43 protein-coding genes, 2 tRNA genes and 1 pseudogene (2 of these 46 running past the window's edge) are annotated in these 57,671 nt (G+C 62.9%); 13 read left to right on the top strand and 33 right to left on the bottom strand.

What is annotated here, in order from left to right:
• The 9 genes and pseudogenes from ROSERS_RS25940 to ROSERS_RS08675 all read left to right on the top strand — a co-directional run.
• Positions 1 to 1,045 carry the 3' portion of an RHS repeat-associated core domain-containing protein gene (locus ROSERS_RS25940; protein WP_049767488.1) on the top strand. Its footprint begins 554 nt before the window's first position, so only the last 1,045 of its 1,599 coding nucleotides appear in the window; its start codon lies beyond the left edge, outside the window; the stop codon is at positions 1,043 to 1,045.
• Between the two features lie 15 nt (positions 1,046 to 1,060).
• The gene (locus tag ROSERS_RS08710) at positions 1,061 to 2,110 is read left to right on the top strand and encodes a hypothetical protein (RefSeq protein WP_011956421.1); all 1,050 of its coding nucleotides are present in this window, start codon (positions 1,061 to 1,063) and stop codon (positions 2,108 to 2,110) included.
• A 230-nt stretch (positions 2,111 to 2,340) separates the two neighbouring features.
• Positions 2,341 to 2,595: a hypothetical protein gene (locus ROSERS_RS26435; RefSeq protein WP_198136369.1), complete on the top strand. Its 255-nt coding sequence runs from the start codon at positions 2,341 to 2,343 to the stop codon at positions 2,593 to 2,595.
• Between the two features lie 284 nt (positions 2,596 to 2,879).
• On the top strand, positions 2,880 to 3,398 hold the full coding sequence (locus ROSERS_RS08700) for a DUF416 family protein (RefSeq protein ID WP_041333368.1): 519 nt from the start codon (positions 2,880 to 2,882) through the stop codon (positions 3,396 to 3,398).
• A gap of 113 nt (positions 3,399 to 3,511) precedes the next feature.
• Positions 3,512 to 3,784 (top strand): hypothetical protein, encoded by a 273-nt coding sequence (locus ROSERS_RS08695; protein WP_041333366.1) that lies wholly within the window; start codon positions 3,512 to 3,514, stop codon positions 3,782 to 3,784.
• Positions 3,768 to 4,001: a hypothetical protein gene (locus ROSERS_RS08690; protein ID WP_041333364.1), complete on the top strand. Its 234-nt coding sequence runs from the start codon at positions 3,768 to 3,770 to the stop codon at positions 3,999 to 4,001. The genes ROSERS_RS08695 and ROSERS_RS08690 overlap by 17 nt, the downstream gene beginning before the upstream one ends.
• Positions 3,973 to 4,418 (top strand): annotated as a pseudogene (locus ROSERS_RS27340) (type II toxin-antitoxin system VapC family toxin). The gene ROSERS_RS08690 and the pseudogene ROSERS_RS27340 overlap by 29 nt, the downstream one beginning before the upstream one ends.
• Positions 4,419 to 4,594: 176 nt before the next feature.
• Complete coding sequence (locus tag ROSERS_RS08680; RefSeq protein WP_041333361.1) at positions 4,595 to 4,840, top strand: hypothetical protein; 246 nt, start codon at positions 4,595 to 4,597, stop codon at positions 4,838 to 4,840.
• A gap of 118 nt (positions 4,841 to 4,958) precedes the next feature.
• Complete coding sequence (locus ROSERS_RS08675; RefSeq protein ID WP_011956416.1) at positions 4,959 to 6,263, top strand: dihydrolipoamide acetyltransferase family protein; 1,305 nt, start codon at positions 4,959 to 4,961, stop codon at positions 6,261 to 6,263.
• A 3-nt stretch (positions 6,264 to 6,266) separates the two neighbouring features.
• Here the strand turns inward: ROSERS_RS08675 and ROSERS_RS08670 are convergent, their stop codons facing one another.
• The 27 genes from ROSERS_RS08670 to ROSERS_RS08545 form a co-directional block, all read right to left on the bottom strand.
• Positions 6,267 to 9,770, bottom strand: coding sequence for an FHA domain-containing serine/threonine-protein kinase (locus ROSERS_RS08670; RefSeq protein WP_011956415.1), 3,504 nt, complete (start codon positions 9,768 to 9,770; stop codon positions 6,267 to 6,269).
• 54 nt (positions 9,771 to 9,824) lie between these two features.
• Positions 9,825 to 14,111, bottom strand: coding sequence for a choice-of-anchor D domain-containing protein (locus tag ROSERS_RS08665; RefSeq protein ID WP_011956414.1), 4,287 nt, complete (start codon positions 14,109 to 14,111; stop codon positions 9,825 to 9,827).
• Between the two features lie 35 nt (positions 14,112 to 14,146).
• Entirely contained in the window at positions 14,147 to 16,831 is a 2,685-nt protein-coding gene (locus tag ROSERS_RS08660; RefSeq protein WP_011956413.1) for an FHA domain-containing protein, read from the bottom strand.
• Positions 16,832 to 16,881: 50 nt separating this feature from the next.
• Complete coding sequence (locus ROSERS_RS08655; RefSeq protein WP_011956412.1) at positions 16,882 to 18,735, bottom strand: FHA domain-containing serine/threonine-protein kinase; 1,854 nt, start codon at positions 18,733 to 18,735, stop codon at positions 16,882 to 16,884.
• 3 nt (positions 18,736 to 18,738) lie between these two features.
• Positions 18,739 to 21,960, bottom strand: coding sequence for a protein kinase domain-containing protein (locus ROSERS_RS08650; RefSeq protein WP_011956411.1), 3,222 nt, complete (start codon positions 21,958 to 21,960; stop codon positions 18,739 to 18,741).
• Between the two features lie 63 nt (positions 21,961 to 22,023).
• Positions 22,024 to 25,185, bottom strand: coding sequence for an FHA domain-containing serine/threonine-protein kinase (locus ROSERS_RS08645; protein ID WP_011956410.1), 3,162 nt, complete (start codon positions 25,183 to 25,185; stop codon positions 22,024 to 22,026).
• A gap of 279 nt (positions 25,186 to 25,464) precedes the next feature.
• On the bottom strand, positions 25,465 to 27,072 hold the full coding sequence (locus tag ROSERS_RS08640) for a methyltransferase regulatory domain-containing protein (protein ID WP_011956409.1): 1,608 nt from the start codon (positions 27,070 to 27,072) through the stop codon (positions 25,465 to 25,467).
• A complete protein-coding gene (locus tag ROSERS_RS08635; protein WP_011956408.1) occupies positions 27,065 to 28,105 on the bottom strand; it encodes an FHA domain-containing protein in 1,041 nt (346 codons plus the stop codon). The genes ROSERS_RS08640 and ROSERS_RS08635 overlap by 8 nt, the downstream gene beginning before the upstream one ends.
• A gap of 163 nt (positions 28,106 to 28,268) precedes the next feature.
• On the bottom strand, positions 28,269 to 30,299 hold the full coding sequence (locus ROSERS_RS08630) for a putative baseplate assembly protein (RefSeq protein WP_011956407.1): 2,031 nt from the start codon (positions 30,297 to 30,299) through the stop codon (positions 28,269 to 28,271).
• 12 nt (positions 30,300 to 30,311) lie between these two features.
• A complete protein-coding gene (locus tag ROSERS_RS08625; protein ID WP_011956406.1) occupies positions 30,312 to 30,704 on the bottom strand; it encodes a GPW/gp25 family protein in 393 nt (130 codons plus the stop codon).
• 6 nt (positions 30,705 to 30,710) lie between these two features.
• Positions 30,711 to 31,001 (bottom strand): PAAR domain-containing protein, encoded by a 291-nt coding sequence (locus tag ROSERS_RS08620; protein ID WP_011956405.1) that lies wholly within the window; start codon positions 30,999 to 31,001, stop codon positions 30,711 to 30,713.
• A 13-nt stretch (positions 31,002 to 31,014) separates the two neighbouring features.
• Positions 31,015 to 32,784: a VgrG-related protein gene (locus ROSERS_RS08615; protein ID WP_011956404.1), complete on the bottom strand. Its 1,770-nt coding sequence runs from the start codon at positions 32,782 to 32,784 to the stop codon at positions 31,015 to 31,017.
• Positions 32,777 to 33,454 carry a CIS tube protein gene (locus ROSERS_RS08610; protein WP_011956403.1) on the bottom strand — a complete coding sequence of 226 codons (678 nt, stop codon included), beginning with the start codon at positions 33,452 to 33,454 and terminating at the stop codon, positions 32,777 to 32,779. The genes ROSERS_RS08615 and ROSERS_RS08610 overlap by 8 nt, the downstream gene beginning before the upstream one ends.
• Before the next feature lie 12 nt (positions 33,455 to 33,466).
• Positions 33,467 to 36,391: an eCIS core domain-containing protein gene (locus ROSERS_RS08605; protein ID WP_011956402.1), complete on the bottom strand. Its 2,925-nt coding sequence runs from the start codon at positions 36,389 to 36,391 to the stop codon at positions 33,467 to 33,469.
• 4 nt (positions 36,392 to 36,395) lie between these two features.
• Complete coding sequence (locus ROSERS_RS08600) at positions 36,396 to 36,824, bottom strand: phage tail protein (RefSeq protein ID WP_011956401.1); 429 nt, start codon at positions 36,822 to 36,824, stop codon at positions 36,396 to 36,398.
• Between the two features lie 4 nt (positions 36,825 to 36,828).
• Positions 36,829 to 37,023, bottom strand: a complete 195-nt coding sequence (locus tag ROSERS_RS08595) for a hypothetical protein (RefSeq protein ID WP_041333354.1) — start codon at positions 37,021 to 37,023, stop codon at positions 36,829 to 36,831.
• Between the two features lie 4 nt (positions 37,024 to 37,027).
• The gene (locus ROSERS_RS08590) at positions 37,028 to 37,396 is read right to left on the bottom strand and encodes a hypothetical protein (protein WP_011956400.1); all 369 of its coding nucleotides are present in this window, start codon (positions 37,394 to 37,396) and stop codon (positions 37,028 to 37,030) included.
• 183 nt (positions 37,397 to 37,579) lie between these two features.
• Entirely contained in the window at positions 37,580 to 38,020 is a 441-nt protein-coding gene (locus ROSERS_RS08585) for a phage tail protein (RefSeq protein ID WP_011956399.1), read from the bottom strand.
• Positions 38,021 to 38,085: 65 nt separating this feature from the next.
• Positions 38,086 to 39,651, bottom strand: a complete 1,566-nt coding sequence (locus tag ROSERS_RS08580; protein WP_011956398.1) for a phage tail sheath family protein — start codon at positions 39,649 to 39,651, stop codon at positions 38,086 to 38,088.
• Positions 39,652 to 39,663: 12 nt separating this feature from the next.
• Positions 39,664 to 40,626: a Pvc16 family protein gene (locus ROSERS_RS08575; RefSeq protein WP_011956397.1), complete on the bottom strand. Its 963-nt coding sequence runs from the start codon at positions 40,624 to 40,626 to the stop codon at positions 39,664 to 39,666.
• A 6-nt stretch (positions 40,627 to 40,632) separates the two neighbouring features.
• Positions 40,633 to 41,049, bottom strand: coding sequence for a hypothetical protein (locus ROSERS_RS08570; protein ID WP_011956396.1), 417 nt, complete (start codon positions 41,047 to 41,049; stop codon positions 40,633 to 40,635).
• A 25-nt stretch (positions 41,050 to 41,074) separates the two neighbouring features.
• The gene (locus tag ROSERS_RS24890; protein WP_011956395.1) at positions 41,075 to 43,999 is read right to left on the bottom strand and encodes an eCIS core domain-containing protein; all 2,925 of its coding nucleotides are present in this window, start codon (positions 43,997 to 43,999) and stop codon (positions 41,075 to 41,077) included.
• Between the two features lie 12 nt (positions 44,000 to 44,011).
• On the bottom strand, positions 44,012 to 44,146 hold the full coding sequence (locus ROSERS_RS27160) for a hypothetical protein (RefSeq protein ID WP_269627873.1): 135 nt from the start codon (positions 44,144 to 44,146) through the stop codon (positions 44,012 to 44,014).
• Positions 44,147 to 44,184: 38 nt separating this feature from the next.
• Positions 44,185 to 45,009 (bottom strand): eCIS core domain-containing protein, encoded by an 825-nt coding sequence (locus tag ROSERS_RS26740; RefSeq protein ID WP_011956394.1) that lies wholly within the window; start codon positions 45,007 to 45,009, stop codon positions 44,185 to 44,187.
• A 36-nt stretch (positions 45,010 to 45,045) separates the two neighbouring features.
• A complete protein-coding gene (locus ROSERS_RS08555) occupies positions 45,046 to 46,698 on the bottom strand; it encodes a peptidoglycan-binding domain-containing protein (RefSeq protein ID WP_011956393.1) in 1,653 nt (550 codons plus the stop codon).
• Positions 46,699 to 47,068: 370 nt separating this feature from the next.
• On the bottom strand, positions 47,069 to 49,030 hold the full coding sequence (locus tag ROSERS_RS08550) for an ATP-binding protein (RefSeq protein WP_011956392.1): 1,962 nt from the start codon (positions 49,028 to 49,030) through the stop codon (positions 47,069 to 47,071).
• 22 nt (positions 49,031 to 49,052) lie between these two features.
• On the bottom strand, positions 49,053 to 49,631 hold the full coding sequence (locus ROSERS_RS08545; RefSeq protein WP_011956391.1) for a DUF4255 domain-containing protein: 579 nt from the start codon (positions 49,629 to 49,631) through the stop codon (positions 49,053 to 49,055).
• 284 nt (positions 49,632 to 49,915) lie between these two features.
• On the opposite strand from ROSERS_RS08545, the gene ROSERS_RS08540 reads away from it, so the two are divergent.
• Positions 49,916 to 51,484 carry a hypothetical protein gene (locus ROSERS_RS08540; protein WP_011956390.1) on the top strand — a complete coding sequence of 523 codons (1,569 nt, stop codon included), beginning with the start codon at positions 49,916 to 49,918 and terminating at the stop codon, positions 51,482 to 51,484.
• 12 nt (positions 51,485 to 51,496) lie between these two features.
• Here ROSERS_RS08540 and ROSERS_RS08535 read toward each other — a convergent pair whose 3' ends face one another.
• From ROSERS_RS08535 to ROSERS_RS08525, 3 genes are all read right to left on the bottom strand, one after another.
• A complete protein-coding gene (locus tag ROSERS_RS08535) occupies positions 51,497 to 51,916 on the bottom strand; it encodes an RbsD/FucU family protein (protein WP_011956389.1) in 420 nt (139 codons plus the stop codon).
• A gap of 76 nt (positions 51,917 to 51,992) precedes the next feature.
• Positions 51,993 to 52,286, bottom strand: a complete 294-nt coding sequence (locus ROSERS_RS08530) for a heat shock protein transcriptional repressor HspR (protein ID WP_011956388.1) — start codon at positions 52,284 to 52,286, stop codon at positions 51,993 to 51,995.
• A gap of 20 nt (positions 52,287 to 52,306) precedes the next feature.
• A complete protein-coding gene (locus ROSERS_RS08525; RefSeq protein WP_011956387.1) occupies positions 52,307 to 53,176 on the bottom strand; it encodes a DnaJ C-terminal domain-containing protein in 870 nt (289 codons plus the stop codon).
• A gap of 137 nt (positions 53,177 to 53,313) precedes the next feature.
• Between ROSERS_RS08525 and ROSERS_RS08520 the strand changes: the two genes are divergently transcribed.
• Positions 53,314 to 53,400 (top strand) — tRNA-Leu (locus ROSERS_RS08520).
• Positions 53,401 to 53,436: 36 nt separating this feature from the next.
• Positions 53,437 to 53,510, top strand: a tRNA-Gln gene (locus tag ROSERS_RS08515).
• 167 nt (positions 53,511 to 53,677) lie between these two features.
• Here ROSERS_RS08515 and ROSERS_RS08510 read toward each other — a convergent pair.
• Entirely contained in the window at positions 53,678 to 54,853 is a 1,176-nt protein-coding gene (locus ROSERS_RS08510) for an ABC transporter substrate-binding protein (RefSeq protein ID WP_232282796.1), read from the bottom strand.
• 75 nt (positions 54,854 to 54,928) lie between these two features.
• On the bottom strand, positions 54,929 to 55,786 hold the full coding sequence (locus ROSERS_RS08505; RefSeq protein WP_011956385.1) for an ABC transporter permease: 858 nt from the start codon (positions 55,784 to 55,786) through the stop codon (positions 54,929 to 54,931).
• 256 nt (positions 55,787 to 56,042) lie between these two features.
• Here ROSERS_RS08505 and ROSERS_RS08500 point away from each other — a divergent pair, with 256 nt between their 5' ends.
• On the top strand, positions 56,043 to 57,005 hold the full coding sequence (locus tag ROSERS_RS08500; protein WP_011956384.1) for an IS110-like element ISRfsp2 family transposase: 963 nt from the start codon (positions 56,043 to 56,045) through the stop codon (positions 57,003 to 57,005).
• Between the two features lie 109 nt (positions 57,006 to 57,114).
• Here the strand turns inward: ROSERS_RS08500 and ROSERS_RS08495 are convergent, their stop codons facing one another.
• Positions 57,115 to 57,671, bottom strand: the 3' portion of a protein-coding gene (locus ROSERS_RS08495; RefSeq protein ID WP_011956383.1) for an ABC transporter permease. The gene runs 352 nt beyond the window's last position; only the last 557 of its 909 coding nucleotides appear in the window; its start codon lies beyond the right edge, outside the window; the stop codon is at positions 57,115 to 57,117.

Genomic DNA, 57,671 nt, shown 5'->3' with positions numbered 1-57,671 from the left:
CGTCGGCGGCGCGACGACGCACTTCTACCGCTTCGGCGCCGACATCATCGGCGTGCGGCGCAGCGACCAGGGAACGCTGTATCTCTTCAGCGACCACCTGGGAAGCGTGAGCGCAGCGACGACCGCGAGCGGCACGCTCGTAGGAATGCAGCACTACGACCCGTGGGGGCGGGTGCGCACCGGCGGCATCGGACTGACGGCGCGCACCTTCACTGGACAGCGGCTTGATGCGACCGGATTGTTGTATTACCATGCTCGGTACTATGATCCGACGCTCGGACGGTTCATCTCGCCGGATAGCATCGTTCCTGAGCCGGGCAACCCGCAGAGCTTCAACCGCTTTGCGTACGTTTACAACAATCCGCTGAAGTACACCGACCCGACGGGGCACTGGATCGAGAGCGCGGTTGATATTGCATTCATCGCCTACGATATCTGGGACATTACTCAGAACGGGCTGACGTGGGACAATGGACTGGCGCTGGCGGCGGATGTGGGCGGCCTGCTCCTGCCGGGGCTGACCGGCTTGGGCATGGCGGTGCGCGGCGGCAGGGCGCTCGCACGGACCGATGACATCCTGGACATGGTGCGGGCGGTGTCCTGGACCGAACGCTTCGCCGGCGCCAGCCCGGAGGTCCGGCGTGGGGTTGCGTGGCTGGAGAAGATGGTGCAGGACGAGCGCATTCCGGATTCGTATCGCCGCGGCTTTGCGGCCGAGCTCCTGCGGGCAGAGGAGTACTACAAGGCCGGCAAGCTGCAGGCGGTGGAGGCAGTGGTCGAGGGAGGCCGTGTCGACCTGCTCCTGGTCACCGATGACATCGTGGAGGTCAAGTACTGGACGCAAAGTCACACTGCTAAAAACATAGATGAGCTTGCCCGCCAGTTGACGAGATATCAAGCCACGGGTCGGCCGATCCTCCTGGAGTTGTTCCGTACCAAGACCGACCCCATCACCGAGGGGTATATTGAGGATTTGCTGAAAGCCCTACAAACAGCGGGAGTGAAGATCACGCGCGAGCAGATTCGCCTCGTGGAGTGGCCCTGAGGAAAGGAGCAGAAGATGCGGTATGTTCAACCAGTGCTTCGCTTCTACCAGGTTCAAGTGAGCCGGGCTGAGGAGATCCTGGCCTGGATGGAGGCGGTCGCCGACAACGGGGTCACCTTTTGGACGTCCAGCGGGGACCGCTGCCTCCCCCGCGAGGAGTGGCTGACCGCCATCCAGGCATGGATGCAGGAGGTCTGGCGTACTATTAAATGGCGCGTGTCTTTCAGCATCCGCTTTGATGACCTGCCGGGCGTATCGCTGTACTTTAGTGTGGATCAATTCAATGACGATGAGAACCTGTTTCGAATCGGGACGTTACTGGACTTCGAGTTCAAGGATGAGCGCCATCTGGTGGAACCGACCATCCAACGTCTGTCCGTCCTGGGGCGGACGCTATACCCGCTGACCCGGCCCTGGCTCGGCTGTCTCGATGAGGCATTCAGCGATTCGATACTCTCCAGGGATGTCCGCAAACTCCGCCTCACGCATATCGGGTGGGTCAACTTCTTCGGCCCGGCCTACGTGGAGAAATACGGGCGGGACTTCCTGCTGGGCCTGCCCGGCCACAAGACCGAACTGCTGCCCGATGGCGGCGTCTTCCACCAGCTCTCGCCCGCCTTCGTGGCGCGCAGCGAGCAAGAAGCCAAAGCCCTGCGCCGGCAGGTCATCGCCTACTGCGCCGACCACGGCCGCAAGGTCACCTGTCAGGCGCCGTATGTCATCCCCGGCCTGACGCCGCAGCCGCAGCCCAGGGAGCCGGGCACGGACGCCGAGGTACGGGCCTACCTGCAGCAGGCGCTGGCCACCACCCTGGTGCTGACCGACGGCACGCGGGTGAAGCCGGTTTTCATTCCCTGGGAGGAGCTGACGTCGGGGCAGCGGCAGATGGCGCTGGAGGCCATCAAGCAGGCGGCCATCGCTGAAATCAAGCGGCCGGGGCGGCAACGCATCCGCTTCGAGTTCAACGCCATCCCCGACGAGCTGGATCTGATGCTGGCGGACCTGGCGGGGCGAGACAACCCGGACTTCGAGTGGGTGGACGTGGCGATGGGAGGGGGGCTGTGAGCGGACTGGGCCGCTGTACGGCCGACACCCCACTCGCACAACCCTGTCCTTACGGCCTCCTTTGACCGGTCGGCGAAGAAAGAGTACCATACGCCTGCACCTTAATAACCCTGAAATAGGTCCACGGCCAGCGCGTGGCCCTGCGCAGCGGCGGGACGCTCTACTGGCTGCTGAGCGACCATCCCGGCAGCACGGCGGTCACCCTCAGCGGGACGACGGAGGCGGGCGAGGTGCGCTACCGGGCCTTCGGTGCGAGTCGCTTCACGTCTGGACTGGCGCTGGCGGCGGACGTGGGCGGGCTGCTCCTGCCGGGGCTGACCGGCGGCGGGCTGCTGGTCCGCGCCGCAACGCACGCTGATGACGTCGCGGCAGGGGCGCTGCACCTGCAGCGCACGCCGATGACGCAGTGGATGCGGTGCGGACGGCGGCGCAGGGCGGCGAGGCGGCAGACGCGGCGCGGGTTGATGATGTTGTCGATCCGCTGAAGCAACGCGTCGACGAGATCCATCGTCTTCTTGATCCTTACGCACAAAATCATCGGACAACCGCGATTGTTCGAGGAGAAAGGAATGGACAGCGGAGCGGATTGCAGAATCAGGCGCGCGTCCGGTCAGTCCGTTGCGCAGAATACGATCAGGAACCTCGAAGGAATGATGATGGAGTCGAATCAGCTCCTCACGCACCTTGATGCATTACCGCCCCGCAGCCGAACCGCATTCGCTGCACTCTGTTGCGAGCGTCTGCTCCCCGCCTATCAGGCATTTCAGTGGTGGAACGCGCTGGCTCAACCAGCCTGCTCATTGATGCGCTTGATGCAATATGGGCGTACATCGGCGGCGCGACGCTCAGCAGCGAGGCGATTGCGCAATTGCAGGCGACATGTGAGCACGTGGCTCCCGATACTGAAGAGCACGCTTCCTTGTATGCCGAACTGGCCTTGATCACGGTATCCGCGATTTGTTTGACCCTGCAAACCATCCTCGATCAGCAGAGCGCAACTGCCGCCGAGGTGGCTGAACACGCCCTGGCAGCAGTGGATGCCTATCTTAATCGGGTGACCGATCCCCAATTGACGGTGCACGCGGTAGATCCCGCGTTTGACGCCTGGATTGCCAGTGCGCCTTTGCTTGCCAGTGAACGCCAGTTTCAGCAGGAGAATATTGCAGCGGCGCGCATGATCACGATGCTCCAGGATCACGACATCGCCCGCCTCCGCGCGATCGAACGCACTCGCGGCATTCAACCGTTTATCCGTGGATTGATCAAAAACGAGATGCCTGAACGCTAAGAGAGGAACATCAGACCGATACGCAGCCTTCTCCCTCTGACCTGATAGTCCGACGCTGTTCAAACGGGATTCAGCTGCTCGCGGGAGTCGGCGAGCCGTTTGAAGGCGCCAGTGTGCTGGTTTCTCTGGCATGCGCGCCACACGATGCGCCGCAGCCAGTCCCCGGCACGAGCGCGGGAGCGACGGCAGGGAAGCGTGCAACGCAATACGGCGATGAGGCGGCGGCGGTTGAGGTTGTCGCAGCGCGATCCATCCTGTGTGCACCGGATACGATTGGCTGGACGCCAATTGCGACTGTCGTCGCGTGCTGGCGGCGCATCGCGCAGTTCTGGTATACTATCCCCGAGTACGTTCGCTCGGAGATCACCGATGGCGACCACCATTGAAGCCGTGTTCGATGGGCAGGTGTTGCGGCTCGATCAACCCTCAGCGCTTGCGCCCAACATGTGCGTGCACATCACCATCGAGGTGATGGAGCCAGCCGCTATACCCGAAACGTCCTTTCTGTACACTGCCCGATCGCTGCAGCTCGACGCACCCGCCGATTTTGCCACGAACGTCGACGCTTATTTATATGGTGCACCCGCCGATGCTGCCGCATGAGGCGTTCCTGGATACCGCCTTTGCCCTGGCATTGGCCAATCCGAAGGATCTGCTGCACCAACGGGCGATCTAGCTGGCTGATCAGCTGGACGCCGAACAGACGCGCATGGTCACCACCCGCGCCGTCCTGTTGGAAATTGGCAATGTGCTGGCGAAAGAACGCTACCGCGCTGCGGGGGCGCAACTGTTGACATCGCTGGAAGCGGATCCACACGTTGACATCGTCGCGCTCACCGATGATCGCTACGCCCGTGCATTCCAACTCTATATCCAACGGTCGGACAAAGAATGGGGTTGACCGATTGCGTCTCCTTCGTCGTCATGCGCGATCGTGGACTGACCGCCGCCCTCACGGCGGACCGGCACTTCCAACAAGCGGACTATCGCGCCTTGCTTGCGGACGAAGCGACCCGATAGCCCCTGCGCGACGCCGGGGTATGGCAGGTGCAGGCGCTGCGCGGATGCCGGCGCCGTCGTCCATCACGTCCTGATTCTTCGCGCCTTTGCGCCCTGGTGTGAGATCATGGGCGACGCGGACAGGTCGAGGGGACGCGCCGCTGGCACAGAATGGCAGGGTAGAGAGCGCCCGCGCCGTGACCCCGACCGGGCGTGACACCGCCGGACTGATCCCCGGCGCCGGTGCGCTTTTCGACAGCGCCACCGCTCTGATGGCCCTGGCGCACGGCGATGCGACGAGCGCGGCGCTTGTGGCGGCGGCACCGGGAGTCGTCGCCACGGTTGGAACGAGTGCGGGGGCAGTCACGCAGGCGGTCGCACGGGATGGCGATCCGACGGATGAAGTTCGGGATGCCGTGCGGCATCTCCCGGCGTACAGGTGAGGCATGGCAGGCGGATGGCGTGTGATGAAGCGAATGATCAGGTATAATTGCTCTCAGACAGTGCGCACCTCCAATCCGCGCGTCATCATCCGCATTTGTAAACTCCAGGAATGCAACCATGGCGGTTGATATTGTTCTGCCGCAGATCGGCGAAAGCATGACCGAAGCGACGATCGGGCGCTGGCTCAAGCGCGTCGGCGACCGCGTCGAACGATACGAAGCGCTCGTGGAAGTCGAAACGGATAAGGTCTCGACCGAGGTGACATCGATCACCAGTGGCGTCCTGCTTGAAATCGCTACGCCAGAAGGCGCCACCGTGCCGGTCGGCGCCTTGCTTGCCCGGATCGGCGAGCCGGGTGAAGCGGCAGTGAGCAACGCTCCAGAAGCAGGCGCCGGGACGGCGGCAACGACGGTGACGACGGATGCTCCAGAGCCAGCGCGTCCCCGCCGCGCTGACGGTCCGCCGATCACGCCGGTTGTTGCCCGTCTCGCCGCCGAGTACGGCATCGATCTGAGCCAGATCCGCGGCACCGGCGCTGGCGGGCGCGTCAGCAAGAAGGACGTGCTGCGCTATATCGAGGAGCGACAGAAGGCTGCCGCCACGCCTCCACCCGCACCGGTTGCACCGCCCCAACCGCTCCCGACAACGGTCGCGCCGCCTGTGCCTCCACCGACACCAGCAGCGCCACCGACGCCAACGCGCACTCCCGTCGCTCAACCGCTGCCCGATGATGCCCTCCTCACGCCGTTGACGACAATGCGCCGCGTGATTGCCGACCATATGGTGCGGTCGCTCCGCGACGCTCCGCAGGCAACGACGGTCTTTGAGGTCGATATGGGGCGGGTGCTGGCGCACCGCGAGCGCTACCGCAGTTCGTTCGAGCAGCAGGGGATTCGTCTGACCGTGACCGCCTACATCGTGCAGGCGGTTGCAACCGCGTTACGCCGCGTTCCGGCGCTGAATACCCGGTTTACCGACGATGGGATCATCACCTACCGGCGTATCCATATCGGGATTGCGGTTGCGCTCGATGATGGACTGATCGTACCAGTGCTGCGCGACGCCGATGAGAAAAGCCTGGCGGGGATTGCGCGCGCGCTGAACGACCTGACCGAACGTGCGCGTATGCGTCGGTTACAGCCGGATGAGACCGAGGGCGGAACCTTCACCATTTCCAACCATGGCGTTGGCGGGAGCCTGTTCGCAACCCCTATTCTTAATCGCGGGCAGAGCGGTATTCTTGGCGTCGGCGCGATTGTTAAGCGTCCGGTGGTTATCACCCATCAGGGGAGCGACGCGATTGTCATCCGTCCGATGTGTTATCTGTCGCTCACGTTCGACCATCGCGCCTGTGATGGCGCCACTGCCGACGCATTCCTGGCAGCGGTCAAAGAGACGCTTGAAGCCTATCCCGAACAGTGACCGTTACGGCGCCACGGTTGGCGTCGGTTCCGCGCGCTGCACGACGCACAGGATCTCCGTTGTCACGGCGGTCGGTGCGACGCTGCTCAGGTTGACGAGCCGGTCGGCGCCGTACTGATAGGTGCGGATCGGCAGGGGACGGTCGCTGAGACGCAACCGGACGCTCACGGGATACTCTCCCGGTCGTTCCGGTCCGATCAGCATTTCGATGCGATAGACGCCATTGGGCGCTATGCTGCCGCCGCTCACAGCGCGCCGTCCGAAGTAGAGCAGGAACGACTCGCGCGGCGGTCCCGCGCCGGTGATCACAATGCGCTCCCCCGATCGGCATTCGAGGCGCAGGAGTTCCGCCAGCGACACTTCCGGGGTTGGTGTTGCCGCTGGTGGCGGCGCAGGCGGAGGCACTGGCGGAGGCGCAGGGGGTAGCGCCGCTGCGGTCGGCGCAGGCAAGACCTCGGGTGTTGGTTGAGCGGTCGGCGGCGGCGGGGTCGCTGTTGGCGCCAGCGTCGGTGTTGGCGTCACCACGGCAACCACCACCGACGCCTCCGCGCGAACGCCAAACCGACTGATCGCCAGAATGCTCAGATCGGTGGGAATTGCCGTCGCATCGAGAAACTCGAAGGTGCGGCGACCGGACCCGGCAGGCGCCGGGACGCCAAGCGGCAACAGTTCGACGCGCTGCGCATTATCGATTTCATAGATCAGACGCACCGGCTGACCTGCGATCTGCGGAGATCGCTCAAAGCGCGGATTGCGGATGACCGGCGGCAGCGTGACGAAGTAGAGGATCGCCAGAAATGCCAGCAGCGCCAGCGGAATGAGCCAGGTCGGGATCAGCGCCCGCTGGATGAACTGCGCCGATGAGGTTTGGGTGTCCGAACGCTTCTCGGTGCGCGCCTGAACCGAGAAACTGCGTGGTTGCGACGAACCGAGCCAGCGGATCGGTCCCCGCACTGTCAGGCGGTGTTTGTATGCGGCGCCGGGTTCGAGCGCGACGGCGTCCTCTCCCAGATTGAAGGCAAGCGCCTGCTCATCGTCTTCGCCGATCAGGGTATAGCGCATCGGCATGTTTCCCGCATTCGTGAGCGTCAGGTTATAGTGGGCTTTGCGCCATCCGGCCGCACGGCGCGGTTTCAATTCCAGCCGATGCTCGGTGAACGCCTGAACATTCCAGGTCGCCTGAGCGACGCCAGCTTCATTGGGGCGGCTCCGTGAGCGGGCATAGATGGTGACCGGATAAGGACCGGCGCGGCTCTCTGGCGTGCGCGGCACATTAATGTTGAGCGCCACCGGTGCGCGACCGTTCGGCAACAATTGCGGTTCAGGGGTCGGACCCTGAATCCAGGTTTCGGGCACACCCTGCACGTCGACCCGCAGATGATCGACACTATCGCTGTAGTTGTGCAGGGTCATGCGCAGCACAGCCGGCATGCCGGGGGTCAGCGTTATGACATCCTGTTCGAGTTCGACGGCGTAGCGGTTGGAACTGAGCGGCGGTTGCGTCACGCCAGCCGCGCCAGCTGGAGTGTCGCCGGGCGGCTGGAGAGGCGCCTGCGGCGGCAGCGGAGCGCTTCGCGGAGTTCCAGGCGCGGGCATTTGGGTAATGCCTGCCTGCGGCGACGCTGCGGCAGTCGGAGGAATGGCAGGCGCGCCAAAACTCGGCGTGACCGGAGCGGGAGCGCGGGGCGGCGGCGCACCAACCGCCTGCGGCGGCGCTGCTACCGCTTCAGGACCGGGAACGCCATAGACGGCAGGCGCAACCACACTCGTCGCCTGCGCCAGCGGCGGAATCAGACGCAACCAGTAGACCCCGATCCGCACCGGAGCGCCCCCCTGCCACGGATACCGCTCCTGCGGCGGCAGACGGATACCGGCGACAAAGGTGCCATTCTTTGAACCCAGGTCGGTAATCGTCACCTGCCGCCCATCCCAATCGATGAATGCGTGCTCTTCGGAAACACTCTCATCAGGCAACGGCAGATCATTGGACTCCGCTCTGCCAATCGCCAGACCATCACCGGTCAGACTGAGCAGACGCAGCGGGGCGCCGGCATTATCGAGCAGTTGCACCTGCGGCATGCTCGAGGGCGGGGGCAGCGCCGGGAAGCCAGGCGGCGGCGTGGCGATGATCAGCGATTGAGTGGCTGAAACCTGAGGCAGGGGTGTGCTGATCGCTGGAACCGGTTCGGGAAGGATGGTAACTGCTTCGTCGGGTGGAACAACCGATGGCGCTTCCGCCGTGACATCACCCCTTGCCGACGGTTGTTGTTGCGGCGCAACCAACGGCGTTGGAAGGACTGTCGGCGCTTCGTCGGACGTTGTGTCTGCAATCAGTGCAGCAGTGGCGTCGGCAACCGCACTCGATGGCGCACCCTCCGTCGGCGACGCCTCAGGCGCGATGACTGTCGCACCCTCATCCGCCTCCGCCGCCCCCGCTTCGATCACCGTCGCGCCCTCACCCGCCCCCGGCGCCACCGGCTCTTCGATGACCGTCGCGCCCTCACCCGCCCCCGGAGCGATGACCGTCGCACCCTCACCCGCCCCCGGCGCCACCGGTTCTTCGATGACCGTCGCGCCCTCACCCGCCCCCGGCGTCACCGGCGCGATGAGCGTTGCATCTTCGGGGGCAGGAGTAAACAGATGCGCTGCAACCGTTGCATCATCGGCGGCAGAACGTTGCTCGATGACCGTCGTTTCGTCGGCGGCAGCGACCGACAGACGCTCCCCCATTGCTGCAACCAGGGCGTCCAGCGCTTCTGCCAGTTCATTCATGCGACTGAAGCGATCCGATGGCGTGGATGCCAGGCAACGCGCAACCAGCGCCTCAAGGTCGGCTGGCGTATCGGGGCGCACCATGCGCAACAGGGGAATAGCGGTGAGCGGCGGCGGCGAGCCGACGATCATCTCGTACAGGATGGCACCCAGTGCATAGCAATCGACGGATGGATCCGGTTCACCGCCAGCGCGTTGCTCTGGCGCCTGGTAGACGGCGGGACTGGCGGCAGCTGGGGCGATCAAACGCGCAATGCCAAAATCGCCGACTTTCAGCAGATAGCTGCCGCCCGGTCCAGCGAAGAGCGCACATGCTTCGGGCTTGAGCGCTCCGTGAACGACGCCACGGGCATGCGCTGCACTCAACCCGACCGCCGCCTGACGCGCCAGTTCGACGCTCAGGCGCAACGGGAGCGTGCGGCGCCGGATCGCATCACGCAGAAACCCATCGGATGGAAGTTCACCGATAATGAACGCGCGCCCCTCGCCGATTCCAAACTCATACAGTTCGGCAACGTGCGGATGATAGAGCGCAGCGACTGCGCGCATCTCGCGCTCGAAACGCTCACGGAAGTCGGGCGCTGCAACGATGTCGGGCGGCAGAATGCGGATCGCCACCGGTTGAGCCGTGGGAAGATGGCGCGCGCGATAGACAACCCCCGCGCTATCGGTAGCGATCTCGTCTTCCAGGCGATACGCGCCAATGGTCTGCTCATTCGCTGCGGAGTCGAGCATGGAAGTGACTTTCGTCAAAGAGAAAGGAGATGCTTCATTATATCACGCGGCATGTTACGGACTCCGGGTAATCGTCGGCACATCGGTCGGCGACGAGCGATTGTTCGCCGCATCGGTTGCAGTAACGACGAAGTTGTTGTCGCCGGTTGCCAGCGACACGCTGATGCTGAAACTTGTAGCGCCTCCGGTCAGTTGCTGAGATGCAACAACAGTCTCACCCCCATCGATCGCACCATTGTTGTCTATGTCATTCCATACCTGAACCAGGCTATCCGCTTCTGCATTACCTGTTATGTTAAGTGTCGTGGTGGTAGACGGCACCGTTGTCGCGCTGGCAGGGTTGGTAACGGTTGGCGGAGTAGGCGGGGTTGTATCGATCACAATATCACGCAAATCCGCCAGCGATTGACCTGTCGGAATGGTCAGGACGGCGTTGTTTTCCGCCGCGTCACGCAGGGTTGCACCAGCGGTCAGCGTCAGCGAAACGGAGTCGAGATCGGAAGCGTTCTGACCTGCACCGACCACATAGATACCACTGGCGCTGACGCCGCTGAGCGTCGCAATTGTCACCGTTGCCCCGCTGTTGAGGTTCACCTGCAAGGAACCACCGGTCAGCGTCACCGACTCGCTAAAGTTGACCATCACATTAATGGTAGCGCCGACACCATACACCCCGTTCGGCGTGGTCGATGTGACACTGGTGACAGCCGGCGGTATGGCATCGACTGTCCAGGTGCGAGTCGCCGGAGTCGGATCGATATTATTGACCGCGTCGATCGCGCGCACACCAAATGTATGTGAACCGTTCGAGAGTGAGAGTGTCTGCGGAGAAGTACACGGCAAAAATGGGCCGGAATCCAGACTGCACTCAAACGTGCTGCCCGTCTCAGATGAGGTAAAGTTGAATGTAACCCCCGGACCTGTCGTGCTGCCGTCAGCAGGACCGCTGGTGATCGTCGTTTCCGGCGGTTGCGTATCGACCGTCCAGCTTCGGGTTGCTGGCGTCGGATCGACGTTCCCCACCCCATCGATCGCGCGCACTTCAAAGGTCTGTGAACCATTCACCAACCCGCTGATGGTGTGCGGACTGGTGCAACTCACAAATGACCCGGTATTCAACCGGCACTGGAACGTCGAACTGGTCTCGGTCGAAGTGAACGTGAACGTGACTCCTGTCACACTGATAACGCCAGTTGGTCCGCTGAGAATTGTCGTATCCGGCGGTGTGGCATCCACCGTCCAGGTGCGCGTTGCCGGAGTCGGGTCGATGTTCCCTACCGTATCGATGGCGCGCACATGGAAGGTGTGAGAACCATCAGTAAGACCAGTCGCTGTGAATGGGCTGGTGCAGGCGCTGAACGATCCGCTATCCATGCGACACTGGAAGGTTGCGCCCGCTTCGGATGAGAATGTAAATGAGACGGTTGGTCCGCTGGTGCTGCTATTGGCAGGACCTCCCGTTATCGTCGTATCCGGCGGCGTGGCATCCACCGTCCAGGTGCGCGTCGCCGGGCTGGCATCAACATTCCCGGCGGCATCGAGAGCGCGCACATGGAAGGTGTGAGAACCATCAGTAAGACCAGTCGCTGTGAATGGGCTGGTGCAGGCGCTGAACGATCCGCTATCCATGCGACACTGGAAGGTTGCGCCCGCTTCGGATGAGAACGTAAATGAGACGGTCGGTCCGCTGGTGCTGCTATTGGCAGGACCGCCTGTTATCGTCGTATCCGGCGGCGAGGTATCAATCGCCCAGGTATACGATGCTGGCGCACTGACATTCCCCGCCTGATCGCGTGCGCGCACATTGAAGGTACGGTTGCCGTCAGCCAGACCGGAAGGGGTAAACGGGCTGGTGCATGGTGCAAAACTGGCGGCATCAACGCGACACTCGAAGGTTACGTTGGAACTCACGTCATCGCTGCCGCTAAACGTAAACGGCGCCGCCGGGTTATTCGTGAGCGATGGCGGCGTATTGCCCAGCGCAACCGTCGGCGCCGTCGTATCGATCACAATCTGGTCGCCAGCGTTGAACGGCAGTTTCTCCACCGCATTGCCATCGGCGTTGGTCACGCCATTGCTGTTGACGAAATCGAGGCGGATGGTTTTGTTGCCGCCGCCAGCATTAACCGTCACCGTCCACTGATTCGTGGACGTGCCGCTGGCAGGGGATACCGATGCGATGGCAGCGCCGACGGCGCCGCCAAGGGTCACCACGCTGAAATTCGAAGCCGTTACACCTTTCACCGGTTCGCTGAAATTGACCTGGAACTGAGCGCTGGCGGCATTGGTCGGGCTGTTGCCGATGCGCACAATCGACGCAACCTCCGGAATTTCCGTTCCGCTGCCGGACAGGCTCACAAGCACCACTCCGTCGGCAGACGAATTTTCGATCCGCAGTTGCCCGGTGCGCTGACCGGCGGCAGATGGGGTAAAGGTCAGAGTAATGGTGCACGACGCGCCGGGCGCCAGCGACGTGCCACAGTTGTCGGCGCCTCCAGCGACGCGCGCAAACTCCGAGGCATGGGCGCCGCCAATCACAATCTCGCTGATGGTCAGCGGTGCGTTGCCGGTATTCTTCAGCAGCAGCGTGCGCGGCGCACTGGCGGTCCCCTTCTTAATGCTGCCAAACGCGATCGTCGCAGGTTCCACCATAGCGCTGGCGACCGCGACCGTCGTAGGTTGCGGAACGGATGTCGCCGATGGTGCAGAGGTTGCGGTTGGGCGCAGCGTGGACGTCGCGCCCGCTGTCGGCGTCGTCGTCAGTCGCGCGGTGGTCATCGGCACGCCGATAGTCGACGCCGGTTCGGGTGTTGTCGACACATTTTGCGCCGTGGCGGTTTGCGCCAGTTGCGCCTCGAGCGCCGCGTTGGTCGCCGCAAGCGACTGCGCATTCGCGGTCTGCGCCACCGACAATGAAGCCACGGTTGCCTGAAACGCTCCGGCAAGCGCCGTCTGTGCACTCGCCTGCTGTTCGGTCGGCAGCGCCGCCACTGCCGATTGGGTCGCAGCCAGCGCCGCTCCCACTTCGGCGAGAGCCGTCTGCCCCTGAAGCGCCTGTTGGGTTGCAAGCGCGGCAACCTGCGTGGCTTCGGCGCGAATGCCGCCGCTCTGCACCCCTGCCAGAAAACCGCTTCCAGGAACGCGCGCCCAGAGCGCCGCCGGGAGGTTCAGTCCATACAGCAACAGCAGCAGAACGAACAGCGCAACCGGCGCCCAGAGCGGCAACAGCGTCGTCTGCACGAAGCGAACTTCGGCGTGCAACGTGCGCCTGAGCGAACCAGACACTTCATCGGTTTCTTCGACCTCGATTGGCGCCGTGTAGACACGATGACCACCGAAAACGCGACGCGGCGCGGTGATCGTCAGTGGAATCTCGACGGTTTCATCCGGATCGAGGGTGACATATTCCTGGGTGAACGCAGCGCCGACCATCTGCGCCATATCACCGGTACGCAGGTGATACGTCGCGCGTACATTGCCACCGTTGTGCAGGTGCACCGTTACAACCGCCTGCTCACGTCCCAGCGCGCGATGCGGCGCAACCTCCACCTCCCCCGACAGAAACGGCGCAACCCGCCATTCCAGGCGAAGTTCGGCGCTGCTGGAAGGATCTTCCTGAGACGAGACGCGCACGCGCACCTCATAGGGACGAACGGCACTTTCGGGAGATGCTGGCGCCTGAACACGGATGATGGCGGTCTTCATCGAGAATGGCGCAACCCGCAGCGCTGGCGCAGGTTCGACCCAGGTCTCTGGCAGACCACTGAGCGAGAGCGCAACCGTCTGTGGTGCATTCGTCTGGTTGGTGACGCGCACCTCGACGTCGGTCGGCTCGCCGGGGATCAGGGTCAGCGCCGTATGCGCCGGCGACAGCGCAACTGAGAGACCCGCTTCCCTGACCTTTTGGGTTGGCGCGGCATGCAGATCTCCGGTCACCGGCGACGCCGGGTCGGCGGGTGAAGGCGCACCGATATGCAGACGCAACGTATACGGACCGATCTGAAGCGTTTGCGCAGGATCCCAGACCTGTGGCGTTTGCGGAGACAGGCGCATCGTCCCCAGTTGGACGCCACTCTTCGATCCCAGGTCGGTCACCGTCACGCGCGCGCCGTCCCAGTCGATCCGCGCATGAGTGCGCGAGACGACCGGCGCGTCAAGCCGCAGCGCATTGTTCGCCAGACGACCGATCGTGACGCCAGCGCGCGTCAATGCGAGCGTCTGAACCGGATTGCCCTGGGCGTCGAGCACAACGATGTGCGGCGCCTTATCGGACGACGATGGCGAAAGTCCGGCATGCGTCTGCCGGTCGGCGGGTGTGTTGGATGGATTGTCGGCGGACACGACGCACACCTCCTGAAATGCGGTACGGAATGCTGTTATGGCGCACTGATAATGAGATCGATCTGCACCGTCCGGCTCTGCCCGCTGCCATGAACAACGGTTATCGTCATCCTCGCCGCGCCGGGCTGACCACGCCGGTACTGAAGGCGCGTCAGTCGATCATTGGCATCGGCGCGGGTGGTCGTAAACGTTTGCGGAGCAGTGGTCTCGGTGAACCCGCCAATGCCGGTGATGCGCATTTGCCCTGCATTGTTCGATGGATCCACTCCCGCAATGCTGAGCGTCACGGTGACGGTATCACCGGCAGAAACGCCTCCGATCACCACCCCCGCAATATTCGTCCAGGGCGCGGCAGCGCCACCGGTAACAGCGACCGACGACGGCGCAGTGAGGGTCAGATTAACCGGTTCGGGGGTTTCAGTCGGCGTTGGAGTCAACGTCTCGGTCGGCGTCGGAGTCGGCGTCTCAGTTGGCGTTGGCGGAACCGGCGTGAAGGTGTTCGTCGGCGTCGCTGGCGGAACCGGCGTGAAGGTGTTCGTCGGCGTCGCTGGCGGAACTGGCGTGAAGGTGTTCGTCGGCGTTGGCGGAACCGGCGTCAGGGTATTGGTCGGCGCTGGTGAGAGCGTCCTGGTCGGCGTCGCCGATGGGGTCGGCGTGGGCGTGAACGTGGCAGTTGCTATCCCGGCAGCCGGGCGAATCGTCCCGACAGCGATGCCCCGGGCAAGATTGGCGCCCGCGGCGCTCGTCAGAACGACTCGCAAGCGCAGATCGATCGCCGTGGCAGCATCGGGCAACACCGGAACGGCGATCTCCCGTTCGAGGTCGCCGGGGTTGAAGGTCAATGTTCCGTTCACACTGCGGTAATCGACCCCCGCGCGCGCTGTATCATCCTCCGTCGTGTACGCAATCGAAACAATCGAAGCGCTTGCGTTCGAGAGGCGCACCCGGAAGATCAGCGACGTTTCGCCGCTCGTCAGGCGTTGCACCGTCGCATCCTCGATGGTCGCCTGCGGCAGACCGGGCGCCGGGGTCTGTGATGGCGCCGGTGTGCGTGATGGTGTTCGCGTTGGCGTTGCCGTCGCCGAAGGAGTAACCGGTGGCATGGTCACCGTGGGCGCTGGCGCTGTACCGGGGGGAACCGTCGCAAATGGCGCCTCTGTCGGCGGCGGCAGCGTTGGCAGCGACGTAAACTGGATCGCAATCGCGGTCGCAGTGGCGAACTGTGCCACCAGCGTCGCCTGAAATTCGACGCGCTGATCGGCGGACGCGGCAGTCGCAGTCTGCTCCAGCGCTGCAATCGTCGCCAGCCCCTGCTGCTCCGTGAGTTGCAACTGCTGCGCAGTCGCCGTCGCCTGCGCCACGGCGGTCCCACGGGTATCAGGGAGCGGTTCGGTGGGAGCGGCAAAGATGCCGTACCCCGGCAACGCGCTGGCAAGCGATGCCGGGAGAACTGCGAAACCGCATAGCAATCCGAAGAGGAGCAACCCGATGATCAACGGCACAAACCAGAGCGGAAATGTCGCCGTCTGAACGAACAGCGCCTGCGCGCTCAATATGTCGCGCATCGATTGCTGCACATCGGTCTCGACCGCCTGAACGGTAAAGGTATGGCGTCGATCGGCGCCGAACATGCGACGTCGGGCAATCACGGTCAGCGATGTTTCGGCGATTGCGCCGGGCGCAGCGCTCACACGCTCCTGCGCGAAGGAGTATTCCAGTTCCTGCGGCTCGTCGGCGGCGCTCAGCACATACGCAGCCTGAACATTGCCATTGTTCCGCACCTGAATGGTATACACCGCCTGATCGCGACCAGAGGCGCGCTTCGGCGTGATTGCCAGTTCACCAGCCAGAAAGGGGGCGATATGCCATTCGAGCGGCGCCTCGAACATGAGCGTCGGCAGTTCGGCAGCAAATGCCTGAATCGAAACCGGACGCGCGCCCGCGAGACTTGCGCTGGCCGCCGGCACAGAGACTGTCAGGGTCGCCGATGCCTGCGCCCCGGGCGCCACCGAGAGCGTGGGCATGCCATCGACCCACTCCGATGGAAAACCATCGATGGTCAGCGAAATCGTGAGCGGTAGCGTGGTGTTGTTTCTGACGCGCACATTGACGCTGGCGCGTTCCCCCGGCACGAGCGTCAGCGTAACCTGCTCCGGCGCAATCGAAAGCGCAATCGGGGCAGGCGCCGGTTCAGCCTCACCCTGCAATGGCTCAGGCGGCGGCAGGCGACCGGTCGGCGCCTCAGCAACAGCGGAAGAAACGCCAGCTGTCGCTTCGGGGCGACCTGACCCGGCAACAGGAGAAGCAGAAGGTGCAGTCACTGCCGCCGGTGGGAGGGCGCCGGGATACAGCCGGAATACATAGCGACCGATGCGCAGCGGTTGATCAGGCGACCACTCATAAGGCGTTTGCGGCATCAGACGCACAGCGCCGAGGAACGTGCCCAGTTTCGACCCGAGATCGGTCACCCTGGCGTGACGTCCATCCCACTCCACCCGCGCGTGATTGCGCGAGATGGTGGGATCGTCGAGCACCAGATCGCTGCCCTTGAGACGCCCGATCGTGACGCCATCGGAAGAGACTTCGGCATACTGCGTCGGTTGGCCCCGCGCATCGAGCAGAGCGACGAACGCGGCACTACCGCCCTCTGAAGCGGAGACAGCGCGTGTGGCATATGGATTGGGCGGCGTATCCGGCACAGACGGATCATTCGGCGCCATGCAAAGCCCCCGTGCTATAACCCTTGAGTCAGGAAATACGCAAACGAGCGCTAGATCGAAAGGAGCGCCGTCTGCACGAACGCTGCTGTCGCCTGCGTCGAACCAGCGCCGAGCACGGCAGCAGTCACCACAAAATGATGCGTCTGAACACCGCCAAAGATACGGCGGTCGCAGCGCACTTCAAGCGGCACATCGACCGTCTCGCCGGCAGCCAGGTGCACTTCGTGACGTCCAAAGTTGTACGCCAGCGCCTGACCCGAATCTTCCGCCATCAACACCACATGCGCAACCGTTCCGCCCTGATTGGTCAGGCGAACCGTGTAGCGCGCCCGATCCCGTCCACGCGCCGTTGCGGGCGACACCTGCACCGTCAACGATGGCGGCGCAATGACCGTCCAGGTTGCCTCAATCGATGCCCCGATCTGCGGCTGCGTCGTCGAACGCGCATGCACCCGCACCTGATACGCACCGAACCGTACTCCCGCCGTTACTGGCGTCTGAAGCGTCAGGCGCACCGCCAGCTGTGCGCTGCCATCGACCCGTACCGGTTGATCCGGCAGATGAACCCACGCTGCGGGCCATCCTTCAACTGCCAGCGTCAGGGTATCGGCAGCGCCGCGATTCACCAGCGTCACATCAACGGTCACCGGCTGACCGGCGACGATCTCCAGCGACTCCTGTCCCGGCGCCAGAGCGATGCCGAACTGATCGTCACGGCGCTGAACCAGTTCCAGCGTAAACGGACCCACCCCCAGGGACTGTCCGATGTTCCAGGTATGTGGCTCGTGCGGCTTTATGTGCGTACCATCGAGCAGCGTCCCGCCGCGCGAACCCAGGTCTTTGACCCGCACCCGCCGCCCGCTCCATTCGATATGGAGGTGATTGCGCGACACCGCCGGATCATCGAGGACAATCTGATTGCCAGCGCGGCGACCGACGGTCAACCCCTGGTCGGTGAGCGGCGCCTCCTGCACTACCTGTCCTCCAGACCCCAGCACTCGCACCGTCAATCCTTCCGGCGCCGGCAGCGGAGCAGGTTCCGGCATCTGCATGACCCGACGCAGCGCCTGGGCAAGTTCGGCGCCGGTCGCAAAACGCTCCTCCGGTTTCTTCGCCAGACAGCGCAGAATGATCGCCTCCACCGCCACCGGCAGATCGGGAGCGACTGTGCGCGGCGACGGCGGTTGAGCGTAGACGTGCTTCTCGACCGCCTCGCTGATCCGGCTGACCGTAAACGGCAGATACCCGGTCACCACCTCGTACAGGACAATCCCGAGCGAGTAAATGTCACTGCGTCCATCGACGGGCAAGCCCTGACACTGCTCCGGCGACATATACGCCGGTGTGCCGACGGTCATACCGCTGGCAGTGATGCCGCCGCCCCCCTCGACCATGCGCGCCAGACCAAAATCGGTCAACTTGACGACATAGAGTGAGCGTCCACCCGGACCGGCATGACGCTCGATCAGGATGTTGTCCGGTTTGATGTCACGATGCACAATGCCCCGGGTGTGAGCGAAGTCGAGCGCCTCTGCCGCCTGCCGCACCAGGTCCAGCCCGAAGTGGAGCGGCCATGTCGCCCCATCGCGGGCGCGGCGGTCGAGCAGCGTGCGCAGCGATCCGTCCGGCAGGTACTCCATGGTGATGTAGTACCGCCCCTGCTGTTCATCAAACCCGAAGATGCGCACAATGTGCGGATGTTCGAGCGCGGCGATCGCCTGCGCCTCCTGGCGGAAACGCGCCTGAAAGCCAGGATCGCTCGCCAGATGCGCATGCATGACCTTGAGCGCCTGTAATCGATCAAGGTGCATATGGCGCACGCGGTATACCTGCCCCATGCCGCCGGAGCCAAGCAACGCCTCGATGCGACAGTTGCCGATAATCTGTCCCAGCAACTCGTTCATTGCTCACTGTCGAAACTCAAAGTACCACCACTCATGGCGCGGACCTTCGCGCCCATTGGCATCGATTGCCGACACGCGCCAGCGCCCTGGCTGAGCGCCAACCCAGGAGAAACGGAACTCATTGAATGAAGCTCCATCGATATGGGGAACACTTTCGACCCTCCATGTTCGCCCGACATCTGTGCACCACACACCCCAGCCACAACAATGAAAACAATCGATTTCAACCCGGTAGGACACCGCGCCTGAAACCTGCGCCCACTGCAGAATGGTATCACGTGGGAAATGGTAGAACACGGCGCCGTTCGGCGGAGCGCGATGAAGCGGCACTGCCACAGTGGGTATTGGCGTATTCGTAGGTGTTGGCGTGACTGTGGGTGTTGGTGTGTGTGTAGGTGTTGGCGTATGCGTGGGCGTGGGTGTTGGCGTATGCGTGGGCGTGGGTGTTGGCGTATGCGTGGGCGTGGGTGTTGGCGGAATCGGCGTTTCTGTCGGCGTTGGCGTATTCGAGGGCGCGAGAGTCGGCGTATTCGTCGGCAATGCTGTGGCAGTGCTGGTCGGCTCCGGCGTCGCAGTCGGCTCCGGAGTCACGGTCGGCTCCAGCGTCGCGGTCGACTCCGGCGTCGCAGTCGATGCCGCGGTCGCAACCGGCGTGGGGGTTGCCGTCGGGGTTGGGGTGCGCGTTGCCGTCGCCGTTGCGGTTGGCGCACTCCCGGTTCCACCTGCGCCACCTGCGCCGCCAGAACCCCCTGAACCTCCTGCGCCCCCGCTTCCCCCGCCGCCACCTGAGCCGCTATCGCCGCCGCTTCCGCCACCCGCATTCGCACCATTTCCGCCAGACGCCGCCACAGCCGTCGCTGTCGCCTGGTCGTTGGTGATGACCGCACCGGTCTCAACCGTCGGCGTTGCTGCACCGGTCTCAACCGTCGGCTCGACCGGCGCAACGGGTTCCGCCGTCGGCGCTTGCGTCGCCGTCGCTGCAGGCGTCGGCAGCGCTCCCGACTGACCTGCAATGTCCGCATTGACACGCTCGCCGCTGCGCAGGATGGCATACCCCGGCAATCCGCCCGCCAGTGACGCGGGCAATGCGCCAAAGACATGCGAGACGCCGAACCCCGCCATCAACACGACGGCAATGAGACTCCACACCGGCAGCAACGCTCCCTGGACCCACATCCCATGCGCGCGCAGCGTCGCTCCGTGATCCGCCGTCGCCGAGAGCGTCACCCCATGGGTCGTCTCGCCGCCGAACGGCTTGAGCGGTCCTTCGACCGTCACCATTGCGCTGCCGGTCGCACCCGCGTCGAGCACCAGTTCCTCCGGTGCCACCGTTGCCTGCACCCCTGCTTCATCCGCCTCACCCTGCAACCGGTAGCGCACCGCCGCATTCCCCAGATTGCGCACCGTCGCTCTGAGCACCCCCCGCATCCTCCCGCGCGCGCGCCCAGGCGACAACGTCAGTTCCTCTCGCACATACGGGCGCACCGTCCAGCGCGCCAGCACCGACCCGCCCTCCGCAGGGCGCGCGCGCGACCGCGCGCTCACCTCCACCGGATACTCACCGGCGCGAGCGTCCGGTTCGGCTGGCGGGCGCACCGCCAGCATCACCGTCGTTTGACCGCGCGGCGGCATCTGCGCCGCCGGAGGAAGCGTCACCCACGTCTCTGGCACACCGGTGACGCTGACGGTCAGATGATCCACCTGATCGCTCAGGTTCGCCAGCGTCACCGCCACGGTCGCGGTCTGCCCCGGCGTCACCGCCAGCGTCTCCGGTTCGAGCGTCATCCCCACCAGTCCGGTCGTCACAAACGCCTGGGAATAGGGGAGCGGCGCACTCCCGCCTGACAATGGCGGCACCGTCATCACCCCGCCGCCTGGCGTTGCCACCGTTTGCGGCGTCATCAGCGCACCTCCAGACGGCGTGGCGACCTGACCGCTCTCGGCGCGCTCCGGCGGATCGAGGCGCAACCAGTACGACCCCACGCGCAGCATGGTGCGCCAGGGCCAGACCACCGCTTCCTGCGGCGGCAGCGGTCGTTCTTCCAGCAGGGTGCCGTTGCTCGACCCCAGATCGGTCGCCAGCACCTGGATTCCGTCCCATTCCAGGCGCAGATGGTGGCGTGACACTCCCTCCCCCGTCAGCACCACGTCATTGCGCTCCACCCGCCCCACCGTCAGTCCGCCGGGACGCACCGCCACCACCTGGAGCAGCGTGCCCGCATCGTCCAGCACCTGCACCCGCGGCAACGACCCGCCACCCATAAGCGTCAGCGCCACCGGCGCCGGACCGCCACGCGGCGTCTGGATGCGGGTGCGCGCGGCGATGTCGGTCAACATCGCGCCACCCTCATCCTCCCCAATCGCCAGATCGGGCGCAATGGCGCCGAGCGCCTCGGATAACGCCGCCGCCAGATCGGCCGCAGTTGCAAACCGTTCCTCCGGCAGTTTCGCCAGACAGCGCAGCACAATCGCCTCGACGATGTCAGGCAACTCCGGACGCACCTGGCGCGGCGACGGCGCGGGCACATACACGTGTTTGAACACCGCCTCGCTGACGGTTTTGACCACGAACGGCAGCGTACCGGTCGCCACTTCGTACAGCACCACCCCCAGCGCATAGATGTCGCTCCGTCCATCCAGCGGCTTCCCCTGGCACTGCTCCGGCGACATATAGGCAGGCGTCCCCATTGCCATCCCCGTCGCCGTCAGATTGCTGCCCTCGGTCATGCGCGCCAGCCCGAAGTCCGCCACCTTCATCGTCGGACCGCGTCCGGCAAAGCCGGGCTGCAGCAACAGGTTATCCGGCTTGATGTCGCGGTGCACCATGCCCATCGCATGCGCATACGCCAGCGCGTCCGCCGCCTGGCGCACCAGTTCCAGCCCCTGCACGAGACTCCCGGCGGTCTGCGACGCCGCAGACCGCAACCAGCCGCGCATCGAGCCGCCGGTCACCAGTTCCATCACCAGATACGCCATCCCCTCGAATTCATCGAAGTCAAACACCTCGACGATATGCGGATGGCGCAGTTTCGCCGCCGCCTGCGCCTCCTGGCGGAAGCGGGTCTGAAACATCGGATCCTGCGCCAGATTGCCGTGCAGCAACTTCAGCGCCGCCGGACGATCCAGCAGGATGTGGCGCGCGCGAAAGACCTGTCCCATGCCGCCCGCGCCGAGCAGCGCTTCGATGCGATAGTTGCCGATCGTTTTGCCGATGAACTCAGTCATGGTCTGCGGCTCCTGTGTGATGGGAATGAAGCTGCGTCGTCTGTGTTGCGCGGCACACCCTGGTTATGGCGTAGGCGTCAACCGCAGAATGAGCGGGGGTTGAATAATTATGTCCGGTCGCAAGACCCATTGCCGGCGCAGCACATAGTTCGTCGTTCGATCAGGACGGGGATCGGAAGGACGGTAATCATCGAAGACTTCCGCCAGCAGATCGTCGCCCTGCAAACGAACGGTGATGCGCGTCGTCTTGAAACCAAAATCATACACCCCGACCAGTTGCCCCGACGTATACGGCACCTGGATCACGCCCCAGTCGCAGTCGCTCGGCGTACATTTGCCATAGCCGTGGAACGTATAGTTCGTCTCGTTCTGCTTTTCGATCACCAGGCGAGTCATACCGCTCGTTGCGGTATCGACATTGACCCAATCGCCGAGAAACGCATTGAATGCCGCTGCCTGCGTCGTTGCCGTTGCAGCGACCGATGTTTGCTGCGCCGCGACGACCGCCGCCGTCTGCGCCAGTGTGGTCTGCTGCGCGGCGACCGCACTGGCCGTCTCTGCATTCGCTGCCGCCGCCATGGTCGCCTGTGCATCGAGCGCCTGCTGCGTCGCCTGCGCGTCCAGCACTGCCTGTGTTGCCTGCTGTGCGGCTGCAGCGGCAGTCTGTTGTGCGGCCGCCTGCTGGGTCGCCTGCTGGATCGCCTGCTGCGCCTGTTGCGTCTGCTGCGCCGCTTGCTGCTGTTGCTGCTGCGCCTGTTGGGTCTGTTGCGCGGCCGCCTGCTGCGCCTGCTGCGCCTGTTGGGTCTGTTGCGCCTGGGCGATCTGTGTGTTCTGCTCCGACTGGAACGCGATCTGGGTCTCGATCGGCGCGGCGGCGATCGTCTGCTGCTGCACGAGCGCTACCGTCTCTTTGGCTTCGATTGTCGCCTGAACCGCTGTGTTGACAACAATCGCAGTCGCGGTATTCGCTGCCGCGATCACACCGGCTGCTTCGGCGGTCGCCGCAGTCGCCGTCGCTGCCGCCGGGCGCACAACCAGCATTTCATTGCCGAAGAACACCCCGCCCAGACACAGCGGAATGAGCAGGAGCAACAGCGTGACCGCCCACGCCGGAATGATCGGCATCTGCACGAATTGCCCGGTTGCCACAGGCGGTCCTTCGCCGCCCGCTACAACGGCCCCGACCATGAAACTGCGTGTCTGTTCGCGACCAAACCAGCGCTGCGGACCGGTGACCGTCGTCGGCACATCGACTTCGGCGCCTGGATCCAGCGTCACCTCCGGCGGATCAAAGCGGTAACGCAGCGCGTGTTCATCATCTTCGGCGCGCAGCGCGCACTGGATTGGAGCATTGCCATTGTTGCGCAGGGTGGTGGTAAAGCGCGCCTGTCCGCGCCCGGCGGCCCGTTTTGGCGCGAGGGACAACACTGGCGCAGCAAAGGGCAGCACCGTCCATTGCCCGTGCGCCACGCCCACCTCCGACGGGTTTTCGCGCGAACGCACCCGCAGCGTCACCTGGTAATCACCGGCGCGACTCGCCGGTGACCGCGGGGCGGTTACGGTCAGCACCACCGGCATCTGCACACCCGGCATCAACTGAAGCGCATCGGCAGGCTGGCGCACCCATTCCGCTGGCGCACCATCCACTTCGATGCTGAAATGATCCACGACCGTTCCCAGATTTGCCAGCGTCAGGCGCAGCGGCGCCGGTTGCCCCGGATTCAGAGTCAGAGTTTTATCTTCCAGCACCACACCGATGCGCCCGGTGCTGATACTGGCAGTCGCCATACCGGTCGGCATCGGGCGCGTTGCGGCGGCAGGCGGCGGTGTGGCGGTCGGTTGCGCATCAAGAAGTTGCTGCAACAGCGCGCCGCCCTGTTCGGCGAGGCGCGCTGGCGGCTCCAGGCGCAACCAGAACGGACCGACGCGCACCACCTCGCGCCAACCCCACGGGTGTGGCGCCCGCGCCGGAAGGCGCGTTGCACCCAGCAACGTTCCATTGCTCGACCCCAGATCGGTCACCGTCACCTGCCGCCCATCCCAGTCTACCCGCAGGTGCGAACGCGAGACCCCTTCCGATTCGAGCACCAGCGTATTCGTTGATTGCCGTCCCACCGTGACGCCATCGCTCGTCAACTCAACCACGCGCAGCAGATTGCCGCTGCTATCGCGCACCTGGATACGCGGCAGGTGCGCGGCGCCCGGCAGCGACGGGATCGCCGGTGGCAACGTCCCACTCGATGGCGCCACTGCCGTTGGTTGCGGCGGAGCAACCACAGGCGGAGGCGGGGGTGGTGCAACCCCCTGCGGCGAGACCGGCGGCGCTTCATTGGGATGCGCCATCACCGTGGCGTGGGTCAGCGTCGGATCGGGGCGCGCCAGGAGCGCTTTCAGACTGGCGGCAACCTCAGCGGCGCTGGCAAACCGTTCTTCCGGGCGCTTCGCCAGGCAGCGCAGCACAATCTCCTCCAACTCCGACGGCAGATCGGCGCGCACCTGACGTGGCGGCGTCGGCGGCACAAACACATGCTTGTACGCCGCCTCACTCAGCGTGGCTGCCGTAAACGGCAGATACCCGGTCGCCACCTCGTAGAGCACCACTCCCAGCGCATAAATATCGCTACGGAGATCGACGTGCGCTCCCTGACACTGTTCCGGCGACATGTAGGCAGGCGTGCCCATCGCCGTACCGGTTGCCGTCATCGTCGATCCTTCCGCCATGCGCGCCAGCCCAAAATCGGTAATTTTGAGGGTATAGCGCCCTGGCGCGCCAGAAACCGCGCGCAGCAGCATATTGTCCGGCTTGATGTCGCGGTGGATCATCCCCTGACTGTGGGCATACGCCAACCCCTCGGCTGCCTGGCGCACCAGATCGATTGCCAGCAGCAGGGGCCATGGCTTGCCCTCGCGAGCGTGCTTCTGCATCAACCCGCGCAGCGACCCATCGCTCAACAGTTCCATCACCAGATACATCAAGCCATTCTGCTCACCGAAATCGTACACTTCAACGATATTCGGATGCTGAAGCGCGGCGATCGCACGGGCTTCCTGGCGAAAGCGCGCCTGAAAGCCGGGATCGTGCGACAGATTGGCATGCATCACCTTCAACGCCACCGGGCGATCAAGGTGAATATGTCGCGCACGAAACACCTGCCCCATGCCCCCGGCGCCGAGCACTGCTTCAACCCGATAATTACCGATCGTCTGACCGATGAACTCTGTCATAGAACCGCTCCTGAGCGTCTGTCATCCGGGGGCGAGTAAAGCAAACTTGAGTCCACTGCAAAAAGGGCATATCACCGCAGCGGCGCAGCGTTCGCAGAGGAAGATGCCAGAGCGAGTCGCTCCAATGCATCATGCCTCGCCGCGCATACCTTTCGTTTTTGAAGTTCTCTGCGCTCTCGGCGTCTCGGCGGTGCGTTTTTGCAGCGAAGTCAAACTTCCCTGATCCAGAATGTCTCAAACATTTGGGTTGTACCTCTGGCGTCCAGGCGCACTAACCCATCACTCAACCAGCAGCGCAACCTGCGCAAACCAGTTCAACCGTTGCTCAATGTCGGCGGCAAGCCCTGCCAGCGACGCTGCCCGTCCATCATCCCCGGCATACGGAACCTCACCGGCGGTCACTGCGGCAGCCATCATCTCCTCCAACGCCCTGCGGTCGTGGCGCCCATCGAGCGACTGCACCAGGTGACGGTCGAACGGATCGAGGGAGATCACATCGTGGTACAGATTCGTCACCTCTTCACCGTGCTGCGCCTCCAGGCGCGCCAGGGGCGTCACCTTTGGACGTTCGCCAGGGCGCGTTGCCACTGCCGGGGGATGTAGATGGAACGACACGAGCGAGGTCGCCGTGGCAAATGCGCGCAGCAGATCGCCGCCCAACCGGCGCGCCAGCGCTGACGGTTCCGTGTCCTCCAGTGATGCTCCCGCAGCCACTGCTCGACGCTGCGCTGCGACGACCAGATCCTCAAATGCAACCGCACGCGGCGACGCCTCAGCCAGGCAGATCAGCGCCGCTTTGGTGATCGGCGCAGAGACGCTGAACGCCACACCATGCAGATTGCGGAACACCACCCACTCGCTCCCGGCAAGATCGAGCGGTTGCGTCTCCGGATGCATCAGCGCAGCGACCGACATCCCCATCAACCGTTCTGGACGCAACGTTCGTCGCACGGTCACATGATCATGGCAGAGGAGCGTCTGACGAAACTGTCGACCGCGGAGAAAATCCATGTACTGCTCCAGATCAATGCCGCTTCGTGAAAAAGAACGGATGGCATCGACCGTTTCCGGTTTCAATCCCAGCGGCAAGACCATCGGAAATTCGGTTTCGGACAGGTACTGCAACCCGTGCTGCGCAGCGTGAGCGGCGAATTGTGCGAAGGAGACCGGTTCGTTCACCACCTCGAGCGCGTCGTGGATCAGAAATGCGTGGCTGAGCGAACCCAGACGACTCAGCACTGATCGGAACTGCCCGGCATACGCGGCAAGAAAACTATGAAACGCATTCGCGTTCTCCGAGTCGCTCTCTGCCAGCATGTCGAGGAGCGCCAGGGCGATACGTGCGCGTTCGCGCGGATCCTCGACGCCCCTGGCGGCATAGATCATCAGATCCCGCAATGCTCCCAGGATATGCCATCCTGGATAGGTATTGTAACTGATATATGCAATTCCATGTGACGCAAGCGAGCGTTTCGTCAACGCCATGAGCCGGTCGCGCACCGGCGCCGGAACCCAGGAGTAGACTCCATGCGCGATGATATAGTCGAACTGCCCCAATTCATCGCCGACCTCCTGCACATCGCGCACCAGCAGAGTTACATTGGTCATGCCAAGGGTCTCGATGATCCGACGCCCATCGGCTATCTGGCGTGGCGAGAGATCGATGCCGACGAACGTCGCCTCCGGCAGACTCAGCGCCATTGGTATCAGGTTACTACCGGCAGCGCACCCGATTTCCAGTACGCGGCAATGCGCAACCGGCGGCGGGTTCAGACCGAGCAACGTCGCCAGCGCCGCCATGTAGTCGGGATGGGTATGCGCATAGGCGCGTCCAGGGTACGGCGCTTCATCGTAACTCCGTCTGAGCATAGCCGTAATGTCATCCATGGCGAATATCCAGGATATACCCGGCGTGCGCCGGTTTGTGGGTGCGCACCAGATCATCGATCAGGATCGCATCGACATCACTCCCCGGTGGAATAACGAGCGACACGTGAAAAACGAACGGTTGCGCCGGATGTTCCGTGATCGTCGGCGTCAGACCGGTCACCACCTCGATCAGTCGCTTGAGACCGTAGGCAGTGCCGCGCCAGCGGTAGAGATCGGCCGCTTCCGCAATCAGGCGGCGAATACGCGATTCGGGCCAGTAGGGATTGATCGCCAGATCGAGCCATCCTGCCAGCCAGGGCAGAAACGACGGCGGACAGGTGCGTGGGTCGAAATACAGGTTGATATGGTTCTGGCGCCACTCCAGCGGCTCCCAGATCGTCTCGAAGATGCGCAGGTAGCGCCCCAGGAACTCGTTTTCCTGAAAGATCGCTGGCAGGTAGCGCAGGTAGCGACTGTCGAGCCCATCGGGCGGCGCGGTATAGCGCACCGGCATGCGTTCGGGGAACTCCTGCGCCACAAAGACCGGCGCTTCGGGCGGCGCTGGCGGCGCACCTGGCGCTTCAGGCGTCTCCACTGCTGCCGCAGATTCGCCGCCGGCGCCTTCCTCGCCTGCCGCCGCTTCATCAAACAGCGCTTCGGCTGCGGACGGTCGCTCCACAACGATGGGAAGCGGTTCAGGCGCTTCCGCGACCGGCAGCGCGACTTCTTCAGGCGGATACGTCACGCCAGGCGGGACATAGATCAGAAGAAACGGTCCGATCCGCACTTCCTCGCCGGGAACCAGCGGGTACGGCTGATTCGGCGGCAGGCGACGCTCACCGATGAAGGTCCCATTCGTGCTGCCGAGATCGATCAGTTGCGCGCCCTGCGGTCCCGCCTCGATCCGACCGTGCATATTCGACACGACCGGCGAGTCGAGGTGCAGATCGCGCGCCGGATTGCGCCCGATGGTGTACTGTGGCTGGCGCAGCGTCACAACACGTTCGCCATCGGCGGAGCGAATGATCAGTCTGCCAAAATCGGGTTCCACATTGTGCTCCAGGTTCTCACCATCATCGCCAACATGAGCGCCCCCTTGCTGAAGAGCGCCATGCAGGTCTTCATCCTGCCAGAAAGCAACCTTCGAACCGGGAGGAGCGCCGCTCCATCAGCGACCGTTCGTTTCCCGCTTCAGACCCTTTGCCGACCGTGCATTACGACGCGCTGACCGACACGCGATGCTGCCAGGAACAGATCAGCGCGTGGCGCGGCACATCGAGGCGCGGCGATACTACCTGCGGTTTGGCAGTGCTGCCCGGTTCGGTCAGACCAATCTGCACTTCTTCAACAAACTCGATCTGTGGCAGGCGTTGCATCAGGGCGTAGATCTCCGACACGTGCAGATCACGACCAAAGGGCCAACCATCCCCCTGCGGTCCGCCAACATACGGATTGAGATACCGGTAGAGCGTCTCCTCCGCATCCTGCTGCACAGCGCGGATCAGCGCCTGATCGCTCCGGGCAGGCACGCGCAATCGCACCTCGACACTCACCCAGAGATACTGGACCGGGCGGACATCGAGCGCAATCCCGAGCGGGCGGCGCCGATCCAGATACTCAAGCACCCGGGCGCGCAGTTCGGCGGAGAGGGTGAGCGCTTCGGGCGGAATACGCCCGACGGGATTATCGGTCTGCGGCAGAATGCACACCAGCACCTGCCCGGGGCGCGGATCCGCCGGACTGCCCGGTTGCGCGCCGGGGGCGATACAGCACGCCCGCGCCACACCGACCACCTCGCGCGCCAGATGCTCGTAATCATCGGCGGTCACCGCGCGGGTGCGGGTGCGCAGAATTTGCGGTGCGCGGACGCGCGCATCATCAAGACCCTGCGGATCACGCCCGCCCTCGGCGGCGCGGCGGTTGGTCACCCGCGACACATACGGGATCGAGGTCTTGAGCGTCGTCAATGTATTCGCCTGCACATTGCCGACTACGCCGCCGCCATACTGGTAGCGCGTCATTGTTATGACGCTCCCGTGCGGCGGCACACTGCCAAAGTTACGCACCGCCCCATCGGGCTGAAGGAGCGCCGGACCAAAACTGACTGTACCGCTCAGACTATCGAGTGTATAATGCTGATCATCAGGACCAGATGCAGCAAAGTCGGGAACTTCGACCCACTCCCGCAGGCGCCCCGGCAGCGGCGGATCGACGATCAGGATATCACGCTGCGGATCACGCGACAGCACAGGTCTGTTGAGCAACTGAAACTCCTGACCAGGCGTGCCGTCGCTGCGCCCGATCACCTCATTGCGCACCGTCACTGCGTGGCGAGCATTGACCGTTCCGCCGCGCGACTCGACCCGGAAATCCAGAAGTTCGGGCGAGACTTTGTAGCGATTATGCCGATTTTCGGGCGTATCCGCCTGTGCATCGGTCAGGCGGCAACGCAACCAGTGAGCTGTCACCCCCTGAATGGTGTCGGGCGCCATCGGCGGCAGGTGCAGCACAATTTCGCCGGGCATGTTGAACCCGCCTGTCCCATCGAACTCCACCTCACACGGCGACCAGCGCGCCACTCCACCCTGCCACACTTCCCACACCAGCGGCGGATTGGTCGGATCGACGCCTGCCCCGCGCGCCACATCACAATCGACCACCAGCGCCAGGACGTGGTTGCCGTGGTTATGGCGCAGCGGAATGTAGAAAGCGTCGTGCGGCAGCGGGTTGGGCGCAAACATGGCGATGCGTCCGTTGGGCAACAGCAACTGACGCAACTCATTTGCGCGCCAGTTTGCGGGCATATTCGGGCGCTCCACCTGACGCGTATATACCTTATCGTCAACCACCATCGCCGGATGGATCGTCAGATCGGTCTCGGTGGTAAAAATCACCGCCGGGCTGGTTTCGGTGCGCACCGTCGCCACCTCGGTATCCGCAGGAATCGTGATCGCCGTCTCCTGCGGCGCCGACAGGTAGAACGTCACCGGGGCGACCGCCGACTGCGGCGGTTCCAGTTGAATGCCGATCAGGTTGAGCAGCGTGATATACACCTTATCGGGCACCTGATTGACCCGATAGAGCAGCAGATCGGTCATCCAGGCGAACAACTCGATCAGCGCCACGCCCGGATCGCTGACGTTATGATCAGTCCATTCCGGGCAGAAGCGCGGAATCAGACGTTTGGCTTCATCGACGATGTCCTGAAAGTGACGGTCGTCGAGGTTGGGTGTTGGCAGCGGCATGCAATCCTCGTCCTATTCACCCGGAATACGATAAAACGGAAAGACCAGCGAACGACGATCATGGGTGGCTTTGATACGGTACTCAATCGTGATCAGCATCCGTTCCGGCGTTTTCGGATCGGTGTCAATCTCGACATTGAGCACATCGATACGCGGCTCCCACATCGCCAGCGCCTCTTCGATATAGTAGACGGCAAGCCCCGCTGTTGCAGCGTCGTTCGGCGCAAAGATCAGATCGTGAATCTGGCAGCCGAACGTCGGTCGCATCAATCGTTGTCCCTTCGGCGTGAGCAGGATCATGATGATCGCCTGCTCGATATCGACTTCCTGACGCGCCAGCGCAACGCGACCGCGCGCGTCCAATCCGACCGGAAACGCCCATCCGACACCGAGAAAATCGCTCATAGCCTGTCACCCGCCAATATCGACCTGCGGAAATCCCATCACAATCACACCACCATGCGCCGTCTGATCTCCCATGCGTGCGGCCGGCATCCCGCCGATCATCACCGTTGCACTCCCCTTGATGATCGTATCGGGCGGACCGGCGCACGTCGCCATGCCGCCAACCACCGCAGCCGGCAATCCGCCGATCAGCACTGTTGGCACGCCGGGCGGCATGATCGGACCGCCAACGTGCGGTTTGGGACCGTCGGACAGCGGACATGTGTGCATATCGCCGACTCGCGCAGCAGGAGGCATGCGCTTCTTCCTTTCAGTTGATTTTGACCAGCGTCCCCTGAATGGTCAGAATTGCCGATGATTTGACATCCAGCGTCGCGTTCGCCTGGAGCGTCGCCGCAGCACTGGCTTTCAGATCAAGATTCGCATTCGCCTGAAGCGAGGCGCTGGCGTTCGATTTCAGATCGAGACCGGTCGAACCCTCAATCGCCAGCGCCTGCTGCGACTTGATGTTCACCTTCCCCTTCGCCTGGATCGTCAAATTGCCATCGGCGCTGATCGTGCCGTCGCCTTTGACGTTGATCGTCAGTTCGTTCTTTTTGCTGTCGAGTTTAATGACATTGCCGCTCTTATCCTCGATGGTGATCGATGGCGCGCTATCACTGTCGTCCAGCGTGATGATATGACCGGATCGCGATTTGATCACCCGTTGCTCGATTTTCCCGTTCTTGACGATCTCCGCGGGCGCTTTTGGCGGTTGATCCTTCCCATTCCAGAGACCACCGATGACATACGCCGCGCGCACATCGCCATGCTCGAATCCCACCAGCACCTCATCGTTCACTTCCGGCAGGAATTCGATGCCGCGCCTATTGCCTGCACCGACGCTGACTACACGCGCCCAGTCGCTCTGCTGATCGGCGAGGGTCGGGAATTTGACCTTCACGCGCCCCCTTTTGTCCGGATCGTTCGTATCGGTCACAACCCCGATCACCAGTCCCTCGAAATTCAGGCGCGGCGTTTCCGGTTGCACCAGGCTGAGCAGGGTAGCCGGGTTCATCCCGGAAACTGAGAAGTCGGTCACATACCCGCTGGCATCGTAGCGGTGCGTCGCACTGGTCACCACATACGTGCCACCAAACCGCGTACCGACATTCGTAATCTTCACCGCCGCCCCTGCCACAATTTTTGGATTTCCGGCAGCGGTTCCCTCCGCCTCGACGCCCCGACTCTCATGGTGCGCCAGGATTGCCCTTGCAATCCGCTCGGCTTCCGGCTGGATGCGCGCAGCCGACTCCAGCGCATCCTCCGCTTTGATGGCAAACGCTTGTTGGGCAAGTTTACCGCCCGTTTCAGGCGCACCTATTCGGGGCGCAACCGATGCCGACGTCGCCTTGCCGACGACCGCCTTTTTTTCGAGCGGATCCCAGCCCCGCACGGTGACTTCGTTCACCTGATCGATGGTGCTCAGGCGCGGACGAAAGGCGACCAGATCGGTTCCCCACTTAAGTTCAACCGGCGCGCCGGGAGATGGAAGCCGCGTACAGTGCAGTGTTTTCCGCCGGACATACATCAGATACCCCAGCGCAGCCGCCCGCTCGCGGAGAAACTCAAGGTTCGTCTGGTTCCACTGAACCAGGTATGGATGCACCTGCGTCGTGGCGTCGATCTGCACCTGCAAACCGGCTTCGTTCGCAAGCTGGGTGATCACATCGCTATCGGTCACATTGAGAAATGTGCGCGTATGTTTGCCGCGCCCCAGACGGTGCAGACGGTCGAACGCCCGCACAGTCACCTTGAGACCCTCCGCCTCGAACTGCGGTTCGATCTCAACAATCTCGCCGTCGAAGATCGACTCGGTCGTCCGACCGTGCCTGGCGCTGACCTCGATCAAGCCGCCCGGCGCCAGGCGGCTATCATCCACCCATTTCAACCGCCGATCATTGAGCACGATGGTCGCAACATCGGGGAGGTGCAGACTGTTTTCAACGGTGATTTCCAGCATATCCCCGACCAACTCGCGCGGCGCATCAGCGCCGTCGAGCTTCAGATAGAGATCGGCAACATGGCGATTGTCACTCATGAGGGATCACCAGCACTGCTCCTGGCGTCAACTCGCGCACCCGTTCGAGACCGTTGGCTTCGGCAATCGGGCGCCAGCGCGTCGCATCGCCATACGACTTGTACGCAATCCATGCCAGTGTATCGCCGTCGCGCACCCGCCAGACCCGCTCACCGCCGACACCGCCCGACGTCGGGTTCTGCGGTTGCAGGTTTGCCGTATCCTCGATCTGCTGGAATGTTACGTCGAGTTCGGCGCGCACCGGCGTTCCATCGACCAGAAACAGCGTGAATTTCTGTGTGATGTTGGTGATGACCGCTTTGAACGACCAGGACGTACCCCACTGGAAGCGCACTTTGGGCGGGCGTCCACGAGTGCTTTTGGGGTCTTGCAGGTTCGGATCGATCATCATGAACGACCAGAGTTTGTCGGTATAGACCTTCCGCACATCCCTCGGCTTCGACCCGGGTCGCGCGCTGGTGTAGGTGTCGAACAGCAGGTGCATCGACAGGGTTGCCGGTTGCCCGCCGCTAAACTCGAGTTGCGGCACATTCGTGCTTGGCGTTTCGCCGCGACTCCAACTGTTCTGTTTGGTGAAGGTGTACTCCTTCGGGTTGAACAGACACTCGACCTCCTGCGAGGGATCGTCGAGGTTGATGATTTTTGCTTTGACCAGGCTTGTGTCAGGCATACGGGCTGCTCCTCACTCCCATCCGCTGCGGCGGCGTTCAGCCGCCAGGCGGCGTTTCAGGACGGCATAGACCTGACGCGCAAGGGCGTCGATATCGGGCGCAGGGGCTGGCGCCTGCTCCTGCGCTGGTGTTTCTCGTTGCTGAGGCGCGGGCAGGGTGCGCGCTGTCTCAGCCGCATGCACGACGGGCGCGCCCGGTTGGGGTGGTGTTGTGAACGCTGGCGGTGCAGGCGCGACGGTTACTACCGGTAACGGCGGCGCTTCCACCGATCTCGAAGGCGCAAGCCAGTCGGGCAGCGGCTCCCAGGGGGCAGGCAGGTTTCCCCATCGCCCGCGATCCGGCGCAGCAGGCGCGTCTTCGACCGGCGGCGCAGTGCGTGCGCTCTCCTGTTTATCGAACGGTTGCGCTACCGGCGCCTCCGCTCTGGCGGGGAAGACCGGCGGTGCAAAGCGCATCCGCGCAGCTTGAACGGTCTGCGCTTCGACGATGCGCGCCAGCGCCTCCTCATCCGTCGCAGGTCCCGGAGACGCTGGACGGAATCCGGGACGCCGTTCGGCAGGTCGGGCGATGGGCGGAATGGCCGTTGGATCGCGCCGACGCGCCACGTGGGTCAGTTCGTGCGCCAGCAGACCGAGACCTTCGGCGGTTTCATCGCCCCTGCCGGGCGCCAGCGCCACATCGTCGCCAAATGTGACGGCATCGGCGCGGTATGCCGACGTCAGGCGACCGGCATCCTGTCCGCGCGACAGGCGTACCGTCGCCGGATCGACGCCGACCGCGGCGCGCAGGAAACGCCGATTCGACTCAGACAGCAGCGGCGCTGATGGTGCAGGACGGGCGGGAAGCCGCGCCCCGCCGGGCGTTGTGGATCGAACGGCGGCGCCCACCGGCGGCGCAAAGCGCGTTGCGCGCGCTGGAGATGCGGCGATACCCGGCTGAGACGCGCCGGTTGGTTGCGCCCCGGAGCGTTGCTGTCCCCTGCCCGACTCGACCCACAGCGCACCACCCGACTGAGGCGCTCCCGCCGGTTGCGCCACCGGAGGCGCGTCGGGCAGCGGTTGAGACGCTTCCACAGAAGAACGATCCGGCGACTGTGCAGCTTCTTTCTGGCGGCGGCGCTCATCGGCGCGCAGACGTTCCATCCAGGCTTCCACTGAGCGGTCGAACTCCGGCGCATCGTCGTCCACCGGCGCCGCAACCGGTTCTGGAGCGCGCGCGGGCATGTCGAGATGGGTTGATTGTCGCACCGGAACATCCTGCCCGGCATCACCCTGTACGGCGGCGACACGCTCGTGATCGGCGCCACCCCGACGTTCGATCCGGCGCTGAACCGGCTGCGCCGCAGATTCCGGCGTCAAAGGCGTCGCACCCTCCCCCGATGCCTGCGGTGCCGACTGTGACGCCGCCTCCGACCGACGGCGGGCATCGGCGCGCAGGCGCTCCATCCACGCAGCCGGTGAGCGGTCGAACACGGGAGCGCTGCCACGTTCCGGCGATGCGATCAGTCCTGCTGGCGAAGATTCGCTTTCCTCCGGCGCGCGCGGCGATCCCTGGATGGCTGCAGACGGGTGGGCGACTGCTGGCGCAGCGCTGCTTTCCGACAGCGAAGGCGCACCCGTCTCCGACATGTCCGGCGATGCTGACGCAGCACTGCTTTCCGGCAGCAAAGGCGCACCCGTCTCCGACATGTCCGGCGATGCTGACGCAGCACTGCTTTCCGGCAGCAAAGGCGCACCCGTCTCCGGCGTGTCTGACAATTCTGGCGCAACCTCAGGCGGAGGAGCGAATGCTGGCATAGCGCCACCTTCTGGCGGTGAAGGCGCTTCCGGCTCCGGCGTGCCCGGCGATGCTGGCGCAGGTGTGGGCAGGGGAGCGAATGCTGGCGTAGCGCCACCTTCTGGCAGTGAAGGCGCTTCCGGCTCCAACATGCCCGGCGATGCTGGCGCGACAGCGGGCGGCGGGGCGAATGCTGATGCGGTATCATCCGCAGGTGCAGTCGGTTCTGTCGTCGGAACCGCCGCAGGTGCACGGGCGGACATGTCGGCAGGCGGGAGGGGCGATTGCTGCGCCGGAACATCCTGCCCGGCGTCACGCTGAGCAGGAGCGGCATCAGGGGCAAGAATGGAATCTGGCATCCCGGTATGATAATCCCCGTCATCGCGTGCCTGTTCTGCCTGTCCCTGAAGCGGCGACGCAACAATTTCCGGCGGCGTTCCTTCCTCCGGCACCGCGGACGACGCCTGCGTCGCCGCCTCCGACCGACGGCGGGCATCGGCGCGCAGGCGCTCCATCCACGCAGCCGGCGAGCGGTCGAATGATGGTGCAGCACTGCCGTCCGGCGGTGCTGCAGGTTGCGATGGCGGCGATGTTTCACGGCGGGGAGGTGTGCGCTCGAGGAAGCGCGGTGGACGGGCGACGCGCACCTCAGCGGGCGGCGATGGCGCTGCCGTCGGACGACTGTCCGGCGCCGGTTCAGGTTGCGCAACGGATCGGTCCACGGATTGAACCGCTGTTCGATCACGCAACTGTTGTGCAACCCAGGCGCGCGCTGCATCGATGATCGTCGCCGGGGATGCACCGGTCTCCACCGCAGGCGCACCAGGCGCAGGGGACGCAGTTTCGACCGGCACCGCCTGCGCTTCGCTGGCAACCTCCCGCAATTCCTGCTCATCGAAGCGTGGCGGATCGGCAACCGGCGGCGTTTCCGGCGCAACTGGCGGCAGCACAGCATATGCGTCGGTAAACGCACGAGAATCCGGCGCAAGCCGGATCAAACCCGGCGCGCGCGCTCGCCGGGGAGGCGTATCGGCGCGCCCAACCGCCCACAGAAGCGGTTGACCCACAGCCTGGCGCACCGCAAGCGGCGAGCGCCCGGCGAGCGCGCGCGCGAGGCGCATGTGGCGGCGCAATCGTGTAATCAATGTCCGACGGATCATCACATCACCCGATCGTCATCCCGTTGTGCGTCAATTCGAGCGTTTCCACCGCCGCTTCCGTCGATGCGGCAGTGAACTGCGGACCCGTCCATTTGACAGGGTATGCCTCGATGAAATTCCAGCGAAACAGTTCCTTACCCGCCGAGTCGTACATAATGACCGTCACATTCCGGCGGTCGATCGAACCGCGAGCAATCTTGAGAAACCACTGCAACAGTTCGTTCGAACTGGTCATCCCGCGCTTGAGGGTGATGTTGCCAATCTTCGTGCGCCCCGGCAGGCGGTGAACGAAGTCGTTGTTGCCACCCTCCTCGTACTCCGTGATCTCGGTTTCGATCTGCAACCCGCTGACTTCGGTAAACACCGCCTGCGGCACGCCGGCGATCTCGACATAGAAACGATAGGATGGATAGGCTTCTTCTGTCGTCGGCACGGTGTCACCTCTTCCGTCGTTGTTTGCCGACCGTCACGCCACGGGCGCGCTCCAGGCGCGCTTCTTCGCGCATCAACCGATACACGCGCTCCGCCAGCGCCTCGATATCGATGGTGCGCTCCGATTGTTCGCGCTGATCCGCAGACGACGCATCAGGCGCTGCGGGAGCAGACCTGCGTGGCGGTACTGGTTCACTCATCCCGTTATCCTGTCATGTCACCGACCCCCACATCGATCGCGAAACGCGCCCCGCACGTCGGGCACTGGGTTTCGACCACGTGCGGGGCGGCGGCATTGATCTGGATGTAGAGGTCCTGCAGATAGAGAAAATCGGTTGCAAACAATCGCTCGACGATTGCCGGCGTAATGACGCCGACGGTTCCCAGGCGCGTCACCACCCGGCTCAACAGCAGAATGCTGAGATACGCCTCGTTGCGCTGCACCCGCGGATCTTCGAGCGGCTCGATTTCATCGATTGCCGTCGCGCGCCGCATCGAACCCTCGCGATGCAGGTTTCCCTGATCATCGACATAGCCGCAGGGCAGCACGAATGGAAATTCAGTCTGGAGCATGGTTCATTCCGGCGGGGCGCGGCGTGATGGAGATTGAGAATTAAATCCGCTATACCAAACTAGCCGTGGGGCTTCGCCCTCGGCTAGCCAGGGCGAAGCCCGCCTGCGCGGGCTATATTGGATGATTTATTCAAAGACCATCATGCCGCGCCCCTGCTACCTTAATGACGTTTGCGCCGATCCTTACTGAACGCGCTCGTACCCCTCGTGGACAATTTCAAGGGTCTCGATCGCCACCTCGTTGTTCGTCGCATTCGCGTCGGGACCGGTCAGTTTGCTGGGCCAGGCGTTGACGAACTTCCAGCGCGCGACCGGTTCTCCTCTGGTGTTGAACATGGTGATCGTGCCATTGCGACGCGCGCCCTGAATATCACCCTCCTCGACCATCTTGCGCCACTTCCACATATCCATGGCATCGGTAATGCCGCGCTTGAGTGTGATATTGTTCCACTTCATGCGACCGGGGATTTTCTTGATGATGTATTTCCCGTCCGGTCCGCTGGCTTTGCTCTCGACGACTTCGTTCTCGCTGCCGAGGCCCGTGCATTCGCGGAAGGCGCCGACGACGCCATCACCGAAATCAACGCCGAACCATGCTGAAATCAGAGGGTCTTTGTCGGTCATCGTGTCCTCCATTGAAACTTATGTGGATGATCGTCCCCTGCGCATGGCAGAGGATATGCTGCACCTTATGCTCCGCCGCCAGCGAACTGGCTGAAGCGGAAGATCACGAACTCGGCGGGCTTGACCGGCGCCAGCCCGACTTCGATGATCAGTTTGCCCTGATCGCGCACTTCGGGCGGGTTCAGTTCTTCGTCGCACTTGACGTAGAACGCTTCGCGCGGCGTCAGACCGAACAGCATGCCATCACGCCAGCAGACGGTCAGGAACGCTTCGACATCCCGCTTGACCCGCGCCCACAGGTTCGGATCGTTCGGCTCGAAGACCACCCACTGTGTGCCGCGTTCGATTGACTTCTCGACGTAGTTGAACAGGCGACGCACATTGACATAGCGCCAGGCGGCGTCGCTCGAAAGGGTGCGCGCACCCCAGACCCGCAACCCCATGCCGGTGAATGAGCGGATGCAGTTGACGCCGATCGGGTTGAGCACATCCTGCTCACCCTTGGTGATGGCGATTGCCGGACCCAACGCACCCTGCACCACTTCGTTCGCTGGCGCCTTGTGGACGCCGCGCGTATTATCGTTGCGCGCCCAGATGCCTGCAATATGACCGCATGGCGGAATTTCCATCTCGGTCTTACCATCAGGTCCCATGATCTTGATCCACGGGTAGTAGAGCACAGCGAACTTCGAGTCATAGTTCGTGTCGCGCTCACGCCACTGCTTGACCTGCTGCGGCGTCAGACCGGGAAGTGGATCGAGAATGACCATGCGATCCTGCATGCGCTCGGCATGGGCAATCATCGCCAGTTGAACCGCTTTGACCCCTTCCTTCGTGATCGCGCCTGACTGATAAGCGGACATCAGGTCTGGCGCGCAGATCATCGTCACATCCTCGGCGATCTCCAGACCTTCGACACCGCTGCGCTCGGCTGCACTGCCGACGAATGACGTGGCATCCACTCGCGCTGGCGCCAGCGGCGCCGGCGGCTTGATGACCGACATGCCAAACTCCGGCACGCGATCCGCCAGCGAACCGGTTGCCGGACCTTCGGCAACCTGCACCAGCGTGCTGGAACTGTTGATCTTCTCGACGACGTAGGACGTGCCATCTTTGGGTCGTTTGTTGAACGAAACGTTCTCGTAGACCTCTTTGATCTCTCCCATGCTGATCTTGACGGTGAACGCCTCAGGCGGCGGATTTTCGCCAACCGGCGGACCGATTTCGACCTGGATGTCGCTGGCGGTCTCGCTCTTGGGCGTCACAATCAGCGATGTCAACGCTTTCGACGCGCGTGTGGGAAGTTCGAGACGCGGCATCTGCGGCGCTTTGCCGTCCGACTGCTGCGGAATGCGGGTCACGTAGCAGCGACCGCCGCCGTTGAGGAAATAGCCGTACACGGCGTGCGACAGATAGGCGCCATCCATATGCGGATTCCGCCGTCCGCTCTCGTCAAGCCGACCGAACTTCTCAACATACTGCGTCCAGCTTGTGACTAACACCGGTTGATTGACAGGACCGGCGGCAGCAAACCCGACAAAAGCCGCCATTGCCGTACCGACGCCTTCGATCGGGCGGGGACCGCTGCTGACCTCTTCAATGTAGACGCCAGGCGAGAGATACTCAGGCATGAACCGCTCCTTTCAATCCAGTGAGATGTCGTATGTGTCCGACGGCGTTTCGACCGGTATGATGCGAACGCTCCCATCAGGGCGCGTCACCCGCAGCGTCACCTTCCCGACAGGAACATGACTCAGCGCATATCGTCCTTCGTTGTTCGTCACCGTTTCGATTGCACCTCCTTCGATGCCCACCACAACCCCTTCAAGCGGCGTGCCATGCTGATCGCGCACAACGCCGCCAATCCGCATATGCTCTGCAGAGCCGCCTGCTTCGGTGCGCTGCCGGATGCGCAGCATACGTGTGAGCACCAGCGGCGTGTCGATTGCCAGGTCGAGATCGACCGGAATCGTCATGATGTAGAGCAATGACGGGCGCGGCGCCTGTTCGAGGGTGTTCCATACCTCGAGTAAACGCGGACCCTCGTCGCCGGTTGCAATCCTGGCGGTTATGGGCGGATCGTCGAGCAGGGCGAGCATTGCCGCGCGCGTGGACGATCCGAGTTCCGCCGACGCCACGGCGCTGCGCAGGTCGCGTGATGTTGTTCGCTCGCCAGCATCGGCAAGCGCCGCAAATCGCGCCTGTTCCGCCCCGCTCCCCTCACGCCCGGCGATGACCGCCATTGCCGCCGCCAGCGCCGATGGCGGCAGGGTCGGGTAGCGCAACAGCGTGGCGAGCGCGCGGTAGATCAGCAGATACTCATCATCGGCGACAGTGGTGAATGCAGTCACCATGTAGCGCAGATCGAACCGGCGCGGCGGCATGCGGTAGGTCGCGCCGCCGCTGCCGCGCATCACCGGCATGTTTGTCTGACGCAGGTCGGTGTTCTCTTCGATATCGAACAGATACAGATTGATTGTCGGGCGCACCAGCGAATCGAGCCACTCCTTCGTCGGGCGCTCGAAGCGCACATCCACTTCATCAGACGGAATCAGTCCGCGACTGAAGAGGAGGTGGCGAATGGCAGGATGGAGATCGGCAATCATGGCATGTCACTTCCGGGATGCAGCGCCGCCGGTCTGCGCGCGAAACACAATCAGGTTGCGCACCTGGATCAACCAGCGCACGAAATTCCGGTAATCGGCGTCGTCACGGCATGCGTCGATACCGGCACGAATGATCCGCGCGATCTGCGGGAAACCGCGCTTCTCCAACTCCTCGACCAGCTCTTCCGGCATCGCCCTGGCGCGTTGCAGGCTGATCTCATTCGCAGTCGTCAGCATGCGATTGAACATGGGCAGCGGAACGCCTGCCTGTTCGGTTTGCAACGCCATCGCCGCGCTGCCGATCCCCTGAAGCGTCAGCGGCAATTGTCCATGCTCATCGCGTAACCCTCCGGCAAACAGTTCGGTCAGGTCGAGAGCGAGTTGATCCTGGCGCGTGTAGTCACGGTGCGGATCGATTGGCATCGCTTTTCCCCTTCTACAGGCGCAGTCACGGCGTTGCAGGTTGCGGTTGCGTCGTCGGCACAGCGGTCGGCACGTCGATGGCAGTCAGCATCTTGTGTCCACTCGGCAGATTGAGCGCGCTGTCCTTGAACTCCTGTTCAGTGCGCCAGATGGTGTCGCCGGTGGCGACATCGTGGATCTGGATACGGTTGCCGCTGATTGCCATCGCCATCACATAGTGCGCCGTGTCGCCAACACTGCCGCCAACGACAATCGGCACGAAAATGCCGGCGGTCAGATTGGTCCGCAGCACATCGAGTGCCGCATCGAGCGTGATCTGCGTTCCGACGATCCGTGTCTGGTATGTAACCCCGGTGGCGCTGGCAAGCGCATTCATTTCCCCTTCCACCCAGGCGCCGCCGGTGGGTTGGGTGCGGTCGGTCGCCGGATTGCCGGTTCCTGTCGCAGCATGGGTGTCGAGAATGGCTTTCTGTTCGCCGGCGAGCATCTGGTTTGGAATGGTGTCGGGCGCACTGACCGCATGTTCCGAAGCCTGCTCGATCGGACCGGCGGAACGCAGCGCCAGCGCATAGATCGGGTCGGCGGAAGCGCGGATGACCTGCACCGACGTGGGACCGCAACTGTTGCCGTACTGCTGAATAATGCCGCGCTCGACGCCATCCGCTTCGTTCAGGTCTACGACATTCAGATTGCGCAGCAACCAGTTGTCGCTCATGCCGTGGATTGTGGCGGCGAAATCGGTTATATCACTCAGTGAACGCCCTGCCGCCAGCGCCTTGCACAGAAAGGCGCGTTCCATAGCGGAACCGGCATTCTGGAGCAGGGCGCGAAAACTGGTATATTCCGCATCAGCGAGCGCCATCACCGCCGGTTCGATCCGCGACGCCTGGTATGCCGTCAACACACCAGGCTGGATATGCGCGGCGATCATCGTCCGGTCTTCGTTCGTCCAGCGTTCGACCGGCTGCGGTTGCGGTCCCGGCGGTTGCGGTTGCGGTCCCGGCGGTTGCGGTTGCGGTCCTGGCGGTTGCGGTTGCGGCGCTCCCGATTCCAGCGCCCCCCATGTCAATGGTCCGATAATGCCGTCGGGCGCGAGACCGCGCGACTTCTGGAACTCAATCGTCGCCTGGCGTGTTTTCGGTCCGAAGATGCCGTCTACCACAAGCGGCGGCGCAGCGCCATGCTGGTTGAGCAACTGCTGTGCATCGGCGACATCCTGCCCCTGGCTGCCATAACTGATCATGCGTCGCCCGCTACCCGGTGACGAACCGTTGCCTGTCGATGGGCTGCCGGTGTTCACGTTCTCCTGCCGCTGCACCCGCGTCGCGCCGCCGGTCTGCTGGATGGTGTGGGTCAACTCGTGCGCCAGCAACGCCCGCCCTTCGTCGCTTCCCGGTCGGTACTGCCCCGGCGCAACGGCGATGTCGTCGCCGACGGTGAACGCCAGCGCGTCGAGCGACCGCGCGACGGTTGCGGCGCGCGCATCGGTATGCACCCGCACCCGGCTGAAATCGTGCCCGAAGCGCGGCTCCATGAAGGCGCGCGTCGTCGGATCGAGCGGAGCGCCGCCGCCACGCATGGCGTCAATGTCCGACTCGATAGCGGGTGAAACATCAGGAACGGCATCGCCACTCGATGCAGTCATACGTTGCGCAGGACGAGCCGAAGAGCGATGACGCGCTTTGACAGTGCGGATTGCCTGAAAAACCGCCTGACCGAGCGGTTGGAGCGCCATATCAAAGTGCATGATGTCGCCACTCTCTGCACCCAACTCACAGGCGCCCCAGCGCAATCCGGCGCGCGTCAGCGCCATCACCACCTCACGTTCCAGGTCAAGAAACCCTCGCAGCGGTGTGCGCCTCGATCCGCCACGATCAAATGGGCGATCCTGTCGTCCCTCCAGGCGTTCAGGATGTGGATATGTGAGCGGTGGAGCAACCGATGCGCCAGCCTGCTCATTCTCAATGGGTTGAATGACCGGTCCAGGACGCGATGTCAACACTGCAAAATCTGCCATCATCTGTCGGCGCAATGCCTCAATATCAGGCGGCATCGAGCGGTCCGGCTCGGTTGTGTGCGTGATCAGCAGATAGCGTTCGTATCCCTCAGGGGTGCTCAGATACTGTTCCAGTTCCGCGACATTCTGCATATAGCGGAAATAGGTTTGCATCGCCTGACTTTCTTCTGCCAGACGATCATACATGTCGCCAATCCGTTGTTCGCGTGAACCACCGGATGACTGCTGGATCTGCCGGGGAATAACCGAGCTTCTCCCCAGAATAAACCAGGCAATGCGATCATAAACCGGCGCCAGCTGTTGATCGAGTTGCGCCTCACCGGCTTCGTGCATAATGTAGGGGTTGGTTGGTGTATTGATATCGATTGCCAGTCCCCATGAATGCAAACCGTGGAGCCGACTGGCATCCATCCCGCCAATCTGATAGACCCCGTGCTGATTGCGCGAACCCGGTGTAAAGTTCAGTTCCCGCTCAGCACGCTGTAACACACCCGCCATTTCCTGATCAACGCCGCCAGAGATGCTCACACCTAGAAATGTTGCGCTCTGAATGCGTTGACGATAGTCTGCAAACGTAGTGGGCAATCCTGGTCGCAACGCTGCTGCTTCAGCGGTAATCTCATCGAATATCGAAGCCGAACCTGACGCACCCTCCTGACGTTGCACCAACCAGGAACCCGACAACACTCTTTGCGTCGGATGAGTTCGGGTCGCTTCAACCTCTTCCGACTGCAACGATTCCCCTTGCTGCGCTTCCTCCGTCTCCGCTTCGAACGTCACAGGCGGTTCTGCGCTGCTGAGACGCACCTGACGAAAATCATGGCTGAACCGATGACCGGTCGGAGCATCATCGGTTGGCGACGTCCGCCGCACAATCTCGTGATGACCGGTTTTCTCAAGGCGCCTGATCGGGGAAGCACGTCGAACAGTCATTGGTTGCCACACTCACATCAGATTGCCAGCGCCCGGCGTGTACGATGAAGCCACCACACTGTTGGCGATCAGCGTGTCGGTCTGTGTCACGCCACTCGTTCGCATCAAGCCGCTATCGACAGTCAGCATACCCGCACTGATACGCACTACCGCACCTCCGCCGGCAACACTGATCGCCCCATCGGTCAGCGCTTCAATGTCGCATTGTCGGACGATGCCGCACGTTCCGCTCCCGCTTCCTGCCGCTGCACCCGTGCCGCGCCGCCGGTCTGCTGAAGGGTATGGGTCAACTCGTGCGCCAGCAGCGCCCGCCCTTCGTCGCTGCCCGGTCGGTACTGCCCTGGCGCAAAGGCGATATCGTTGCCGACGGTGAACGCCAGTGCGTCGAGCGACCGCGCGACGGTTGCGGCGCGCGCATCGGTATGCACCCGCACCTGGCTGAAATCGTGCCCGAAGCGTGGTTCCATAAACGTGCGCGTCGTCGGATCGAGCGGAGCGCCGCCACCGCGCATGGCGTCAATCGCTGCCTGGGTTTCGGGAGTCACCTGCGGCGTGGCGCCCGACTCTTCCTTCGCCTGGAGCAACTCCTCTTCCTCTTCCTCCGACGTCAGGCGCTGAATGCCCTCACCGGCGCGCGCCGCCAGCACCTGCGGCGTGGCGCCCGACTCTTCCTTCGCCTGGAGCAACTCCTCTTCCTCTTCCTCCGACGTCAGGCGCTGAATGCCCTCACCGGCGCGCGCCGTCAGCACCTCCTCGTCGCTCATCCGCAGCACCTGCGTTGCGACACGATCAGCCTCCTGCTCGTACGCATCGCCTGGCGTGTTGACAGTCAGCCTGGTTTGAGGCGCACCCAACGGCGCGTGATGGTGGATGGCGATCGCGTTGAAGGTATGACCGCGCAGCGCGTTCCCTGATGCGAAGAGCAGGGAACTGTCCGGCGAAAGGTCGGAACGCATGGAGCGATGATGGATCGATTGACGCTGACGACGCAGCACTATGCGATCGTTCACAGGTTCACCTCGTTTCTTGCACAACAGCGCAGCGCATCAGGGACCTTTCAAGCCGCCCGGAACCTCGCTGAGACGTTTCCGGTCGATCTCCTCCCACACCATGCGCATGCCTTCCTTCACCAGGTCTTCGGTGAGCACTTCTTCGAACGGTCTGGCTTTCTTCTTCAGCCATTCCTTGCCGCCCTCCGTACTCTCGCGCTCGAACAGGTCGCTGGTTTCGTTCTGCGCAATGCGAATGGTTGGTTTCGTGAAGTTCAGGATCGACCCCAACCCGGTGTTGATCTCCACTTTGCCCGACGCATAGCGCGGCAACCCGAGATCGAGAATGCTCCGCTGCTGACGTTCCAGCGTCTGGCGCGTCTTTTCGCTCAACCCCACAATTTTCGCGCCGGTGATCTTCACCGGCATGTCCGGTTTCGTCCCTTCGATCTCGAATGTCAACACGCCGGGCATGTCCGGTTTCGCCTTACTCATATCGGTGGTCTTCACCTTCTCGTCGCCGACCGAGCGACTGGGGCTGTCCATTGTGCCGAGTTTCGATTGCGCCTGAGCGATAGCCCATTTCGCCAGCGATTCGTCGTACTGTTTTTGAAACGCCTGCGGTCGCTCCTGTTTCACCGCGTTGAGCAACCTGCGCGCCCGTAGCACGCGCGGATCCTCAGGACCGCTGCTGACCGGCTCGCCAGATGCGGGTTGGCGCAACCTGGCGCGCGTTTCGAGCAGAAAGGCTTCCTGGGTCTGCGATGACGCCTCTTCAAGGGCAGCACGCTGCGCCTCAATGAATGTTTCGAGCGTTGGTCCGTCTTCACTCCCCAGTTCATCGACCTTCTTGCCAACCTCCGTACTCGCTGCCTCCTGCGCTTTATCAAAGACCTTATCGACGCCATCTTTTGCAATCGTTTCGCCCAACCCTGCGAGCGCCGCCTTGATCGGAACGCGCAGCGCGCCACCGCCCAATCCGAGCAACGCATCGAGCGCCGCCTTGCCAGCATCCTTCAGCGCTTCAACGATCACATTCTTCGGTTTCTCGATCTGCGCCAGGTCTTTCTCCAGTTTCTGCAAGCCGCCACGCTGCCCTTCAAACGTCAACTGATACTGCAACCACACCGCGTCCAGCGTATCTTCGAGCGTCTGGTTGTAAGTCGACTCGACCGGTTGCGGACCGGGCGGGATCGGCTGCGGACCGGGACCCGGCGTTTCCTTCTTGCGGTCGAGAAGCGCATCGGCGGTATTCTGATCCACAATCTCCGCCGGGACCGTACTTCGACTGAGCATGAACGACTCGAGCGCCGCCGATGTCTTTGGACCCCACATACCGTCTACATTGAGTCCAGCGCCGGTTTTTTCGTTCAGTTTATGTTGCAGAAGTTTGACGCGCGGGCGCAGATCCCATGTGCCGTAGGTCAATCCATCACCGCGTTTCAAACCGACGAGCGGGTTGATGGCGGCATCGACGGTCACCAAACCGTTCGCAGGCGCGCCGGTGCTGGTTGTGGCGTCGGACGACGGCTCTTTGCGCTGGACATGCGGCAACGTGGCAGGAAACAGCGCGCCCAAACGCATCTGGTTGAACAGATGCCCGGTGCTCACCGGCGCGCTCTGTTCGGCAACCGCCCGGGCAGTCGAACGCTGCGCTGCTGTTTCGACAGGACGACGACGCTGAAGAAAGATTCGCTGACGTTCAGTCATGCTCTTAATCCTTGTCCGCTGCTGCCGGTATGGTTGCAGATGCGCTGCGCCCCCGTCGCTCCGCCATTGCCCCTCATCCCCCCGCCCCCCTTCTCCCACAAGGGGAGAAGGGGGAGTCCGGGCTTCCTGAAGCCCAGAATGAGAAAAGGAATGCAGGGGCTTGCCAAAAAATCTACCCCTGTGAGCACCATTGACCCCCGCTGCCGGTCCGGGCGTAACTGCGCGGCGCCCCTACAGCGCCCCTACGTCCCCCCGCTACCACTACCAGTACGGACGCAGCGCCGCTGCGTCCCTACGTTGCCCCTTGCCTCGCGCCCCTCACCTCTCGCCTAATCCCCGCTCGCCTCTCGCCTCTCACCCCTCGCCCTCCTCACACCCACCCCGCAATCTCGGATTCGGTCAGTTGTTTTTCGAGTTTGGCATACTCGGTACGCGCAGCGCGCAGCAGGTGCATCATACGGATCGGCTCACCGGCATCGGCGGCGAGAAAGGCGGCGTTCAGGGCGATATTGCGAATATTCCCGCCGGCGACATTCAGGCGCGCCAGTTTGTCAAAATCGAGGTTTTCGACTGGCGCGCCCAGCGGGAAGGACCGGCGCCAGATTTCGGCGCGCTGCGCCGCATCGGGAAACGGGAATTGCACCACAAAGCGAATGCGCCGCAGAAATGCCGTATCCAGCGCGCTCTTCAGGTTGGTCGTCAGAATCGCCAGGCCGCGATACGCCTCCATCCGCTGGAGCAGGTAACTGACCTCGATATTCGCATAGCGATCATGGCTGTCCTTAACCTCGCTTCGCTTGCCGAACAACGCATCGGCTTCGTCGAACAACAGGATCGCGCCACCCGACTCGGCGGCGTCGAAGATGCGTCGCAGGTTCTTCTCCGTCTCGCCGATGTATTTACTGACGACCGACGAGAGATCGATGCGATACAGATCGAGGTGCAATTCGTTTGCCAGCACCTCTGCCGCCATCGTTTTGCCGGTACCGCTGGCGCCCGCAAACAATGCGCTGATCCCCAGACCGCGCGAACTGCGCGCAGCAAACCCCCAGGTTTCATAGACGCGCGCCCGTTGTCGCACATGCGCGGCAATATCGCGCAATACCTGGCGTTGCGGCGCTGGCAGCACCAGGTCGTCCCACGTCACCGACGACTCGATCCGTTGCGCCAGATCGTCCAGGCGCGGTCGCGCCTGCACCCGGCTGGCATCCCACACCGCCTGCGCAATATCGTGACCGGCATCGCCGTCCAGCCGACCGAGCGCATCGGCGCTGGCAGCGCGAATGGCGTGGGCGCTGAGATTGAACTGCGACACCAGCACATCCATCTGACCGTCAAGATTCCCGGCAGCAGCGCCGAGCGCCGTGCGCCAGGCATCACGCTGCTCATCGCTCCCCGTGCGCTGCACATCGACAGTGACAGTCACCCGTTGCGTCGGGCGCCAGCGGTCGCGCGCCGAGACGATCAGCGCGCCGCCGGTCCGTTCGAGCAACCAGGTCAGCATACTGGCGCGCGTCGTTTCTGCGGGATCAACGTCGTCACACTCAACCAGCAATGCGCCGGCGCTGAGCGCCGCTTCCCGCTCCCACAGGCGGATCAATGTCTCGACATCGGCAAGCACTGGCGACAGCAACGCTGCGTGCAGCACATACAGTTCCAGCCCGACCGATGCGCACGCTGCCGCCGCGATCGCCTGACGGGTCACACGTTCATCGCCGCAGACCTGGATGAGCGGCAGTGATCGACCACGGGTGCGGCGCCAGGCGCCCGCGATACGCTGCGCCAGCGCCTGGTGTGATGGTAGCAACGCATCGAACGCGCGCACCGGCGCTACCAACCCGCGCAAACGTTCATCCAGGCACGCAATACCGGTCAGATAGTGCAACACCCGTTCATCGATCCGTAGCGGCGCCCGCGTCAGCAACCCTCCGGGTGCAGGTTCGATCAGGCGCCAGTAGCGCAACGGCGCGTCGGGCGTCAACGCACTCCAGTGCGCCCCTGGCAGCGCAGCCAGCGCCAGGCTGAAGGTCGGCAGAACTCGTTGCGGATCGCCCTGCGCTTCAGCGCAGAGCGCAGCAAAACTGGCGTCGAGTTCGACGCCAGCGCAGAGAACCAGCAGATCACGCTCGAACGGCGACAACCGAAAGGCGGCGCAGAGGGTTGCAAGCGCCGAACGGTTGCCGCCATCGTCCGCCTCTGGCGCCGCAGGCTGTTCAGAAACCGGACGTTCGCCCCGCACATAGCGTTCGAGCGCAGTGCGCACCCGTGCAAGCGCCACTCCCAGAGCACGATGATTGATCTGCTCCCAGGTTTCGGCAGAAATCGCCGCCATTTCGCTCTCTATCTTTTGTCGATCACCCGATCAACACCATCGAGACTTTGTACGCCAGAGATGGACGATAGCGCGCCTGCAACGCCGACCAGATCCTCGACAACTCCTCGCCGTTGAGGTACTGTGGACGAACCTCGATCTGATCGACCTGTGTATCGAGATCACAACTGGTCAGCGCCTGAAGCGTCGGCGTCGGAATACCGCCATTGTCGGATGATGCCAGTGTGGAAAGCGTGCTGCGAAGAACATCGCGGCGAACAATGGGGGTTCGGTTCATCACCTGTGCCGCGTACCCAAGCAGGATTTCGATTTGAAAATCCTGTGCGCCGTATGCGGTAAGGAGATAGTGCAGATCAAGCCCCAGCAACGCGCGCCGGTCACTGCGCTCACGCGGCCGCAAACCGGTATGCGGCGTCACCTGGTGCAGGAACAGGTTGAGTTGCGGACGCTCATCTGTTCCGGTGGTGATGCGGTCGGGCGGTAGTGCGGAGACCACCGCATCACCGCCGATACTGGCATTTATTCCTTCGTCCACCAACCCGTTCTCGAGCAGATTTTTGAGAAAAGCGGTGACCGAAGCGATGGCAAGCGCGCTGCTCATAACGATACGATCCCTGAGAACGGATGCAAGCGGAGAACAGGCTTCTTCGCAGCGTGGGGAAGGAAGCGACTCCTATTATAGTCCGGCTTTTCACAGAGTCAATCCCTAAAACAGGTAAAAAGATCGGCGTACTACGCGCCGTCTTCCTGGCAACCTGATCTTGTTGAACGGAACGGATGATGGCGATTGCGATCCAGGCGCTTCTGTGATAGGATCGCAATCGCCCCGTTTCTCCGGCGACACACCGCATGGTGCGCATGAACCCGGCGCAGGGAGGTCACTCGATGAGTACGTCCAACGACCATTCCGACCGTCAACGTGATGACATGATCACCCTGCGGGTTCCGCGTGGCGCACTGACCGCGCTCTGGACGCTGGGTTCACTGATCGCGCTGTTGCTGGTCGCGCTGGCTTTCATAGCGGGACTGGCGCTTCGTCCGGCTCTGCCAGCCGCCGCGCCGGTTCAGGTGCCCGTCATTGTCGATCCTGCGCCGGTTGCGCCATCGATTGTGACACTGAGTGCATCACCTTTGCCGCTCCCTGTCACCCCTGCGCCCCCAACCAGTGCGCCAACGAGTGAACCTGCCGTTCAACCAACGCTCGAACTCATCCGCCCAACCGAAGCGCCTGCGATCCCTGCGCCAACCGATGCAGCGCCGGTGATACCCGCGCCAACCGGGGTAGACGCCGATCCTCCAGCGGCGGTCGATTTTCGCATTGAACCCCAACCGGCAGCAGTGCAACCGCCAGCCGCACCGGTTCAGGCAGCGGCGCAACCGCCGCCAGCCGCGCGACCCGCCGACTCAGGCGGCGGAGGTGCATCCCGCCCCGCTCCAACCACGCGCCCGCCTGTGCATGCCCTTCGGGGCAATGTGCGCTGGTTAACCGCCAACAGCCCGGTCATCATCCAGAACGATCTGCTGGTGAGCAGCGGCGCATCCCTCATTATTGAGCCGGGCGTCGAGGTGCAGATCGGGAAAGGGGCATCGCTGGTCATTGATGGATCGATCGTGGCGCTGGCAACGCCAGATCGACCGGTGCGCTTTACGCAGATTGGCGGCGGCGATGATCCGCGGTTGCGCTGGGAAAGTATTATCGGTCGGGCGGGCAGCGTCATCGATCTGCGCAATGTTCTCATCACCGGCGGAGGCGGGGGCGGTACGGTGCTGGCCATGCAGTCGGGGCGTCTGTCGCTCCAGAGCGCGCGGATCGTCAATAATGGCGGGCACATTCGCGTTGAGGACAGTTTCGTCATCATCCGCGACAGCGAAATATCCGGCAACCGGATGCCTTACGGCTCGGCAATCGACATTACGCTGACGCGTGGCGGCGGCGGTAGTCCCGGCAGCGATGTCGTGATTATCAACAATCGCATCCTGAACAACGCGCTGGTGGCAGGAACCGCGCCGCTGCGCGTCACGAACCTGAGTTTCGAGCGTCCGGCGCGGATCGAAATCGAGCAGAACCTGCTGGTTGGCGCTGCGGGACCCAATCTGGCACTGTTCACCAATGCCCAGCTTATGGGGAATATTCGCTGCAATACGCTGATCGGCGGCGCTAACGGGCTGAGTCTGCGCAGCGACGCCCCGCCCAACCTCAGCCCGATGCTCAACATCCGCGACAATGCCATCGAAGCCCACGAGCCGCCCAACAACCCGTTCTATCGCCAGTTCAACATCGGCAAGGGGGCTACCAGCGACCTGCCGCTCACGATGACCAACAACTGGTGGGAAGTCGCCAATGGTCCCTACGAGCCAGCGTTGAATCCAGAGGGGCGCGGTGAAGCGGCAGGACCGAACATCGCCTTTCAACCATGGTTGCAGACACGTCCGGCGTGTGCTCCGTCCTTCTGATCGGAGGCGCACTTATTCCGGCGGCACGACCCCGATCGTCAGCAGGATATTGGCATACACCCGACGTTCACCGGTGGCGATGACCAGCGTCGTATCCGGCGAGCGCGCCGCGTCGTAGAAGGCGAAGCGACCCAGCGGTTGCAGCGAAAGATACGGTAGAAGGGCGCGGAACTCCGTGAAGATCGAAGGCTCAGGACCGGCATCGGGAACCATAACGTGCGCAGCTTCGACAGGAATGGCATCGACCAGCGCGGCAAGCACATCGGTGACTGTCAACAATCCCGGCGCAAGATTGAGATACACCCGTTGCGCGCTGGCTGGCGCGCCGGTAGCAAAGGGATAATTCCCATCGGCGATCAGCACCTGCGACCCGTGACCGGCGCCCCCCAGAGCAGCGAGGATCTGGGGATGGATCAACTTGTAGCGTAGCATACACTCCTCTATGAACACAGTCCAGCAATGGACGAATCCGACATGCGGCACGGCATGCAACACCCGGCGACGCTGGCTACGAGGCGTCGACCGGCATGCGACTGCGCAATTCCTCCAGTTCGCGCTGCACCTCGATCAGTTGCTGCCGCAGGTGCAGGATCACTTCGACACCGGCAAGGTTCACGCCAAGGTCGTCGATCAGGCGCTTGATGAACCGGATCTGCTCAATATCGCTCTCACTGTAGCGCCGGATATTGCCGGGGGTGCGCTGGGGTCGAATAAGACCGCGCCGCTCGTACAGGCGTAAACTCTGCTCGTGCATTCCGCACAGCGCCGCCGCTGCTTTGATCGTGTAGTAGCGCTGCTTCATCGCCAGAACACCCTGCCTGATTATCGCGCCGTCGCCATCGCGCGCAATTGCTCGAACAGCGCGCGCTCCTGCGGCGAAAGATGGGTCGGCAACGCGACCTCGAGCGTCACATACATATCGCCACGCGACTGCGATTCGCGCAAACGTGGCATACCCTGCCCGCTGATACGCATCACCTTCCCATTCTGCGTCCCGGCAGGCACCTTGAGCGTAACCGTCCTGCCGCCCATCGCTGGCACCTTCACCTCACCGCCAAGCAGCATCGTGAACAGATCAACCGGCGCGCGGACGTAGAGATCATCGCCGCGTCGCTCGAAGCGCGGATGCGGCGCCACATTGATCACCAGGTAGAGATCGCCCCGCGGACCGCCACCCATGCCGGGAGCGCCTTCGCCAGCGATCCGCACCCGCGATCCGGTATCGACCCCCGGCGGGATTCTGACCGTCAGTGAGCGTATCTGACCGTTCGGCGATTGCAGTTGCAGGGTGCGCTGCGTGCCACTGAAGGCTTCTTCGAGGGTAATATCAACTGCCTGCTCGATATCCTGCCCCCGTGTACGGTAAGTCACACTGCTGCGCACACCACGCCCGCCGCCGAACAGCGTCTCGAAAATATCGGCAAAATCACCCGCGCCAAACCCGCCAAAATCGGTGACATCCTGGTAGCGCTGCCAGTCGCGCCCGAACCGATCATACTTGGCGCGCTTCTCTTTGTCCGACAGCACCTCATACGCTTCGTTGATCTCCTTGAAGCGCGCTTCGGCAGCCTTGTTGCCGGGATTAATGTCGGGATGGTATTGACGCGCAAGTTTGCGATATGCCTTCTTGATCTCCGCGTCCGTTGCGTTGCGGTCGACGCCCAATATTTCGTAGTAGTCCTTGAACGCCATTGACCTGCTCTCCAGACTATGCGATTGCGCCCCATTATTATATGAACTTGAGCATGGCATTGTCAAGGTTGGCGTTTGACAAATTGTTGCGTCTGATGTATCATATTGTGCGCTGGCAATGATGTCGGCTCCCGTAAGCCGAAGTGGCGGAACTGGCAGACGCGCTACGTTCAGGGCGTAGTGAGGGTGACCTCGTGGGAGTTCAAATCTCCCCTTCGGCACCAGCAGCAGGGGCGAGAATCTCGCCCCTGTTCCCACGATGGGGGATAGTTTAACGGTAGAACGCCTGACTCTGGATCAGGTAGTTGGGGTTCGAGTCCCTGTCCCCCAGCCAGCGAACGACTGACCTGTGATGGTCAGTCTTTTTTTATGAAAGTTACGCGATCTGATCGCTGCTGCCGGTACGCCAGGCGCACAATGCATGGACAGGGTTGAACACTCCTGGGAATGGCGCGCCCCGCACGGCGACCGAAATAGAAATAAATCCGCCGTCGGCGGCGCCTACTCCCCCTTGACCGCCGTCCACAGATCGGTGAACGCCGCTGTCTGCTCGTTGCGTATCGCCCATTCCAGGCGTTTCATCACTTCGTCGTTCGGTGCGAACCCTTCGTTGTACAGGTCGATGATCTCCTGCGGCAACAGTTTGATCCCTTCGACGTTCGGCGAGAGATAGCCGATGTATTCAGCGTTGCGTGCAGCGATGTCGGGGCGCATCAGAAAATTCATAAACACATGCGCAGTGTAGGCGTTGGGTGAGTCTGCCAGAATAACCATGTTATCCATCCAGATCATCCCGCCTTCCTTCGGGATGACGAAGGCAATATCCGGGTTGCCGGAGAACTCGTCTCCAAGCCCATTGCGCGCCTGTAACGCCGAGCCGCTCCACGCATGCGCGATGACATACTCGCCGCTCGCCAGTTTCCGGTTCACGTCGCTGCTGTTGTACCCTGCCAGGTACGGCTTCTGCGCAATCAGCAGGTCCTGCGCTTTCTTCAGCGCCTCTGGCGAGGTTTCGTTCAGTGAGTAGCCGAGGAATCTCAGCGCAGCGCCAGGGGTTTCGCGCTCATCGTCGAGCATGCTGAATTGCCCGCGATACTTCTCGATCTGGGCTGTGTCGAATAGTGCCGCCCAACTATCGACGCCGTTCGGGAAGAAGGATCGATTGTAAGCGATTCCGGTAATGCCGTACATGTATGGTACGGAGTAGACATTCCCCGGATCGAAGTATTTATCGAGCAGATCGGGATCGATATGCTTCAGATTGGGCAGCAGCGATTTGTCGAGTTTTGCGATCAGTCCATCGCGCCACATGATCTCGACGGCGTAATCCGAGGGGGTGACGATGTCGTAGCCGGAGCGACCGGCGCGCACTTTGGCGAGCATGTCTTCGTTGGCGTCGAACAGATCGACGATCACTTTGACGCCATACTCTTTCTCGAAGTCTTCGAGGATCGAGGGATCGATGTAATCGGTCCAGTTGAAGAATCTGAGTTCACGCGAGAGTCTGGAGCGATCAACCTGCAACTCATCGCCAGCTGGCGGTTGCGTTGCGCCGGGCGCCGTGGTCGGCTCGGTTGCACCGCCGCTGCCATACTCATTGCCAGGGCTTCCGGTCGGCTGTCCGCCGCACGCTGCCAGCGCCAGCAGCACCACGAGCAGCAGTGTACCCAATCTCATTCGTCTTTTCAGCATCTTCCTGCCTTTCTAGCGTTGCGATCGCTTTAATCTGCGTCCGAGAAGCGACGTCGCCCGTCACTCCCGTCTGCGCTGCACGAACTGTGAGAGAAACACAAGCGTGATCGACATCAGCAGCATCAGCGTCGAGATTGCGTTGATCTTTGGCGTAATGGTGCGTTTGACCTGCCCATACACTTCGACCGGCAGCAACGATACGCCGGAACCGGTGGTGAAGAAGGTGATTACGAAATCGTCGAGTGAGAGAGTGAATGCGAGCAGCGCTCCGCCGATGACGCCTGGCATGATGAGGGGCAGCGTGATGTAGCGGAACGTCTGCCACTCGTTCGCGCCGAGGTCCTGCGCTGCTTCTTCCAGGCGCATGTCGAACCCCTTGAGGCTGGCGCGCACCACAACAACCACGAACGAGATCGTGAAGGCGATGTGCGCAATCGTCACCGTTGCCAGCCCGAACTGGAAACGAACGCCGAACAGCGATTCGAGCAGGCCAAAGGAGAAGGCAAAGAAGGCGAGCAGCGCCAGCGCCATGACGATTTCAGGGATGACGATCGGCAGGTAGAGCAGGGCATCGAAGCCAGTGCGTCCGCGAAAACGGTAGCGTTCCATCGCCAGCGCCGTCATTGTGCCGATGACCGTCGAAACCACGGTGGAGATCAGCGCAACGATGAGCGTGTTCATTGCAGCGTTGAGCAGGCGCTGATCGGCGAGCAGGCGCACATACCAGTCGAAGGTGAAACCCGTCCATCGCACACCGAAACTGTCGCGCGTGAACGAGAAGAGCACCAGCACCACGATCGGCGCATAGAGAAACGCCAGGGTCAACGCAGTATGCGCACTGAGCGCCAGCGATCCGAGCGAACGGCGACGTTCAGATCCTGCGACACGCACCGATTGCGACATTTGAACATCAACCATGGTCAGACTCCCAACAGCAGGGAAACGAACGTCCCCAGCGAATGCGCGAATGCGCAAATCAATAACGCACGCTGCCCTCCGGCGTCTAGTATAATCTAACGGGACACGGTATACCGTTCTGCGCCAGGTTCACGAGATCGCCGCGGAGTGTTGGGTAGCCGTGTCCTTCAACGCGACCAAGCCGAACAGTTATCTGGGCCCTCAAACCCGCATATGCTAGCAAGGCTGGCGCCGTTTTCCTCAGGAGGTTCTGTGTATGGCTTCCCGTGAGTCGCTCTTTATCGGCATTGATGTCTCCAAACAGACGCTGGATGTGGCGTTTGGCGCCGACCCGCACGCGCCACGCGAGACGATACCGTATACCGACGAAGGTGTCCAGCTCCTGGTCACGCGACTCCAGCGCCTGCAGCCGACCCTGATTGTGCTGGAGGCGACCGGCGGGCTGGAGCGCATGGTGTTCGCCCAACTGCTCCAGGCTGGCGTGCCGACGGCGCGGGTGCAGCCACGCCGCGTGCGCGCCCTGGCGCACGCGGAAGGACGCCAGGCGAAGACCGACCGCCTGGATGCCCGGTTGCTCGCCCGCTTTGCCGAACGGGTGCGCCCGCCGCACCACCAAGCGACGGACGAGCAGCGCGCATCCTTGCGCGACCTGCTGGTCCGGCGGGAGCAGGTGATTCAGATGCGGACGGCTGAGATCAATCGGTTGACGGCTGCCGCGCCGAACCTCCGCCCGGGCATCCAGAAGCATATTGATTGGCTGGATCAGGAGATCCGTGCGCTTGAGCAGGAACGCGACAACGAGGCGGAGCGCACCGACGAGGTGCGCCGGAAACGGGAGCTGCGCGAAAGCGTGCCCGGCATCGGCGCGATCACCGCACTGAACCTGCTGCTCCGCCTGCCCGAACTGGGGACCATCAAGCGCACGGAAGCGGCGGCCTTTGTGGGCGTTGCGCCGTATGCCAATCAGAGCGGCGCACAGCACAAACCCCGGCATATCTCCGGCGGCAGGAGGGATGTGCGCAGCGTGTTGTACATGGCGACCCTGGCGGCCACGCGGCGCCGTCTGGTCAGGCGCGCCTTCGATCAGCGCCTGTGTCAAGCTGGCAAGCCGCGCAAGGTCGCCATCGTCGCTGCGATGCGCAAGCTGCTGACTATTCTCGGCGCAATATTGCGTCAGCAAAAGCCCTGGGATCCGGCTGTGCATACGAGCGCCCCTTGACAAGCAACACAGTTACTCCGTGGTTCCGCTGGCGAATAAACAAACGCCCTGACGAATACACACGACGCCAGCGCAACCTTCAACCTTCCAAACCTTCAACCTTCAACCTTCACCGATCCTCCTCGGTCGTCACGCGGAAATAGATGATAATCGCCACGGTCAACACAACCATAAAGACAATCGCCATCGCCGACCCCAGGGGCCAGTTCGGCGGGTTCGAGCGGGTAAACAGGCGTTGCAGCAGATTCCCCAAATAATCGACCTTCGCCCCACCGAGCAGGTCGGAAACCACAAACTGCCCGACCGTCGGAATGAACACCAGAACCGACCCGGCAGCCACGCCCGGCATCGTCAGCGGCAGCATCACCTTCAGAAACGCGCGCACCTGGCTGGCGCCCAGATCGGCGGCTGCTTCCATCAGCGTAAAATCGAAGCGTGACAGCGAGGCGTAGATCGGCAGCACCATGAATGGCAGGCTGCCGTAGATCAAACCGACCAGCACTGCCCCTTCGGACGGGTAGAGCGCGACGCGCGGCAGACCCAGCGACTGAATGGCGCTGTTGATGATGCCATTGTTTGATAGAAGAAGCATCCAGGCGTAGGTGCGCACCAGAAAGTTGGTCCAGAACGGGATCAGGATCAAAAAGAGCAACACGGTGCGCCAGC

Origin of the sequence: Roseiflexus sp. RS-1, from assembly GCF_000016665.1 — a bacterium.
Taxonomy (GTDB): Bacteria; Chloroflexota; Chloroflexia; order Chloroflexales; family Roseiflexaceae; genus Roseiflexus.
This window is presented reverse-complemented; position numbering and strand designations above follow the sequence as displayed.

Coding starts and splice junctions, on each gene's coding strand:
- ROSERS_RS08710 (WP_011956421.1), top strand. CDS start 1,061: ATGCGGTATGTTCAACCAGTGCTTCGCTTCTACCAGGTTCAAGTGAGC.
- ROSERS_RS08690 (WP_041333364.1), top strand. CDS start 3,768: ATGGCGACCACCATTGAAGCCGTGTTCGATGGGCAGGTGTTGCGGCTC.
- ROSERS_RS08675 (WP_011956416.1), top strand. CDS start 4,959: ATGGCGGTTGATATTGTTCTGCCGCAGATCGGCGAAAGCATGACCGAA.
- ROSERS_RS08670 (WP_011956415.1), bottom strand. CDS start 9,770: ATGCTCGACTCCGCAGCGAATGAGCAGACCATTGGCGCGTATCGCCTG.
- ROSERS_RS08660 (WP_011956413.1), bottom strand. CDS start 16,831: ATGGCGCCGAATGATCCGTCTGTGCCGGATACGCCGCCCAATCCATAT.
- ROSERS_RS08655 (WP_011956412.1), bottom strand. CDS start 18,735: ATGAACGAGTTGCTGGGACAGATTATCGGCAACTGTCGCATCGAGGCG.
- ROSERS_RS08650 (WP_011956411.1), bottom strand. CDS start 21,960: ATGACTGAGTTCATCGGCAAAACGATCGGCAACTATCGCATCGAAGCG.
- ROSERS_RS08645 (WP_011956410.1), bottom strand. CDS start 25,185: ATGACAGAGTTCATCGGTCAGACGATCGGTAATTATCGGGTTGAAGCA.
- ROSERS_RS08640 (WP_011956409.1), bottom strand. CDS start 27,072: ATGGATGACATTACGGCTATGCTCAGACGGAGTTACGATGAAGCGCCG.
- ROSERS_RS08630 (WP_011956407.1), bottom strand. CDS start 30,299: ATGCCGCTGCCAACACCCAACCTCGACGACCGTCACTTTCAGGACATC.
- ROSERS_RS08625 (WP_011956406.1), bottom strand. CDS start 30,704: ATGAGCGATTTTCTCGGTGTCGGATGGGCGTTTCCGGTCGGATTGGAC.
- ROSERS_RS08620 (WP_011956405.1), bottom strand. CDS start 31,001: ATGCCTCCTGCTGCGCGAGTCGGCGATATGCACACATGTCCGCTGTCC.
- ROSERS_RS08615 (WP_011956404.1), bottom strand. CDS start 32,784: ATGAGTGACAATCGCCATGTTGCCGATCTCTATCTGAAGCTCGACGGC.
- ROSERS_RS08610 (WP_011956403.1), bottom strand. CDS start 33,454: ATGCCTGACACAAGCCTGGTCAAAGCAAAAATCATCAACCTCGACGAT.
- ROSERS_RS08605 (WP_011956402.1), bottom strand. CDS start 36,391: ATGATCCGTCGGACATTGATTACACGATTGCGCCGCCACATGCGCCTC.
- ROSERS_RS08595 (WP_041333354.1), bottom strand. CDS start 37,023: ATGAGTGAACCAGTACCGCCACGCAGGTCTGCTCCCGCAGCGCCTGAT.
- ROSERS_RS08590 (WP_011956400.1), bottom strand. CDS start 37,396: ATGCTCCAGACTGAATTTCCATTCGTGCTGCCCTGCGGCTATGTCGAT.
- ROSERS_RS08585 (WP_011956399.1), bottom strand. CDS start 38,020: ATGACCGACAAAGACCCTCTGATTTCAGCATGGTTCGGCGTTGATTTC.
- ROSERS_RS08580 (WP_011956398.1), bottom strand. CDS start 39,651: ATGCCTGAGTATCTCTCGCCTGGCGTCTACATTGAAGAGGTCAGCAGC.
- ROSERS_RS08575 (WP_011956397.1), bottom strand. CDS start 40,626: ATGATTGCCGATCTCCATCCTGCCATTCGCCACCTCCTCTTCAGTCGC.
- ROSERS_RS08570 (WP_011956396.1), bottom strand. CDS start 41,049: ATGCCAATCGATCCGCACCGTGACTACACGCGCCAGGATCAACTCGCT.
- ROSERS_RS24890 (WP_011956395.1), bottom strand. CDS start 43,999: ATGACTGTTCGACGTGCTTCCCCGATCAGGCGCCTTGAGAAAACCGGT.
- ROSERS_RS08555 (WP_011956393.1), bottom strand. CDS start 46,698: ATGACTGAACGTCAGCGAATCTTTCTTCAGCGTCGTCGTCCTGTCGAA.
- ROSERS_RS08550 (WP_011956392.1), bottom strand. CDS start 49,030: ATGGCGGCGATTTCTGCCGAAACCTGGGAGCAGATCAATCATCGTGCT.
- ROSERS_RS08545 (WP_011956391.1), bottom strand. CDS start 49,631: ATGAGCAGCGCGCTTGCCATCGCTTCGGTCACCGCTTTTCTCAAAAAT.
- ROSERS_RS08540 (WP_011956390.1), top strand. CDS start 49,916: ATGAGTACGTCCAACGACCATTCCGACCGTCAACGTGATGACATGATC.
- ROSERS_RS08535 (WP_011956389.1), bottom strand. CDS start 51,916: ATGCTACGCTACAAGTTGATCCATCCCCAGATCCTCGCTGCTCTGGGG.
- ROSERS_RS08530 (WP_011956388.1), bottom strand. CDS start 52,286: ATGAAGCAGCGCTACTACACGATCAAAGCAGCGGCGGCGCTGTGCGGA.
- ROSERS_RS08525 (WP_011956387.1), bottom strand. CDS start 53,176: ATGGCGTTCAAGGACTACTACGAAATATTGGGCGTCGACCGCAACGCA.
- ROSERS_RS08510 (WP_232282796.1), bottom strand. CDS start 54,853: ATGAGATTGGGTACACTGCTGCTCGTGGTGCTGCTGGCGCTGGCAGCG.
- ROSERS_RS08505 (WP_011956385.1), bottom strand. CDS start 55,786: ATGGTTGATGTTCAAATGTCGCAATCGGTGCGTGTCGCAGGATCTGAA.
- ROSERS_RS08500 (WP_011956384.1), top strand. CDS start 56,043: ATGGCTTCCCGTGAGTCGCTCTTTATCGGCATTGATGTCTCCAAACAG.